General features: G+C 68.3%; 43 protein-coding genes. 20 read left to right on the top strand and 23 right to left on the bottom strand.

What is annotated here, in order from left to right:
- Positions 1-369 precede the first annotated feature (369 nt).
- The 3 genes from ACGFW6_RS37615 to thyX form a co-directional block, all read right to left on the bottom strand.
- Positions 370-2,055, bottom strand: a complete 1,686-nt coding sequence (locus ACGFW6_RS37615; RefSeq protein WP_393520490.1) for a ribonuclease J — start codon at positions 2,053-2,055, stop codon at positions 370-372.
- Between the two features lie 157 nt (positions 2,056-2,212).
- Entirely contained in the window at positions 2,213-3,112 is a 900-nt protein-coding gene (dapA, locus tag ACGFW6_RS37610) for a 4-hydroxy-tetrahydrodipicolinate synthase (protein WP_393520488.1), read from the bottom strand.
- Between the two features lie 197 nt (positions 3,113-3,309).
- Positions 3,310-4,050 (bottom strand): FAD-dependent thymidylate synthase, encoded by a 741-nt coding sequence (gene thyX, locus ACGFW6_RS37605; RefSeq protein ID WP_393520486.1) that lies wholly within the window; start codon positions 4,048-4,050, stop codon positions 3,310-3,312.
- A 210-nt stretch (positions 4,051-4,260) separates the two neighbouring features.
- Between thyX and ACGFW6_RS37600 the strand changes: the two genes are divergently transcribed.
- Positions 4,261-4,497 (top strand): hypothetical protein, encoded by a 237-nt coding sequence (locus ACGFW6_RS37600; RefSeq protein ID WP_393520484.1) that lies wholly within the window; start codon positions 4,261-4,263, stop codon positions 4,495-4,497.
- A 90-nt stretch (positions 4,498-4,587) separates the two neighbouring features.
- Positions 4,588-5,142 (top strand): PH domain-containing protein, encoded by a 555-nt coding sequence (locus tag ACGFW6_RS37595; protein ID WP_393520482.1) that lies wholly within the window; start codon positions 4,588-4,590, stop codon positions 5,140-5,142.
- Positions 5,143-5,228: 86 nt separating this feature from the next.
- On the opposite strand, the gene ACGFW6_RS37590 is transcribed toward ACGFW6_RS37595, so the two are convergent.
- From ACGFW6_RS37590 to eccD, 6 genes are all read right to left on the bottom strand, one after another.
- Positions 5,229-5,681 carry a hypothetical protein gene (locus tag ACGFW6_RS37590; protein WP_393520480.1) on the bottom strand — a complete coding sequence of 151 codons (453 nt, stop codon included), beginning with the start codon at positions 5,679-5,681 and terminating at the stop codon, positions 5,229-5,231.
- Complete coding sequence (gene dapB / locus ACGFW6_RS37585; RefSeq protein WP_393520478.1) at positions 5,681-6,433, bottom strand: 4-hydroxy-tetrahydrodipicolinate reductase; 753 nt, start codon at positions 6,431-6,433, stop codon at positions 5,681-5,683. Before dapB ends, ACGFW6_RS37590 begins: the two co-directional genes overlap by 1 nt.
- Positions 6,434-6,461: 28 nt before the next feature.
- Positions 6,462-7,841: a M16 family metallopeptidase gene (locus tag ACGFW6_RS37580; RefSeq protein WP_393520476.1), complete on the bottom strand. Its 1,380-nt coding sequence runs from the start codon at positions 7,839-7,841 to the stop codon at positions 6,462-6,464.
- Positions 7,838-10,060, bottom strand: coding sequence for a polyribonucleotide nucleotidyltransferase (locus ACGFW6_RS37575; protein ID WP_393520474.1), 2,223 nt, complete (start codon positions 10,058-10,060; stop codon positions 7,838-7,840). Before ACGFW6_RS37575 ends, ACGFW6_RS37580 begins: the two co-directional genes overlap by 4 nt.
- A 332-nt stretch (positions 10,061-10,392) precedes the next feature.
- Positions 10,393-10,680: a 30S ribosomal protein S15 gene (gene rpsO / locus ACGFW6_RS37570; RefSeq protein WP_003993372.1), complete on the bottom strand. Its 288-nt coding sequence runs from the start codon at positions 10,678-10,680 to the stop codon at positions 10,393-10,395.
- 197 nt (positions 10,681-10,877) lie between these two features.
- On the bottom strand, positions 10,878-12,335 hold the full coding sequence (gene eccD, locus ACGFW6_RS37565) for a type VII secretion integral membrane protein EccD (RefSeq protein WP_393520472.1): 1,458 nt from the start codon (positions 12,333-12,335) through the stop codon (positions 10,878-10,880).
- Between the two features lie 273 nt (positions 12,336-12,608).
- On the opposite strand from eccD, the gene eccCa reads away from it, so the two are divergent.
- The 6 genes from eccCa to ACGFW6_RS37535 all read left to right on the top strand — a co-directional run bounded on the left by eccCa (position 12,609) and on the right by ACGFW6_RS37535 (position 21,350).
- Positions 12,609-16,553 carry a type VII secretion protein EccCa gene (gene eccCa, locus ACGFW6_RS37560; protein ID WP_393520469.1) on the top strand — a complete coding sequence of 1,315 codons (3,945 nt, stop codon included), beginning with the start codon at positions 12,609-12,611 and terminating at the stop codon, positions 16,551-16,553.
- A 154-nt stretch (positions 16,554-16,707) separates the two neighbouring features.
- Entirely contained in the window at positions 16,708-17,091 is a 384-nt protein-coding gene (locus ACGFW6_RS37555; protein ID WP_063767554.1) for a hypothetical protein, read from the top strand.
- An 85-nt stretch (positions 17,092-17,176) separates the two neighbouring features.
- Positions 17,177-17,494, top strand: a complete 318-nt coding sequence (locus ACGFW6_RS37550; RefSeq protein ID WP_393520467.1) for a DUF397 domain-containing protein — start codon at positions 17,177-17,179, stop codon at positions 17,492-17,494.
- Positions 17,495-17,605: 111 nt separating this feature from the next.
- Entirely contained in the window at positions 17,606-19,543 is a 1,938-nt protein-coding gene (locus ACGFW6_RS37545) for an ATP-binding protein (RefSeq protein WP_393520465.1), read from the top strand.
- A gap of 105 nt (positions 19,544-19,648) precedes the next feature.
- Positions 19,649-20,971 (top strand): SUKH-4 family immunity protein, encoded by a 1,323-nt coding sequence (locus ACGFW6_RS37540; protein ID WP_393520463.1) that lies wholly within the window; start codon positions 19,649-19,651, stop codon positions 20,969-20,971.
- Positions 20,972-21,041: 70 nt separating this feature from the next.
- Positions 21,042-21,350 carry a hypothetical protein gene (locus tag ACGFW6_RS37535; RefSeq protein ID WP_030949654.1) on the top strand — a complete coding sequence of 103 codons (309 nt, stop codon included), beginning with the start codon at positions 21,042-21,044 and terminating at the stop codon, positions 21,348-21,350.
- Between the two features lie 31 nt (positions 21,351-21,381).
- Here ACGFW6_RS37535 and ACGFW6_RS37530 read toward each other — a convergent pair whose 3' ends face one another.
- Together ACGFW6_RS37530 and ACGFW6_RS37525 are read right to left on the bottom strand one after the other, a co-directional pair.
- The gene (locus ACGFW6_RS37530) at positions 21,382-21,813 is read right to left on the bottom strand and encodes a hypothetical protein (protein ID WP_393520461.1); all 432 of its coding nucleotides are present in this window, start codon (positions 21,811-21,813) and stop codon (positions 21,382-21,384) included.
- A gap of 334 nt (positions 21,814-22,147) precedes the next feature.
- Positions 22,148-22,360, bottom strand: a complete 213-nt coding sequence (locus ACGFW6_RS37525; RefSeq protein ID WP_393520459.1) for a hypothetical protein — start codon at positions 22,358-22,360, stop codon at positions 22,148-22,150.
- Between the two features lie 343 nt (positions 22,361-22,703).
- On the opposite strand from ACGFW6_RS37525, the gene ACGFW6_RS37520 reads away from it, so the two are divergent.
- Entirely contained in the window at positions 22,704-23,288 is a 585-nt protein-coding gene (locus ACGFW6_RS37520; RefSeq protein ID WP_393520458.1) for a hypothetical protein, read from the top strand.
- Between the two features lie 197 nt (positions 23,289-23,485).
- Here the strand turns inward: ACGFW6_RS37520 and ACGFW6_RS37515 are convergent, their stop codons facing one another.
- The 3 genes from ACGFW6_RS37515 to ACGFW6_RS37505 all read right to left on the bottom strand — a co-directional run bounded on the left by ACGFW6_RS37515 (position 23,486) and on the right by ACGFW6_RS37505 (position 24,963).
- Entirely contained in the window at positions 23,486-24,223 is a 738-nt protein-coding gene (locus ACGFW6_RS37515; RefSeq protein WP_393520456.1) for a hypothetical protein, read from the bottom strand.
- A complete protein-coding gene (locus tag ACGFW6_RS37510; RefSeq protein ID WP_393520454.1) occupies positions 24,220-24,441 on the bottom strand; it encodes a hypothetical protein in 222 nt (73 codons plus the stop codon). Before ACGFW6_RS37510 ends, ACGFW6_RS37515 begins: the two co-directional genes overlap by 4 nt.
- A 132-nt stretch (positions 24,442-24,573) precedes the next feature.
- On the bottom strand, positions 24,574-24,963 hold the full coding sequence (locus tag ACGFW6_RS37505; protein WP_393520452.1) for a hypothetical protein: 390 nt from the start codon (positions 24,961-24,963) through the stop codon (positions 24,574-24,576).
- 1,303 nt (positions 24,964-26,266) lie between these two features.
- Between ACGFW6_RS37505 and ACGFW6_RS37500 the strand changes: the two genes are divergently transcribed.
- From ACGFW6_RS37500 to ACGFW6_RS37470, 7 genes are all read left to right on the top strand, one after another.
- Positions 26,267-29,704, top strand: coding sequence for a toxin glutamine deamidase domain-containing protein (locus tag ACGFW6_RS37500; RefSeq protein ID WP_393520450.1), 3,438 nt, complete (start codon positions 26,267-26,269; stop codon positions 29,702-29,704).
- 64 nt (positions 29,705-29,768) lie between these two features.
- Complete coding sequence (locus ACGFW6_RS37495; protein WP_393520448.1) at positions 29,769-31,826, top strand: SUKH-4 family immunity protein; 2,058 nt, start codon at positions 29,769-29,771, stop codon at positions 31,824-31,826.
- The gene (locus ACGFW6_RS37490) at positions 31,827-32,678 is read left to right on the top strand and encodes an SUKH-4 family immunity protein (RefSeq protein ID WP_393520446.1); all 852 of its coding nucleotides are present in this window, start codon (positions 31,827-31,829) and stop codon (positions 32,676-32,678) included.
- A 75-nt stretch (positions 32,679-32,753) separates the two neighbouring features.
- On the top strand, positions 32,754-34,910 hold the full coding sequence (locus ACGFW6_RS37485; protein WP_393520444.1) for an SUKH-4 family immunity protein: 2,157 nt from the start codon (positions 32,754-32,756) through the stop codon (positions 34,908-34,910).
- 673 nt (positions 34,911-35,583) lie between these two features.
- Positions 35,584-35,955: a hypothetical protein gene (locus ACGFW6_RS37480; protein WP_393520442.1), complete on the top strand. Its 372-nt coding sequence runs from the start codon at positions 35,584-35,586 to the stop codon at positions 35,953-35,955.
- Positions 35,952-36,137 carry a hypothetical protein gene (locus ACGFW6_RS37475; RefSeq protein ID WP_393520440.1) on the top strand — a complete coding sequence of 62 codons (186 nt, stop codon included), beginning with the start codon at positions 35,952-35,954 and terminating at the stop codon, positions 36,135-36,137. The genes ACGFW6_RS37480 and ACGFW6_RS37475 overlap by 4 nt, the downstream gene beginning before the upstream one ends.
- A 538-nt stretch (positions 36,138-36,675) precedes the next feature.
- Positions 36,676-37,197 carry a hypothetical protein gene (locus ACGFW6_RS37470; protein ID WP_393520438.1) on the top strand — a complete coding sequence of 174 codons (522 nt, stop codon included), beginning with the start codon at positions 36,676-36,678 and terminating at the stop codon, positions 37,195-37,197.
- 961 nt (positions 37,198-38,158) lie between these two features.
- Here the strand turns inward: ACGFW6_RS37470 and ACGFW6_RS37465 are convergent.
- Genes ACGFW6_RS37465 through ACGFW6_RS37455 form a run of 3 tightly spaced genes read right to left on the bottom strand, consistent with a single transcriptional unit; the run spans position 38,159 to position 40,091 of the window.
- Positions 38,159-38,806: a hypothetical protein gene (locus ACGFW6_RS37465; protein ID WP_393520436.1), complete on the bottom strand. Its 648-nt coding sequence runs from the start codon at positions 38,804-38,806 to the stop codon at positions 38,159-38,161.
- Between the two features lie 5 nt (positions 38,807-38,811).
- Positions 38,812-39,780, bottom strand: coding sequence for a WXG100 family type VII secretion target (locus ACGFW6_RS37460; protein ID WP_393520434.1), 969 nt, complete (start codon positions 39,778-39,780; stop codon positions 38,812-38,814).
- Positions 39,780-40,091, bottom strand: coding sequence for a type VII secretion target (locus ACGFW6_RS37455; RefSeq protein WP_393520432.1), 312 nt, complete (start codon positions 40,089-40,091; stop codon positions 39,780-39,782). Before ACGFW6_RS37455 ends, ACGFW6_RS37460 begins: the two co-directional genes overlap by 1 nt.
- A 589-nt stretch (positions 40,092-40,680) precedes the next feature.
- Here ACGFW6_RS37455 and ACGFW6_RS37450 point away from each other — a divergent pair.
- Genes ACGFW6_RS37450 through ACGFW6_RS37435 form a run of 4 tightly spaced genes read left to right on the top strand, consistent with a single transcriptional unit; the run spans position 40,681 to position 43,506 of the window.
- Positions 40,681-40,908 (top strand): hypothetical protein, encoded by a 228-nt coding sequence (locus ACGFW6_RS37450; protein ID WP_393520430.1) that lies wholly within the window; start codon positions 40,681-40,683, stop codon positions 40,906-40,908.
- Positions 40,905-42,314, top strand: a complete 1,410-nt coding sequence (locus ACGFW6_RS37445) for a putative T7SS-secreted protein (protein ID WP_393520428.1) — start codon at positions 40,905-40,907, stop codon at positions 42,312-42,314. Before ACGFW6_RS37450 ends, ACGFW6_RS37445 begins: the two co-directional genes overlap by 4 nt.
- A 2-nt stretch (positions 42,315-42,316) precedes the next feature.
- On the top strand, positions 42,317-42,832 hold the full coding sequence (locus ACGFW6_RS37440; RefSeq protein ID WP_393520426.1) for a hypothetical protein: 516 nt from the start codon (positions 42,317-42,319) through the stop codon (positions 42,830-42,832).
- A gap of 26 nt (positions 42,833-42,858) precedes the next feature.
- Positions 42,859-43,506 (top strand): hypothetical protein, encoded by a 648-nt coding sequence (locus ACGFW6_RS37435; protein ID WP_393520424.1) that lies wholly within the window; start codon positions 42,859-42,861, stop codon positions 43,504-43,506.
- 30 nt (positions 43,507-43,536) lie between these two features.
- Here ACGFW6_RS37435 and ACGFW6_RS37430 read toward each other — a convergent pair whose 3' ends face one another.
- The 6 genes from ACGFW6_RS37430 to mycP (ACGFW6_RS37405) all read right to left on the bottom strand — a co-directional run bounded on the left by ACGFW6_RS37430 (position 43,537) and on the right by mycP (ACGFW6_RS37405) (position 50,657).
- Positions 43,537-44,952: a hypothetical protein gene (locus ACGFW6_RS37430; protein ID WP_393520422.1), complete on the bottom strand. Its 1,416-nt coding sequence runs from the start codon at positions 44,950-44,952 to the stop codon at positions 43,537-43,539.
- Positions 44,945-45,283 carry a hypothetical protein gene (locus ACGFW6_RS37425; RefSeq protein ID WP_393520420.1) on the bottom strand — a complete coding sequence of 113 codons (339 nt, stop codon included), beginning with the start codon at positions 45,281-45,283 and terminating at the stop codon, positions 44,945-44,947. The genes ACGFW6_RS37430 and ACGFW6_RS37425 overlap by 8 nt, the downstream gene beginning before the upstream one ends.
- A gap of 674 nt (positions 45,284-45,957) precedes the next feature.
- The gene (gene mycP / locus ACGFW6_RS37420; RefSeq protein WP_393520496.1) at positions 45,958-47,247 is read right to left on the bottom strand and encodes a type VII secretion-associated serine protease mycosin; all 1,290 of its coding nucleotides are present in this window, start codon (positions 47,245-47,247) and stop codon (positions 45,958-45,960) included.
- 124 nt (positions 47,248-47,371) lie between these two features.
- Positions 47,372-48,814 (bottom strand): hypothetical protein, encoded by a 1,443-nt coding sequence (locus tag ACGFW6_RS37415; protein WP_393520418.1) that lies wholly within the window; start codon positions 48,812-48,814, stop codon positions 47,372-47,374.
- 39 nt (positions 48,815-48,853) lie between these two features.
- The gene (locus ACGFW6_RS37410) at positions 48,854-49,207 is read right to left on the bottom strand and encodes a hypothetical protein (protein ID WP_393520416.1); all 354 of its coding nucleotides are present in this window, start codon (positions 49,205-49,207) and stop codon (positions 48,854-48,856) included.
- A gap of 82 nt (positions 49,208-49,289) precedes the next feature.
- Positions 49,290-50,657: a type VII secretion-associated serine protease mycosin gene (mycP, locus tag ACGFW6_RS37405; RefSeq protein WP_393520414.1), complete on the bottom strand. Its 1,368-nt coding sequence runs from the start codon at positions 50,655-50,657 to the stop codon at positions 49,290-49,292.
- Between the last annotated feature and the right edge of the window lie 15 nt (positions 50,658-50,672).

Below are 50,672 nucleotides of genomic sequence, written 5' to 3'. Positions count from 1 at the left end.
CATATCTGGCGTTGATTTTTGGCACGCTGTTGAGTTCTCAAGGAACGGACGCTTCCTTTGTACTCACCCTCTCGGGCTTTCCTCCGGGCTTTTCCCTTCGGTCTTGCGTTTCCGACTCTATCAGATCGTTTTCCGATCCGATTTCCTCGGTGCTTTCCAGGTTCCCGCTCTCGCGTTTCCCTTTCCGGCGGTTCCGACTTTATCAGAGACTCTGAGTCGGAATTTCCACCCCCTCCGGGGACTGGTTCCGACGCACGAAGTGGTCGGGTTCCCGGTCAGGCGGAGCCGTAAACGTACTGGAGCGGGGCGCCCCGATGCAAATCGAGGCGCCCCGCTCCTGGTTCAGACAGTCGGATGTCCGACGGGCCGTCAGACCTCCACGACCACAGGCAGGATCATCGGCCTGCGGCGGTACGTGTCGGAGACCCACTTGCCCAGGGTCCGCCGCACCAGTTGTTGCAGCTGGTGCGGTTCGACCACGCCGTCCTGGGCCGACCGCTCCAGTACTTCCGTGATCTTCGGGATGACGTCCCCGAAGGCGGAGTCCTCGATGCCGGAGCCGCGGGCCTGGATGTGCGGGCCGCCCGTGATCTTGCCGGTGGAGGAGTCCACCACCACGAAGACCGAGATGATGCCCTCGTCGCCGAGGATCTTGCGGTCCTTGAGCGCCGGCTCGCCGACGTCGCCGACCGAGAGACCGTCGACGTACACGTATCCGGCCTGGACCTTGCCGGAGATCTTGGCCTTGCCCTCGATGAGGTCGACGACCACGCCGTCCTCGGCGATGACGATGCGGTCGTGCGGGACGCCGGTGAGGGCGCCCAGTTCGGCGTTGGCCCGCAAATGGCGCCATTCGCCGTGCACCGGCATCAGGTTCTTCGGGCGGCAGATGTTGTAGAAGTACAGCAGCTCGCCGGCCGAGGCGTGGCCCGAGACGTGGACCTTGGCGTTGCCCTTGTGGACGACGTTCGCGCCCCAGCGGGTGAGGCCGTTGATGACGCGGTAGACCGCGTTCTCGTTGCCGGGGATGAGGGACGACGCCAGGATCACCGTGTCGCCGTCGACGATGCGGATCTGGTGGTCGCGGTTGGCCATCCTCGACAGGGCCGCCATCGGTTCGCCCTGCGAGCCCGTGCAGACGAGCACGACCTCGCTGTCCGGGAGGTCGTCGAGTGTCTTGACGTCCACCACCAGGCCCGGCGGGACCTTCAGGTAGCCGAGGTCGCGTGCGATGCCCATGTTGCGGACCATCGAGCGGCCGACGAAGGCGACCCGGCGGCCGTATTCGTGGGCCGCGTCCAGGATCTGCTGGATGCGGTGGATGTGGCTGGCGAAGCTGGCCACGATGATCCGCTTGCGGGCGCCCGCGAACACCTGGCGCAGGACGTTGGAGATGTCGCGCTCGGGCGGGACGAATCCCGGGACCTCGGCGTTCGTGGAGTCGGAGAGGAGGAGGTCGATGCCCTCTTCGCTCAGACGTGCGAACGCGTGCAGGTCTGTCAGACGGTTGTCCAGCGGGAGCTGGTCCATCTTGAAGTCGCCCGTGTGCACCACCATGCCGGCCGGGGTGCGGATGGCGACCGCCAGGGCGTCCGGGATGGAGTGGTTGACCGCGACGAACTCGCAGTCGAAGGGACCGATGCGCTCGCGGTTACCCTCCGCCACCTCAAGGGTGTACGGGCGGATGCGGTGCTCCTGGAGCTTGGCCTCGATCAGGGCGAGGGTCAGCTTGGAGCCGATCAGCGGGATGTCCGGCTTCTCGCGCAGCAGGAAGGGCACGCCGCCGATGTGGTCCTCGTGGCCGTGCGTGAGGACGATGCCCTCGATGTCGTCGAGGCGGTCCCGGATGGACGAGAAGTCCGGCAGGATCAGGTCGATTCCGGGCTGCTCCTCCTCGGGGAAGAGCACTCCGCAGTCGACGATCAGCAGACGGCCGCCGTACTCGAAGACCGTCATGTTTCGGCCGATCTCACCGAGGCCGCCGAGTGGGGTGACCCGCAGGCCGCCTTCGGGGAGCGGCGGGGGCGGGGCAAGTTCAGGATGCGGATGACTCAAAAGACTCTCCTCACCACGCACGCCACGTACCGGTGGGGCACGTGGCGCGCGTGACGTTCGTGCAGAAGCAGTTGTCGTTGTGTGTAGTGCGCAGGCACCGGTGGCCCGCTTATTCAGTTGTGGAGTCTGCTGCGCGACAGGCGCGCGAAGTCTGGTGTTAGAGCTGTACCCCGCCGGCGGCAAGATCGATCTTGAGCTGCTCGATCTCCTCGGGCGAGCACTCCGCCATGGGTGCGCGCAGCGGCCCGGCGGGAAGGCCCTGGAGGGCGAGGGCGGCCTTCGTCGTCATGACGCCCTGGGTGCGGAACATCCCGGTGTAGACCGGGAGCAGCTTCTGGTGGATCTCGGTGGCCTTCTGGACGTCGCCGGAGACGTGCGCGTCGACGAGCGCGCGCAGGTCGGGGGTGACGAGGTGGCCGACGACCGAGACGAAGCCGACCGCGCCCACGGAGAGCAGCGGCAGGTTCAGCATGTCGTCGCCGGAGTACCAGGCGAGGCCGGAGCGGGCGATGGCCCAGCTGGCTCGGCCGAGGTCGCCCTTCGCGTCCTTGTTGGCGACGATGCGCGGGTGCTCGGCCAGGCGGACGATGGTCTCGGTGTTGATCGGGACGCCGCTGCGGCCGGGGATGTCGTAGAGCATCACCGGCAGCTCGGTGCTGTCGGCGATGGCCTTGAAGTGCCGGTACAGGCCCTCCTGCGGGGGCTTGTTGTAGTACGGCGTGACGACCAGCAGGCCGTGTGCGCCCACCTGCTGGGCCGTGCGGGCGAGCTCCAGGCTGTGGCGGGTGTCGTTGGTGCCGACTCCGGCCACCACGTGGGCCCGATCGCCGACGGCCTCCACGACCGCCCGTACGAGATCCGCTTTCTCCGCGTTGCTGGTGGTGGGGGACTCGCCGGTGGTGCCGTTGATGATCAGGCCGTCGTTGCCTGCGTCCACCAGGTGCGCGGCGAGCCGCTGTGCGCCGTCGATGTCGAGTGCGCCGTCCGCCGTGAAGGGCGTGATCATGGCGGTGAGGACGCGCCCGAAGGGGGTCTGCGGAGTGGAGGTCGGAGCCATGGGTTACACGCTACTCGTTGCGCACGGCCGGGTCTGCCCTAGGGGGGTGCGGGAAAGTCAGGACAAATATGGAGCCCGGCACTGCCTGCTCGGGGGTTCAAGCAGTGCCGGGTCCGTTTGATCAGGCTAGATGAACTTCTCTAAATGCCGCAATACGGACACTTCATGCGGCTGACGCGCCCCGGTGTCCGGGGGCGTTACGGCGCCACGCGGCCGTTCGCGTTGAAGGCGGCGTACGTGAGCGGCATGAGCTTGGCCCACTCCGCCTCCATCTTCTCGCCGACCATCTCGATCTCCCGCTGCGGGAAGGACGGGACCTTGGCCAGCTCGTGCTGGGTGCGCAGGCCGAGGAAGTGCATCAGCGAGCGGGCGTTGCAGGTGGCGTACATCGAGGAGAACAGGCCGACCGGGAGGACGGCCCGGGCGACCTCGCGGGCCACGCCGGCGGCGAGCATCTCCTGGTAGGCCTCGTACGCCTGCTGGTAGGAGTCCTCCATGGTGCGGCCGACCAGCTCCTGCTGGGCCTGGGTGCCCTCCACGAAGACGTACTTGCCCGGGCGGCCCTCCTGGACCAGCTTGCGGGAGGCGTCGGGGACGTAGAAGACGGGCTGGAGCTCCCTGTACCGGCCGCTCTCCTCGTTGTACGACCAGCCCACGCGGTGCCGCATGAACTCGCGGAAGACGAAGATGGGGGCGCTGATGAAGAAGGTCATCGAGTTGTGCTCGAAGGGGCTGCCGTGCCGGTCCCGCATCAGGTAGTTGATCAGCCCCTTGGAGCGCTCGGGGTCCTTCTGCAGCTCCTCCAGGGACTGCTCGCCGGCGGTGGAGACGCGGGCGGCCCACAGCACGTCGGAGTCGGCCGCGCTGTGCTTGACCAGCTCGACGGAGACGTCACTGCGGAAGCTGGGCTTGAGTTCGTCGGCGGGGGTGTCGGTCACGGCTCGGGGGGTCCTTCCATCACTTCTGCGGGCGGCGCCCACTCTACGGGTCGGCACTGACAACGGGGCGTTCGGTGCCGGGTCGCGACATACGTCGGCGAACATCAGCGAATTTCTGTGAATTCGGTGAAACCGGGCACCTTTTGGGGCGCTCGCTCGTCTGTGTTGGTGACGGTTGCACCTACGATCCCGAGAGGAGAAGACCCACCGATGTTCCGTCGGCGCGAGTCCGTTCCCTTCGCCTTCCTCGCCGAAGCCGACCGATTCCGCAGCAATGTCACTCCCCCGCCCCGAGAGCGGGCGTCCGCCGGTCAGCTGGCCGGGCGCTGGCTGCTGGGACTCACCCTCGTCGCAGGGCTCGTGGGCTCGCTGGTGATCGGGATGCCGGCCCTGTCGACCGACACCGGCTCGCCGGCCCAGCAGTCCCAGGCGTCCCAGGGGCGCTGACCCCTTCGGACCCCCAAGGGTGGTGAGCGCGGACGCGGGTCGATAGCCTCACCGGGCACAGCCCATGCATGGATTGAGTGAGGACCAGCCGTGCCCCTGCCCTTCCTGACGGCCGATCGCGCTTTCGAGGCAGCCGACGACGTCGCGCTGCCCTTCGACGACCACGAGCGCTGGCGGCGGCCCTACCGCCCCGGTCCGTGGCGGGTGGGCGCGGCCGCGCTGTGGCTGCTGCTCGCCTCGTACGTGCTGTTCGCGGCCGTCATCATCGCCCTGACCGGCACGATCACCGAGGCCGGTGTCGTCTTCGCCATCGCGTTGGCCATCATCGCCGGTGCGCTTCGGCTGCTGCGGATGGGTGTGTGGGTGAGCTCGCACGGGCTGCGCCGGGTGCAGTTCCTCATCACGCGGACGGTGCCCTGGGAGCAGGTCGCCGCGGTGCGCACGGTGCAGCAGCCGGTGCGCTGGCTGGGGCTGCCGCGCACGGTGCAGGGGCAGGCGCTGATGCTCGTACGGCACGGTCGCGCGGCCGACGACGTACCGATGCTGATGACCACGCACAACGCCGACTTCCTCGCCCGGGTCGCGGCCTTCGACCGGGCCACCGACGCCATCGAGGCGTGGGCCGCGGAGAACTCGCGCGGCTGACCGCACACGGCACGCGAAAGGGGCCGGTCCGCCACAGCGGACCGGCCCCTTCGGCATACGGCCGAGTCGTGACCGTACCGCGTTGATCAGACCTCGACGGGCCTTCCTTCGTGCAGGGCGATCGCGCGCTGCATCGCCTTGCGGGCACGCGGGGTGTCGCGGGCGTCGTGGTAGGCGACGGCGAGGCGGAACCAGCTGCGCCAGTCCTCGGGGGACGCCTCCGTCTCGGCCTTGCGCCTGGCGAAGACCTCGTCGGCCGAGTCACGGTCGATACGGCCGCTGGGCGTGCGCTTCAGCTCGTCGACGGGCAGACCGCCCTCGGCGTCGAGTGCCGCGGCGAGGGCGTTGGCCTTGCGGACGAACTGGGTGTTCTTCCACAGGAACCACAGGCCGATGACCGGCAGGATCAGCACCGCCACGCCGAAGGTGACCGTGAGGACCGTGCCGGACTGGATGAGCATCACGCCACGGCTGCCGACCAGGACGAAGTAGACGACCAGGACGGCGGCCGTTATGGCGTAGGACAGCTTCGCGCGCATCAGCCCAGGTCCAGGAAGTGTTCCAGGCCGAAGGTCAGGCCGGGAGTGGTCACCACGCGGCGCGCGCCGAGCAGGATGCCCGGCATGAAGCTGCTGTGGTGGAGGGAGTCGTGGCGGATGGTGAGGGTCTCGCCCTCGCCGCCGAGCAGGACCTCCTGGTGGGCGAGCAGGCCGCGCAGCCGGACGGAGTGGACGGGGATGCCGTCGACGTCCGCGCCGCGCGCGCCGTCCAGGGCCGTCTCCGTGGCGTCCGGCGCCGGGGCGGTGCCGGCGGCGCGGCGGGCCTCGGCGATGAGCTGGGCCGTGCGCGTGGCCGTACCGCTCGGGGCGTCGACCTTCTTCGGGTGGTGCAGTTCGACGACCTCGACCGACTCGAAGTAGGGCGCGGCGATCTGCGCGAACTTCATGTTCAGGACGGCCCCGATGGAGAAGTTCGGCGCGATGAGCACGCCCGTCCGCGGGGAGGCGGCCAGCCAGCCGTTCAGCTGCGCGAGGCGCTCGTCGGTCCAGCCCGTGGTGCCGACGACCGCGTGGATGCCGTGGTTCACGCAGTAGTCGAGGTTGGCCATGACCGAGTCGGGCGTGGTCAGTTCGACGGCCACCTGGGCGCCCGTCTCCGCGAGGGTCTCCAGCTTGTCGCCCCGGCCGAGGGCGGCGACCAGCTCCATGTCCTCGGCGGCCTCGACCGCTCGTACCGCCTCGGAGCCGATCCGGCCCTTGGCGCCGAGGACCGCCACGCGCAGCTTGCTCATCTCTTGTGCTTCCTTCAGCAGGGGATTGTCAGGCGACGGCGTCGTTGAGCCGGGACGCCTGCTTGTCCTTCAGCGGGCCGATGACCGACAGCGAGGGCCGCCGGCCCAGGATGTCGCGGGCGACCGAGCGGACGTCGTCCGGGGTCACGGCCGCTATCCGGGTCAGCATGTCGTCGACGGACATCTGCTCGCCCCAGCACAGCTCACTCTTGCCGATGCGGTTCATGAGCGCACCGGTGTCCTCCAGACCGAGGACCGTGGAGCCGCGCAGCTGGCCGATGGCGCGGTCGATCTCGTCGTCGGACAGGCCGTGTTCGGCGACATGGTCGAGCTCGTCGCGGCAGATCTTCAGCACGTCGTGGACCTGCGAGGGCCGGCAGCCGGCGTACACGCCGAACAGGCCGCAGTCGGCGAAGCCGGAGGTGTACGAGTAGACGCTGTAGGCGAGACCGCGCTTCTCGCGGACCTCCTGGAACAGCCGGGAGGACATGCCGCCCCCGAGGGCGGTGTTGAGGACGCCCAGCGCCCACCGGCGCTCATCGGTGCGGGCCAGGCCGGGCATGCCGAGGACGACGTGGGCCTGCTCGGTCTTGCGGCCGAGGAGCTCGACGCGGCCGGCGGTGCGCAGGGCACGGCGGCCGTCGCGCGGGGCGACAGGGGCCGCGTCGCCGTTCTTGAAGGCGCCCGCCTTCTCGAAGGCCGCGCGGACCTGGCGTACGACCTTGTTGTGGTCGATGTTGCCGGCGGCCGCCACGACCAGGTGCGTCGGGTCGTAGTGCTTCTTGTAGAAGCGGCGGATGCGGTCGGCGGTGAGGGCGTTGACCGTGTCGACGGTGCCGAGGACCGGGCGGCCGAGGGGGTTGTCGCCGAACATCGTGTGCGCGAACAGGTCGTGCACGCAGTCGCCCGGGTCGTCCTCGGTCATGGCGATCTCTTCGAGGATCGCGCCGCGTTCGACGTTGACGTCCTCTTCGAGTATCAGCGAGCCCGTCAGCATGTCGCAGACGACGTCGATGGCGAGCGGCAGATCGGTGTCGAGCACACGCGCGTAGTAGCAGGTGTACTCCTTCGCCGTGAACGCGTTCATCTCGCCGCCGACGGCGTCGAGGGCGGAGGAGATGTCCAGGGCGGACCTGCGGGTGGTGCCCTTGAAGAGCAGGTGCTCCAGGTAGTGCGTGGCGCCGTTCAGTGTCGGCGTCTCGTCGCGGGAGCCGACGTGCGCCCAGATGCCGAAGGTCGCCGAGCGGACCGAGGGCAGGGTCTCGGTGACGATGCGCAAGCCGCCCGGGAGGGTGGTCTTGCGGACGGTGCCGATGCCGTTCTCGCCCTTGATCAGGGTTTGGGTACGGGCGACGGCCCGCGCCTCCGAGGAGGTGCGGGCCGTCGCCATGGAGCTACTCGACGTCACTTGTCGGTGTCGTCCTTCTGGTCGTCCTCGGAGCCTTCCTCGCCCTCGATCACGGGGACCAGGGAGAGCTTGCCGCGGGAGTCGATCTCGGCGATCTCGACCTGGACCTTCTGGCCCACGCCGAGGACGTCCTCGACGTTCTCCACGCGCTTGCCGCCGGCCAGCTTGCGGATCTGCGAGATGTGCAGCAGACCGTCCTTGCCGGGGAGCAGCGAGACGAAGGCGCCGAACGTCGTCGTCTTCACGACCGTGCCCAGGTAGCGCTCGCCGACCTCGGGCATCGTCGGGTTGGCGATGCCGTTGATCGTGGTGCGGGCGGCCTCGGCGGCCGGGCCGTCGGCGGCACCGATGTAGATGGTGCCGTCGTCCTCGATCGTGATCTCGGCGCCGGTGTCCTCCTGGATCTGGTTGATCATCTTGCCCTTGGGGCCGATGACCTCGCCGATCTTGTCGACCGGGATCTTCACGGTGATGATCCGCGGCGCGTTCGGGGACATCTCGTCCGGCGTGTCGATCGCTTCCATCATCACGTCGAGGATGTGGAGGCGGGCGTCACGGGCCTGCTTGAGGGCGGCGGCCAGGACGGAGGCCGGGATGCCGTCCAGCTTGGTGTCGAGCTGGAGGGCGGTCACGAACTCCTTGGTGCCGGCGACCTTGAAGTCCATGTCGCCGAAGGCGTCCTCCGCACCGAGGATGTCGGTGAGGGTGACGTAGTGGGTCTCGCCCTCGATGTCCTGGGAGATCAGGCCCATCGCGATACCGGCGACGGGGGCCTTCAGCGGCACACCGGCGTTCAGCAGCGACATGGTGGAGGCGCAGACCGAGCCCATGGACGTCGAGCCGTTGGAGCTCAGCGCCTCGGAGACCTGGCGGATCGCGTAGGGGAACTCCTCGCGCGTCGGCAGGACGGGGACCAGGGCGCGCTCGGCGAGGGCGCCGTGGCCGATCTCGCGGCGCTTCGGGGAGCCGACGCGGCCGGTCTCGCCGGTGGAGTACGGCGGGAAGTTGTAGTTGTGCATGTAGCGCTTGCGCGTCACCGGCGACAGCGTGTCCAGCTGCTGCTCCATGCGGAGCATGTTCAGGGTGGTGACGCCCAGGATCTGGGTCTCGCCACGCTCGAACACGGCGGAGCCGTGCACGCGCGGGATGGCCTCGACCTCGGCGGCGAGCGTACGGATGTCCGTCACGCCACGGCCGTCGATCCGCTTCTTCTCCTTGATCACGCGCTCGCGGACGAGCTGCTTGGTCAGGGAGCGGTACGCGGCGGAGATCTCCTTCTCGCGGCCCTCGAACTCCGGCAGGAGCTTCTCGGCGGCGAGCGCCTTGACGCGGTCCAGCTCGGACTCGCGCTCCTGCTTGCCGGCGATGGTCAGCGCGGAGGCGAGCTCCGGCTTGACGGCGGCGGTCAGGGCCTCGAGGACGTCGTCCTGGTAGTCCAGGAAGATCGGGAACTCGCCGGTCGGCTTGGCGGCCTTCGCGGCGAGGTCGGCCTGGGCCTTGCACAGGACCTTGATGAAGGGCTTCGCGGCGTCCAGACCGGCGGCGACGACTTCCTCGGTCGGGGCCTCGGCGCCACCCTGGACGAGCTTGATGGTGCCCTCGGTGGCCTCGGCCTCGACCATCATGATCGCGACGTCGCCGTCCTCCAGGGTGCGGCCCGCGACGACCATGTCGAAGACGGCGTCCTCGAGCTCGGTGTGCGTCGGGAAGGCCACCCACTGGCCGCGGATCAGCGCGACGCGGACGCCGCCGATCGGGCCGGAGAAGGGCAGGCCGGCCAGCTGCGTGGACGCGGACGCGGCGTTGATCGCCACGACGTCGTACAGGTGGTCGGGGTTGAGCGCCATGATCGTGGCGACGACCTGGATCTCGTTGCGCAGGCCCTTCTTGAAGGACGGGCGCAGCGGGCGGTCGATGAGGCGGCAGGTGAGGATCGCGTCCTCGGAGGGGCGGCCCTCACGGCGGAAGAAGCTGCCGGGGATCTTGCCGGCGGCGTACATCCGCTCCTCGACGTCCACCGTCAGGGGGAAGAAGTCGAGCTGGTCCTTGGGGTTCTTGGAGGCGGTGGTGGCCGACAGCACCATGGTGTCGTCGTCCAGGTACGCCACGGCGGAGCCGGCGGCCTGCTTGGCCAGGCGGCCCGTCTCGAAGCGGATGGTGCGGGTGCCGAAGGAGCCGTTGTCGATGACGGCCTCGGCGTAGTGGGTCTCGTTCTCCACTAGCGTTTTCTCCGTTACTTTGTCGTCTTTTGTCCCGTCGCTGCCCGTGTGGCAGGGGGACGGTGGCGGAGAAGCGCTCCGTGCGGTGCGGGCCGGTCTTCGATCGAAGCACCCGGGGCTCACTCCCCCGGGGGCCACTACCGAGGACCGGCGGCGGCTAGGTGCGCTTCTCCTCGTACTCGTCTTGCTGTGTCATCCGTACTGCGTTGTGCTACCACACTACAAAGCGTGAGTGACACTCCGCATGTTTCCGCACGTACGGCTGACTTTCCGTACGTACGGCAAAGGGAGCGGCTCCCGATCGTTCCGGGAACCGCTCCCCTCGTGGCGTCCTACTTGGCGCCCGCCGCACCGCGGCGGATGCCGAGGCGGTCGACCAGCGCACGGAAGCGCTGGATGTCCTTCTTCGCCAGGTACTGGAGAAGGCGGCGGCGCTGACCGACGAGGATCAGCAGACCACGACGCGAGTGGTGGTCGTGCTTGTGGGTCTTGAGGTGCTCGGTCAGGTCGGAGATCCGACGCGAAAGCATGGCGACCTGGACCTCGGGGGAGCCGGTGTCGCCCTCCTTCTGGCCGAACTCGGTGATGATCTGCTTCTTCGTAGCGGCGTCGAGCGGCACGCGTACTCCTCATGAGTCTTCTGTTGCCACCGAGTGCCCCTGGTCTGCTTCTCAGGGGAGCTTCCATGACTCGGGAGGCGGGGATCCGTAGGGCGCTTCCCCCAGGTGGACCCGGGGGCGCGTACACAAACGGCCGTCACACAGCGTACCAGCACGCGAGCACGCCTCTGACAGGCGGGCCCGCGTGCCGGTGGGGGTCAGACGCCGCCGCGTACCTTGCCGTAGACGTCGAGGACGGCCAGGCAGATCGGGACCAGGGAGAGCAGGACCAGCGAGTCGGCGAGGTCGAGCATGCGGCCCCAGAAGGGGGACAGGCCCTTCTGCGGGACGATCAGCGCGATCGCGATCAGCAGCAGCACACCGGCACCGACGGAGGCGCCGAGCCACAGGGTACGTACGTCGACCGGGCCAGAGTCGCCCCGGAGCAGATCGATGACGATGTCGGCGGGCGGCGAGATCGCGAGGCCGAGGACCAGCAGGGCGAGCGTGACGACACCGGCCACGAACAGGCACGTGACCTGCGCGGTGTAGCGGAACAGACGGGCCCGCAGCATCGCGGCGAGGCCGGCGCACAGGGCAAGCAGCTGGGCCCAGCCGTTGTCGCTGAAGCCGAGCACCGCGCCGCCGGCGCCGATGATCACTGCGGCGCAGCCGCCGACGAGGCCGAGCAGCAGTTCGTGGCCGCGGCTGGTCTGGGCGACGATGCGCTGGACGTCGACGGCCTCGAGGTCGCCCTCGCGGCCCTCGCGGCGGGCGCGGGCCAGGTCCTCGGGGTTGCGGAAGCCGATCGGGAGCTTGGCGAAGCGGGCCGACCAGCCGGGCAGGAAGCCGACCACCGCCAGCGCGACGACCGAGGTGCCGGCGGCGATCTCCCGGGGCTCGGCCTCGGTGAGCACACCGCAGAACACGGCGAGGGTGCCGATGGCGGAGGCCAGCGCGGCGGCCACGAACGGGGCGTCGCCCTGCGGCAGCAGCATGATCAGTACGACGGAGCAGAGCAGGACGGCGACGCAGCCGACGAGGAACTGGATCCGGCCCGGGCCCTCGCCCGCGTCCTGCGGAATCGCGCCGGAGCCGGCGATGAGCGCGTGGGGCAGCGCGGAGATGCCGAGCGCGACGGCGGAGCCGCGGTCCTCGTACACCCGGGCCCGCACGCCGGCGAGCGACATCAGGGCCACCGCGGTGACGCCGGCCAGGATGCCCTGGAGGCCGTGCATGTCGTGGCGCAGCGGATCCGCGAACCAGAAGACGAAGCCGAGCATGACCAGCAGCAGCGACCCCGCGACCAGGCCGGCGACCCGCATCAGGTTGTCGTTCCAGCTGCGGACGTCCTGCTTGACCGCGGCGGCGATGGCGTCGACCACGTCGTCGTGCACGGCCGGCGGCAGCGAGTCGGCGAACGTGCGCAGCAGCAGCACCTCGCCGTCCCTGACCCGGTGCTCCAGCAACGAGCGGCTCGCGTCGAGTACTTGGCCCTCGCGGGTCACGAGGTGGTAACCGGCGGGACTGGTGTCCGACTGGACCAGGCCCGAGAGTCTGACGATCTCGGGAAAGAGGTCCTGGACCGGCAGGTCCTCCGGCAGCGCCACATCGACGCGACTGTCCGGCGCTGCGATGGTGATTCGGCAGAAACCTGTCGAAGTCCCCGTGCTCACCTGGTGTTCCCCCTGCTAGACAAGGCTCTTCGCACCGCTCCTACGGCGCGGGTCGCCACCCTATCCGCTGCCACCCCCGCCCCAGGACCTACCTCCCGCATTCCTCCCAGGACCTGCGCCGCATCTCCATCCGCCTGCCTCCCTCGGGCACCCGGCGCATCAGTAGGATCGTCGTCCACGCGAACGACGCCTACGCGAACGAAGAACACGTCGCGGTACACGGGGGCGTCGGTGCCAGGACGTACGTATCAATCGCGAAGGATGAGTGCATCGGTGAGCGTCGTCATCATCAAACGGCCACCGCGGATAGTGCCACCGGCCGTCCCGGACGGCGAGGTCAAACTGGAGACGCCCCCCGAGATCCCTCGCGAGGGCGACGAGAGCATGCTCATGAACCTGCTGCCCATGATGGGCATGCTGGGTTCGGTCGGCTTCTTCTTCATGCCCAACCTGCCCTCTTACATGAGGGTGGTCGGCGGGCTGATGCTGGCGTCGACACTGGCCATGGCCATCGCCCAGTTCGCCAAGTCCCGGCAGGGCGGCGGCGCGGGCATGGCCCAGGACCGGCGTGACTACTTCCGCTACCTGGAGCAGGTCCGCAAGGACGTGCACAAGACCGCGGAACTGCAGCGGCAGAGCCAGCTCTTCCAGCACCCCGACCCGGAGCAGCTCTGGGCGGTGGCCGCCGACGGCAAGCGGCTGTGGGAGCGGCGTCCGACGGACGCGGACTTCGCCTCGGTGCGGATCGGGCGCGGTGTGCAGCAGCTCAACACCCCGCTCGTGGCGCCGGAGACGGCCCCGAAGGAGGAGCTGGAGCCGCTGACCGCCGCGGCCATGAAGGCGTTCCTCGACGCGCACGGCAGCCTGTCCGACCTTCCGGTTGCCGTCTCGCTGCGCGCCTTCTACCACGTCACGATCTGCGGCGAGTCGGACACGGTCTACGGCAACGCCCGCGCGAGCCTGTCCCAGCTGGCGACGCTGCACTCGCCCGAGGACCTGATGATCGCCGTGGTGGCGCATCCCTCCGCGGCGGCGGACTGGGACTGGATCAAGTGGCTGCCGCACAGCCAGCACCCGAAGGCCAAGGACGGGGCGGGCTCGTCCCGGCTCCTCTTCGACGACCTCGGGGAGCTGGAGGAGGCGCTGGCGGACCAGCTGGGCGACCGGCCCCGCTGGAACCGTGAGGCCAACCCGGTCTACGACCAGCCGCACCTGATCGTGGTGCTCGACGGCGGCACCGTGCCGCCGGACTCCGAACTCGCCAGCAGCGAGGGCCTCCAGGGCGTGACGTTCCTGGAGATCTCCCCCGGCCCGCTGGAGGAGGAGCTGCGCGCCGGACTGACGGTGTACGTGAAGCCGGAGCGGATGCGGCTGTTCGTCGGCCACGAGTCGGCGTACACGGGCCGGCCCGATGTGCTCAACCCGGCGCAGGCCGAGTCCCTGGCGCGGCAGCTGGCACCCTTCCGGGTCGGTTCGGCGGAAGAGGGCGAACCGCTGCTGTCCAACCTGGACTTCACGGACCTCATGGGCATCGGCGACGCGGGCACGGTCGACGTCTCCCGCACCTGGCGTCCGCGCACCCTGCACGAACGGCTGCGGGTGCCGATCGGTGTCGGCGAGAACGGCGAGCCGGTCATGCTGGACCTCAAGGAGGCCTCGCAGGAGGGCATGGGCCCGCACGGCCTGTGCGTCGGCGCCACCGGTTCCGGCAAGTCCGAGGTGCTGCGCACCCTAGTGCTCGGTCTCGCGGTGACGCACTCATCGGAGACGCTGAACTTCATCCTCGCGGACTTCAAGGGTGGCGCGACCTTCGCGGGCATGGCGGACATGCCGCACACCGCGGCCGTGATCACCAACCTCGCGGACGACCTCACCCTCGTCGACCGCATGCGTGACTCGATCATGGGTGAGACGCAGCGCCGGCAGGAACTGCTGCGCTCGGCCGGCAACTACGCCAATCTGCACGACTACGAGAAGGCGCGGGCGGCGGGTGCCGCGCTGGAGCCGATGGCCTCGCTGGTGATCGTGCTCGACGAGTTCTCCGAACTCCTCACGGCCAAGCCGGACTTCATCGACATGTTCATCCAGATCGGCCGTATCGGCCGGTCGCTGGGCATCCACCTGCTGCTGGCCTCGCAGCGCCTGGAGGAAGGCAAGCTGCGCGGCCTCGACACCTACCTGTCGTACCGGATCGGTCTGCGCACCTTCTCCGCGGCCGAGTCCCGTACCGCGATCGGTGTCCCGGACGCCTACCACCTGCCGTCGATCCCGGGTTCCGGCTATCTGCGCTACGACACCGACACCATGGTCCGCTTCAAGGCGGCGTACGTGTCGGGGCCGTACCACGGTGAGGGCCCGTCGCGCGTGCACCGGTCGACGCAGCTGCGTCCGGCGCTGTTCTCGGCGGAGCACGTGGCGCTGCCGCCGCAGCCGGTGGTCGAGGAGCCGGAGCCCGACAACCGGGTGGACGACGCGCTCGCCGACACCGTCCTGGACGTCCTCGTCAGCCGGATGATCAACCAGGGTCCGCCCGCCCACCAGGTGTGGCTGCCGCCGCTGGAGGAGGCGCCGTCGCTGGAGCAGCTGCTCCCGCAGCTCGCCGTCACCCCGGAGCGCGGCCTGACCGCGCCCGACTACACGGCGCTCGGCCGGCTCAACGTGCCGGTCGGTCTGGTGGACAAGCCGTTCGAGCAGCGGCGTGACGTGCTGTACCGGGACTTCGCGGGCGGTGCGGGCCACGGTCTGTTCGTCGGTGGTCCGCAGTCCGGCAAGTCGACGCTGCTGCGTACGCTCATCTCGTCGTTCGCGCTCACCCACACGCCGTCCGAAGTGCAGTTCTACTGCCTGGACTTCGGCGGTGGCTCGCTGATCTCGATGGAGGAGCTGGCGCACGTCGGCGGCGTCGCGAACCGTCTGGACGCCGAGAAGGTGCGCCGTACCGTCAGCGAGGTCGAGGGGATCCTCAACGCGCGCGAGGAGTACTTCCGCGAGCACAACGTCGACTCGGTCACGACCTACCGCCAGCGGCGGGCCGCGGGTCAGCTGCCGGACCAGGTCTGGGGCGATGTCTTCCTCGTCATCGACGGCTGGGCCACCTTCAAGACCGACTACGAGATGCTGGAAGCGACCGTCACCGAGATCGCGACCCGCGGTCTCGGCTTCGGTGTGCACGTGATCCTGACGGCGAGCCGCTACACCGAGGTGCGGCCGGCGCTCAAGGACATGCTCCAGAACCGCATCGAGCTCCGGCTCGGCGACCCGACGGAGTCGGAGATCGACCGCAAGGTCGCGCAGAACGTCCCCGCGACCGTGCCGGGCCGTGGTCTGACGCCGGACAAGCTGCACTTCATGACGGCGCTGCCGCGTGTCGACGGCTCGTCGGGGACGGAGGACCTGTCCGAGGCGACGTCGATCCTCATCGGCGGGATCAACGAGAACTGGCAGGGCAGCCACGCTCCCGCCGTACGGCTGCTGCCCACCATGCTGCAGGTGGACCGCCTGCCCAAGGGCTTCGAGCACCCGGAGCGCGGTGTCGCCGTCGGTATCGACGAGTCGTCGCTGTCGCCGGTCTTCGTCGACTTCGAGACCGACCCGCTCTTCATCGTGTTCGGTGAGAGCGAGTCCGGTAAGTCGGCGATCCTGCGGCTGCTGGTCAAGCAGATCACCGAGCGCTACACGCCGGACCAGGCGAAGATCGTCATGGGCGACTACCGGCGTGCCCACCTGGAGGGCGTGCCCGACTCGCACCTGTCGCGGTACTGCGCCTCGGCGCCGGCCCTGACGGAGACGCTGGAGGGCCTGGCCGGCTCGATGCACCGCCGGATGCCCGGCCCGGACGTCACGCCCGAGCAGCTGCGCAACCGCAGCTGGTACAGCAGCCCGGACGCGTTCGTCATCGTCGACGACTACGACCTGGTGGCGACCGGCGTGAACCCGCTGGCCCCGCTCCTGGAGTACCTGCCGTTCGCCCGCGACATCGGTCTGCGCGTCATCATCGCCCGTGCCTCGGGCGGTGCGAGCCGCTCGCTGTACGAGCCGGTGATGCAGCGCATGCGGGAGCTCGGCGCGCAGGGCGTGGTGCTCTCCGGCGACCGGTCGGAGGGCCAACTGCTCGGCAACATCACCGCCACGCAACTGCCGCCCGGCCGTGGGTACTTCCACACGCGCCGGCGTGGTGGGCAGCTGATCCAGACGGGGTGGCTGCCGAACCGGTTCTGAGGGACGGTCGGTAGATCCGGAGGGGCGGTACCCGCGCGGGGTGCCGCCCCTCTCCCGTTGCCGGTGGGGGCTGGGGCTCGCGCGGGCAGCCCGGTTAAGGTGGCCGTGCGACAGAAATGACGAGCCACGGGGGGCAGTTGTGCCGTCGGACTACATGGATTCCGATCCCGAGGTCCTCAAGACCGAGGGCTTCCACATGTTCAACGTCGGCCTGGACTTCGGCAAGGCCGTGACAGCCCTGCAGACCGGGCTGACCGCGCTGGAGAAGGGCGACACCCCACCGTGGGGCGACGACGACATCGGCGAGAAGTTCGGCGTCGTCTACGAGGGTCTGCGCGACGGCATGTACGAGTCGATGGCCAGCCTCGCGGAACGTCTCGCCGGGATGGGCGTCGCCTTCACCAAGATGGGCGTGGCCCACGAGCTGAACGAGGCCGAGCAGGACGCCATCTGGAAGGAGACGACGGCCCAGTACGACGGTCAGGTCAAGGTTCCGACCGGGGTCGCGCACGCCAGGTTGCGGCCGCACGACCTCTGATCCGCGACGGGCACGTGCGGGGCGACCGACCTCAGTAGGGTGAGACCCGTACGTCGTTCGCACGTCAGGGAAGAGGCCCAGCGGCATGACCGAGGCAAGCAACAACGAGGTCGGGACTCAGGCCGAGGACATCAAGGCGCGCAAGGAGCGGGAGCGCGACGAGCTGTACGCCCTCGACATCTCCGGAGTCGAGTGGGTCTGCGCGCCCGGCACCGAGGAGCACGAGGAGCGCGTCGAGATCGCGTACCTGCCCGAGGGCGCTGTGGCCATGCGGTCCTCCCTCGATCCCGACACGGTTCTGCGGTACACCGAGGCGGAGTGGCGGGCGTTCGTGCTCGGGGCGCGGGACGGGGAGTTCGACCTGGAGGCGTCGCCTCGGGGTGGTGGGGTAGCGGCCGAGTAGACGGCCGCCGTCCGGCATCGGGCAGGGTCTTCCACCTGCCCGGCAGCCCTGCTCGACGCCTAAGATCGGGGTCGTATCGAACGCGTCCGCGACGGCGGAGGACGGGGACCCATGACCGGCTCGACCGAGGACTACGCACCACACCCCCACATAGGCGGCCGCAACGCCGCGCTGCGCGCGTTGAGCGCATGGCGTGGATCCGCGCCCGGCGCCCCGCGCGTGGTGGTGCTCACCGGCGGTTCGGGCAGCGGGCGTTCGAGGCTGCTCACCGGGTTCCTGATGCTGTGCGATCCGGAGTACCGCAAGCGGCTGCCGCTGGACGAGATGGATCCGTCGACGGTGCCGCCGCACCTGCCCGCACCGGCTGTACCGGCCGCCGAAGGACTCACCGCCGCCCAGTTGCTGTGGCTGCTCGCCGACCACTACGAGCTCGATGCCCGCAGCACCGGGGGCGTGTTCGCCGAACTGGCGGCGCTCGCCGAGCCGGTGACGGTCGTCGTCCCGGATGTCGACCGTGCCGGCCCGGTGCGGGCCATCGGTGAGCCGGCCCGGATCGTCAGGGAGGTCCTGGCTCCGCTGGCCGCCACCGGGACCGTCCGGCTCCTGGCCGAGGTGCCGCGTCCGCTGGTCGGCGAGCTGACCTCGGGGCTGCCGTCCGGCGCGGTGCAGGTCATCGACCTCGACGAGCCGGAGTGGGCCGACCCCGAGGGGCTGGTGCTGCACGCGCAGGCCGCGCTGAACCCGGAGTTCGGCGCACCGGAGCTGCCGTTCACCGTGGACCCCGCCGTACGTCTCGCGCTGGGCGCGGCGATCGGACGCAGGGCCGGGAGCCCGCTCGTCGTCCAGCTCGCCGTCAACGGCATCCTGATGGCTCCGGAAGGCTTCGACCCGGCCGACGAGAGGCATCTGCCGACCTCCGTCGGTGAGGCGCTGGACCTGCACGCCGGGCGGCTCGGCGCCGACCCGCAGCAGCTGAGGCTCCTGCTGGCGCCGCTCGCCCTGGCCGAGTCCGACCGCATGCCGGTCGGCCTGTGGGCGAGGCTGGTCAGTGCGGTCGCCGGGCGGGACATGAGCCAGGCCCTCGCGGACGGGATGCTCCTCGCCGGGCCCTTCGTGCAGCCGAGGGAAGAGGAGGCGGCGGACACGGAGGACGGCCCGCGTATGTCGCTGGGGCTGCTGCACCCGGCCGTCGGGGACGAGATCCGCGCCGGGCTGCCCAGCGTCCGAGCCGCTCAGACGCAGGTCGCGATGGCGCTGCTGGAGGCCGTGCCCGAGCAGGACTGGAGCAAAGCCGACCCGTACGTCCGCGACCACATCGCCGGCCACACCCTGGAAGCCGGCCTGCTCCCCCAACTCCTCACCGACCCCGGCCTGTTCGTGCACGCCGACCCGGTGCCGCTGCGCGCCGCCGTCGAGGCGGTGCCGGCGGCGGAGCTGGGCGCTCCGGCCCGTACGTATCTGCGTACGGCGCCTGTGCTGACCCGCACCCAGCCACCCCCGCTGCTGCGCGCCGCGCTGCTGGAGACGGCGTTCGTCGAGGACGGCCTGCCCGAGTACGCCGAAGCGATCCACCAGCGGCTCGGCCTCGAACTGCCCTGGCGGACGCTGTGGAGTCTGCCCGTGCCCGGCATCAGCGCCGTGACGGTCGGCAGCCTGCCCCACCCCGACGGTGCGGCGACTCCGGTGGCCGTACTGGTGGTCCCGGCGGGCACGCCCGGGGCGCGGCCGGTCGGTGGGCCCGGGGAGGAATCCCGTGCCGCGGTGCTCGTCCATGGGCTCGTACGACCCGGTGACCTCGGTGACGTCGACCCGGCGCTGGTCGTCCGCCCCTCCGAGGAGCAGCGTGCCGCCGCCCCGCTGGGGCTGAGCCGGGGCGCCGACTACCTGCGTGTCTGGGCCAGGGCTGACCAGGAGGTCGTGGCCGCGCTCATCTCCGACACGCCCTTCACCGCCGCCGACCTCTCCCCCGACGGGATCCTGCTCCTCGCGACCGAGCGCGGCGCGAAGGCCCTCCGCATCCGCGCGGCGGACTCGGGGATAGCCTCGTAAGCGCTACGACGGCCGGACGGACATCGTGCCGCAGGCGCCCCACCTGAGCCGCATCACCCACATGCCTCGCACCACCAGCGACCGACCCCTCCGAAGGAGCCTCCCGTGACCAGCCAGGAGCAGGCGCTCGCCATCGCCGACCGTTGGCTCAACCCGGAAGGCTCGGCGCAGCCGCACCGCGCGGTCCGGATGCAGGAATTCGACCTGGGCTGGGTCGTATGGGCCGCACCTGCGGAGCCCGAGCGCGACCCGGAGACCGGGGAGCGGCGGCCACCGGCCGAGATCGGCAACGCCTGCGGTGTCGTGGACCGCCGTACCGGCGAGCTGACGGTCTGGCCTTCGGTGCCGGTCGACGAGGTCGTCCAGATGTACCTGCGGAAGCACGGCGACTCGGGGCAGGGCCCGTACGGAGATACCCGGCCGGTCACCGGGCCCGGCAACACCGCCGTCTTCACGTACATCGACCCGGCGAACGGTGAGGAGACCACCCTCTTCCGCAACTCCGGCCCCGGCCTCGCCCCTTCCGAGTACCAGGCGTGGGCCGACCTGCGACGGATGAACGTTCCCGTCGAAAGTGTCACCGCCATCCACACGGACCTGCGTCCCAGCCTCCTCCCCGGCGGCTACACGGCCGAACTCCTCAACACCTTCCCCAACGCGCGGCTGTCCTGCTCGCAGAGCTACGGCGCCCGCCCCGAGGTACGCGCCGAGGGCATCGAGGCGCTGGTCGAGCAGGTCGAGACGATGCACCGGATCGCGGGTCAGCAGCCGCCGCCCCGCCCGCGCCGTGTACCGGTGCCCGCGCAGGTGACGCCCGCGGAGCCGATGGACGACGAGGCCCTCGGCCGGCGTCTGGTCGAGGTCTTCGGCGAGGACGGCGTACGTCGCTACGAAGCCGAGGCCGTCGCGGGCGGCGCGCTGCCGGAGAGCACCGCCTCCACGCTCGCCGAGGCCGGTATCCCCGCCGACCTCCCGCTCTTCTTCACCGCCGACCGGACCGACGCGCCGCCTGCCGGTGGCCTGTTCACCGATGTCGCCACGAATCTGCGGGAGCGGCGCAGCCCGGCCGGTGAGGAGAAGATCGCCGTCCTGGCCCACCTGGCCAGGATCGGGTTCGACGGCGTGGCGGTCATCGCGGTGCAGTGCCGGCCGGGCGCGGGGCAGCCTGACGGGCTCGGGGCGCTGTGGGCGGTGGACCCCGTGACGGCCACCTCTCGCTACGTCAACGTCTCGGTCGTCACTTTCGCCCGCTCCCTGGCGCTGCTCGCGGACGCACGGCAGCGGATGCGCGGCCTCGACCCGGTCGCGGCGGGCGGTGAAATGGCCGCGCTGCAGGAGCAGTTGGCGGCGGTCGACGCGTCCGCGCTCGCGAACGCGGAGACCTGGTGGTCGCTGATCGTCGAGCAGATGTGGCACGGGCTGTTCTGACCCGCCCCGGGCTCAGCACCGCGAAGATCCCGCCGAGAGATCCAGACCCAGCCGACTAGGAGCGCAGCACGTGACTTCGGACAACCCGGCCCCGCCGACCACCGCCGAGCAGGCCCTCGCCATCGTGCGCGGCCGGTACGCGCAGCCCAAGCTGCCGGACGGCACTCCGGCCGAGCTGCGCGTCGAGGAGTTCGACATCGGGTACCTGGTGTACGCGGTGTTCCCGCCGGTCACGGACGCGGCCGGCCGGCCGCAGCCCGCTCCGCCCGGCGGGAGCAAGATCGTGGTCGCCAAGGACACCGGCGAGACCGTCACCGTCCCCAACTACCCGACCCAGACGGCGATCGCGCTGTACCGCAAGCAGCGTCAGGCTCAGTGAGCCGTACGCGGATCGGCAGCGGGTACGGGGATCAGTACAGGGAGAAACCACCGCTGTGCCGGCCGCCCTGGCCCTTCTTCCCGTCCTGGGGAGGCTGACCCTGCGGGCCCTTCGGCTCCGCGGCCCCTGAGGACGGGCCACCGCTCCCCGGTGTCTCCCCGTGCCTGACCTGGTCGCGCTCCTCCTCCGAGAGCGACTCCCACTGGCCGCGCAGGGACGCCATGCCACCGCCGAGGGCGCGTGCCACCGCGGGGTCGTCCAGGGCGTCGCGCAGGGCGAGGCGGCCGGAGAGCATCCTCTTGGCGGCCTCCTGCATGTCCTTGCTGACGCCGTCGGTCTCGGTCAGCTTGCGCAGAGCGGAGTTCAGCGAACGGATCTGTGCCGGTTCGAGGGCCTCGTCCAGCACACCGCGCTCCTGCGAAGAGCCGTGCGGGTCCGGTGAGTTATCGGGTTGCCTGGCCATGTCGCTTCTCCTCGCTGCTCCTGCCCGAACTCGACACCCGCAGTATCTCCCGTCACGCGCGGGTGACGCGCCCCGCCCACCTTCGGACGTGAACCGCTCCCGCCGACCCCCATGCAGCCGTACGGATATCCGCAGCCCCCGCAGCAGCCGCGCGGTCCTCGGCGTCCGCCGGGAGCCGCGCCTCGGATGGTGAAGGCGGCCGTCGTCGTCATAGCGATCGTCGGTGGCCTGGGCTGCTACGTCTGGCACTACAACGCTTCGACCACTCCTTGTGCTTCACCAAGGTGTGAGCATCGCGTTCATCGCGTCGGTGGGGGACGGCTGACCGGGCCCGTCAGGGCAACGCGTTCCCCAGCGTCGCGCCCACCGCTCCGACGATGATCGCCATCAGGGCCCAGCGGGTGCGCCCGCGGCGGGCCCACTCCACGGCGGGACCGGCGCAGGCGAGGCCCATGGCGTATGCAGCGATCCACGCACCCGCGCCGCCGTCGAGGCGTCCCGCGATTCCGACGAGGCTGTACAGCGCCACCAGGGCCCCGGCGCCCATGAGGGCGGTCCGGGCGCTCCGCGCCTGCTGGGACCGTGCCCGCGCGACGCCCGGATCCGGCAGCTGCTAGAAACGCACGCGGAGTTCATCCGCTTCTTGCCGGACCGGCTCGCGCTCGTCGCGTCCCGCCAGCGTCTGTTCCCCATCGTGCGTAGTCATGACGAGGGAGCGTAATGCCAGTGGCGGGAGATCGAAGCATCGGGCAAGTGCGCTGCGACGGCTGCTCGTCCACAGGGCGCCGAGCGTCCCCCCGGATTCGATAGGCTCACCCACCATGTTGCCGCCGCACACCCCCACTCCCTCTCCGAACGCCGTCGTCATACGTACCGGCCGCCGGGGCGCCATGACCGGTCTCCCTTGCTCCGCCGTCCTCATCGTGATCGGCGCGGTGGGTGTGTTCGGCGCCGCCTTGGTTGCTACCGGGAACCAGAAGGGCGAGTCGAGCATCGCCGGCTACGCGGGCATGGTGTTCATGCTGGCGCTCGGCGCTCTCGGCGTGTTCCTCTTCATGGGCCACTGGGCGAACCGCCACAACAGGATCCTCGTCGACCACACGGGCCTGTGGGTCGCCGGCAAGCAGGTCCAGAACGTCATCCCTTGGCAGAGCCTCGCCGGCGTCGGCCTGTTCTGGAGCAAGCTCGGACAGGGCAGCAAGGCCTACTCGCTGGAGCTGTTCCCCGTCGGCCCGATCGACCGCGACGATCCGGCCCTGTGGACGCTGGTCCGCGACGAGGAGCCTCTGCACCCCGACATGCCCGGCCTGCGCTACCGGCTGCCCTTCCCCGCCGCCCAACAGCAGCAGGTGGTCTCGGCGGTCAGGCAGCATGTCCCGCACATCTGGCTCGGCGAGTCCGAGCGCGCGCAGGGTCACATCGGCCGGCCCGACGTGAAGGGTCACCGGGAGCGCACCCGGGGCCGTACGCACTGAGCCGTGTGGTCGCGGTCGTCCGGCCGACGTGATGGACCACTTCTCCGGACAACCGCGGCATCCTGCAACGGATTTGTGACAGCAACCCCCTGAACCAGCCTGCTGGTGAGTCCGTAAACTTTGCGGGCGGCTGTACTCCTGTGTGATTTCCCTTGACGGGTGAGGGAGTTGTACGGCCGTTCTGGCTTACGGGGGTGCTAGCTGCTGTGTCGATGATGCTGCCGGACGAGCTCGAGTGGGTTCTCGAGATGCTGGGCTACAGATGGCCCACGGCCGACGAGGACAAGCTCAGAGACTCGGCCGCGCTGTGGCGGGAGTTCGGCGAGAAGGTCAACGGCCTGCACACCACGGCGAACACCAGCGCCCGGCAGGTCCTGGCGCACAACGCCGGGGAGTCGATCGACAAGTTCACCAAGACGTACGAGAAGTTCGACGGCGGCGGAGGCGACGGCTACCTCCAGAACGCGGCACAAGCCGCCTTCATCATCGCGAACGTGATGGAGGCCTGCGCCTACCTGGTGGAATTCGCCAAGTGGGCGGTGATCGCGCAGCTGATCGCCCTGGCCATCGAGATCGTGGCCGCACATGCCGCCGCGCCCTTCACCTTCGGTCTGTCCGAGGTCGCCGGTCTCGGCGCCACCCAGGTCACTCGGCTGATCGTGCGCCGCCTCCTCGACGAGCTGAAAAAGGCGTTGATGGAGGCGATCGTCGAGGCGATGAAGGAGCCGGCGATCTCCGCGATCGAGGCGATCATCACCGACCTCATCCGGCAGACCGTGAACGTCGGCTTCGGCGCCCAGGAGGGCTACGACGTCAGCGCCACCATCAAGGCCGGTGGCCAGGCGGGTCTGGACGCGCTGAAGCAGACCCCGCAGACCCTCGCCGAGGGTGTCCGCGACAGCCTGGGGCAGAAGGCGGGCAGCCGGGCCCGTCACGCGGTCGACAGCCGGATCGACGGGTACGACGGGCCGTCGGGGCTGTCGGGGGGTGACATCGGGAGCGATTCCGGGCCGGGGACCTCGGACTCCTCATCGTCCTCCGGATCATCGTCGTCCTCCGACTCGTCTTCGTCGTCCAACTCCTCCTCCAACTCGTCGTCCTCCGACTCGAGTTCGTCGGGATCGGACTCCTCCACGTCCTCGCGTTCGAGCAACGGCGGCATTCCCGGCACGAACATCGGCAACGGCATATCCGCCGACACCGGCGGCAACGACATCGGCGCACCCGATATCGGTGCGGGCCCGGACTCCGGATCCGGTTCCGGGCCGGGATCCGATTCCGGGAATCAGTCGGCCTCGGACTCCCCGTACGCGCGGCCGACACAGTCGCCGTCGGGGTCGTCCCTGTCGGACTTCGACGACCCCTCGCCCGCCGGTCCCTCGTCCAACGGCCCCGACTCCAACGGTTCGTCCAGCACACCGAGCACGTCCGGCCCTTCGCACTCCGGCGGCGGCTCCCCCGTGTCCGGCCTGTCCTCCCCCAGCCCGCAGTCCACGCCTTCTGCGGCGTCCACGTCGTCCGGCGGTACGTCGTCCTCGCCAGGGGGCGGCTCGATCGGTACGCAGATCGACGGCCTGGCCGCGAGCACGCCGACGCAGTCCAATGCGGCACCGACGCCGACGGCCGACCACTCCCCGAGTGGGACAGGTGGCCGTACGGACGGGGGCTCGGCCATGCCGACCTCACCTACGGCGCCGTCCACCGGAGGCGCGGCAACTCCGGGTGGGCACCAAGGCCAGGCTGCCTCCGGCGGCAGCCCCTCCGCTACGAGCCCGAATCCCAACTCCGGCCCGGCGAGGAACCCTTCCGCCGGCACGCCGAGCTCACCTTCCGCCACGGGGACCGGCCCCGCGTCCACACCGAGCCCCACGTCGCCGTCGACGCCGCGTACGCCGACGGGGACGCCGGACGGCCGAACACCCGGTGCGGCGGACGGGCGTGCACCGGGTACCACGGACGGACGTGCGCCGGGTACGCCAGGGGGCCGCCCAGTGGGCACGCCGGACGGTCGAATACCGACGCAGCGCACCCCTGGAAGCACGACGCCGGGCGACGGGACCGCGCCCCGCACCCCCGCCGGGAACACAACCCCGGGCGACCGTTCCGCGCCGGGAACGAACACGCCTGGCACGACGCCGGGCGACCGGACGACGCCGCGCACCAACACGCCTGGCACGACGCCGGGCGACCGGACGACGCCAGGGGACCGCACCCCGCCCCGCAACACCACCCCTCCCACGACGCCGGGCGACCGGACGGCACCGCAGAGCACCCCGGGTACGACGCCCGGCGACCGGACGGCACCGCAGAGCACCCCGGGCGAGCGAACCGCGCCCCGAAACGCACCCGGTACGACGCCGACGACGCCGGGTGATGGCAGGACTCCGCGCAACACCCCCGGGAACACGACCCCGGGTGACCGGACCACGCCGCACAACACACCTGGCAACACGACCCCGGGCGATCGGACCTCGCCTCGCAACACCCCGGACTCGTCGGGCAACACCCGTACGCACTCTCCAGGGCAGGACCCCAGGACGACGACCCCGAACCAGACGCCGTCCCATTCGAACCCATCGCAGTCGAACCCGTCCCGGTCGAACCCGGCGCAGTCGACGCCGTCCACTTCAACGGGTACAGGGCCGGACCGCGGCTCGACTCCGAACAGTGGGACGCCGAGCAACTCCACCCCCTCGACGCCGAGTAGCCGCACACCCAACGCGTCGAACCCATCGACCCCGTCGAACCAGCCCGGCCCGGCGACGAACCACCCCACTCAGGGCGCGCCGAGCACACCGGGCACGCCGAGCACACCGAACCAGCCGAGCGCGGGCCCGACGCCCAACAAGCCGACGCATCAGCCCACGGGCAACACACCGAACACCCCGCAGCAACCGGCTGCGCACCCCGACAAGCCGGAGAACTCGCAGCAGAACCCGGATCAGCAGCAGGTGACCCCGGTCCCGATCCACACGGTCGTGACCACCCCGCCGCCCTCGCACGCGGACCCGACCACGCCCCAGAACCCGGGCTCACCCCAGGCCACCCCCAACGACTCGGGCAACCAACACCACCCCAACCAGGACAGCCTGGACGACATCCGTGCCGACCTGGACCACTACCCGGGCGGCCTGACCGAGCCAGACCCTGCGGACCAGCAGGCTCTGGCGGACGCCGTACCACGCAACGACGACGGCACGCCGGAACGCTTCCCGGACCCGCACGGCCCCTGGTCCCAGCTGCAGAACGACGGCGGCAACACGGTCCCGGGCCGCAGCAACAACTGCGCCGACTGCTCCCGCTCCTTCCTGGAGACCTGGTACGGCAACCCGCAGGTCTCGGCGCCGCGCACCGTCGACACCGACGCGAACGGCAACCCCGACTACTGGTCGCCCGAGGACAACGCCAACGACAACCAGATCCGTTGGACGGGCGCGTCCCACACGTACGCCGGCCCGGGCGGCGACCCCGACACTGCCAACAACATCGCGTCGGTCCTGCAGCAGTCCGGCCCCGGCTCGGCGGCCATCGTCCAGGTCGACTGGCCCGGCGGGGGCGGCCACGCCTTCAACGTCGTCAACCACGACGGCAACATCGTCTGGATCGACACCCAGAGCGGCGACGTCAGCGACCAGCCCCTCCACCTGGACCAGGCGGAACACGTCTGGCACATCCCCCTGGACGCCAACCGCAACCCGATCGACCTGAGCCAGCCGGATGCAACGGACTCCAACCAGGGGGCGGACACCACTCAGAAGGGAACGGACACCGCTCAGGACGGGACCGACGCCAATCAGGACGGGACCGACACCTCCCAGGAAGGGACCGACGCCTCCCAGGACGGGGCGGACGCCTCCCAGCAGGAACCGGACGACAACTCGAGCCAGAGTTCCGACGACTCGAAGCCGGACCCCGAGACCGCACAGCAGGACCCGCAGACCTCCGAGCACGGGCCCGACACCACACAGCAAGAAACCCCCGACTCCCCCGACACGAGCCAGCACCAGAACGAGAACCAGCAGGCCAACGAGTCGGACCCGTCAACCGAAGCAACGGACGACAACCCTTCCGACCACTCGGACGCCACTAAGTCCGAGAGCCCGGACACCGCCCAGTCTGAAAGCCCGGACTCCACCAAGCCCGCGGACCCGGAGCCCTCCCAGACCTCCCAGACCTCCCAGACCAAGGACTCGGACCCCGCCGAGCCCGAGAACGCGGAAACGGCTCAGCCCAAGGCTCCCGACCCCACCCAGTCCCAGAACCCGGACACCACGCACCCTCAGAGCCCGGACACCACGCAGCCTCAGAGCCCGGACACCACGCAGACCGGTGACCCGGACTCCAATCCGCCCACCGACCCGGATTCCGGTCCGCCGTCCACCGACCCGGACGCATCCGAGGCCAAGGATCCCGACGCCGCCGATTCCAACGACCCGGACCGCACGACCCACGAAGAATCCGCCGACGGATCCCCGCAGGACCCTTCGCACCCTGACCCGCTCCCGGCCACCGCCACCCGCGACACCACCCCTCCCGGCGGCGTCACCCACCCCACCCCCGCCGAGCAGCAGTCGCTGGAGAACTCGGTCCCCCGGGACGAGAACGGCGACCCCACCCGGCCGCCGGACCCGACGGACGGCCCCTGGGTCCGGAACATCAACGGCGACGGTGCCGACAGCCCCGGCCGCAACAACAACTGCGCCGACGTGGCCCTGTCCACCGTCGACACGTACGCCGGCAATCCCACGGCAGCCGGCGCCCGCACCCCCGACCCCAACCCGGACGGGACGCCGTCGGACCGCGGCGAGAAGGCCGGCCGCGACCGCATCGAGAACACGCTCGGCGCCCGCTTCAGCGACATGGGCAACGGTCGCGGCGCCTTCAACCGCCTGGAGAACACCCTCCGCAACAGCGGCCACGGCTCCCAGGCCGTCATCATCACCCAGGACGCCAACGGCCGCGCCCACGCCTGGAACGCCGTCAACCACAACGGCAAGATCACCTACATCGACGCCCAGACGGGGCAGCAGAGCTCAAAGCCGCTGCACAGCGGGAACAACGGGGTCTTCGCGATTCCCCTGGACTCGAACCGGCAGCCGGTGTCGCCGGACAAGCCTGCGGCAGAGGGATCACGTGACGGTGAGCGGCAGGCTCCGGCAACTCCGGGCAGCGCACCCGAGGAATCCGCAGGCGAGTCGCTGCCGAAGTTCGACCCGGAAGAAGTCCGCGGGTCTGCCGATTTCGGGGAACGGCAGAAACAGGACCACACTCACGAGAATATGCCTCTCGAGGAATCGCAGGCGACTCTTCGTAAAACCCATGATGTGTCGCAGGTGGACCTGGAGCCGGTCCTGCAGAACGCGCACCGCTGGGCAGCAGACGGGTCGCTGGCCCGTGTTGTCGACGAGGTGCGCGAGAACAAGACGATCAGCCAGGATCGCCTCAATGAAATCCTTGGCAACGATTTCAGGACGATGAACAACGATCAGAAGATGGCCGTCATAGCTGGAATCGCACGCATCAGCAACACATTCCATGAGAGTCAGGCCGCAGGAAACAGTCCGATCAATCTCGACCCGGAACGCCGGCGCCCCAAGGGCGAAGATGATGGAATCAACCCCCTTCCGGGTGTTTCCATGCACGACAATACCTCCATACCGCGAATGAAGCCGGACGACAACAACCCCAGCCCTGCATCACGAGCTCGCGAATACGCGGTGAGCCAGGAGGCCGCCGACAACAGCAAGGAAGCCAGGGACGCGAAGCACGACGAATTCGATAAGCTCTGGAAGAACAACAAGGACAACGGCATGCGACCAGACATGTCTGGCAAGAACTATGCCGTGCTGGAGGTACACGAAAAGGTCGGCGACAAGGTGCAGGTTCACTACGTCATCGACACCTCCATTCCGGGAAGCGATCGATATCACCATGACCACTCGGAACCTCACCTGGGCGAATGGATGAGGAAGGTCGAAGAAAAAGAACCAGGCCGCTTCAAAGCCGTGTCATTGTTCACTGAATTCGAGCCCTGCGGCAATAGAACAGGAACCGGCGGGGCGAACTGCTCCGACTATCTCAGTCACGACATGGAACGGGATTCCGACGACTCTCGAGCCCGTACCAAGAAGGCTCGGGAGAATCGCCCCGAAGAGCAGCAGGAGAATCCCAGAAAGAGCGATCTTCGCATCTCGTACGGGATCGGCTATCGCAAGGGCGACATGGGGAATGAGGCTGCGGCCAGGGAAGCCGAGTACGACACTCCAGCGGACCGGAGGGAAGCTATCAAGGAAGCCAGGGCCGAGGACATCGCCATGCGCCAGCAGGTGAAGGCGATGACCGACGAGCAGATGGTGCGCTATCGCGGCGAGTGGTTGCGGGCCTGGATGACGGCAGCAGGATCGGGAGCCGAGTGAACGGCTGAACTCATCCGATACCTTGGAGACTTGGCAGAACGCGAACGCTGAAGCGAGGAATCGAGTGGAACTGACACCGGAGGGGGCACTCGAACATGCCGAAGCCTGGCTGGCGGAACCGCATCGCCTGTACCGAACCCTCGCCGTCCGGGGTGTAGCGGGTTCCGGCAAGACGGCGTTGCTCGGTGAACTGGCGGCCAGAGTGCCGGGAGCCGTCCACGTCGACTGCCGTGGCAAGACCGCGGATGATGTCGCCCATCACCTCCTCCGCGCCTGGGGCGTCACCGATTCTCCACCCTCACTCGTTGCGGGCGCCCAGCGTATTCGGAGTGGCGGCGTCGCGCTGCTCAGCAATGTTCAATGGGCCGGCGAATTCGTGACCTCGAGTGACGCAGGCCTGATCAGCCAGAGCATGATCCGTACACTGAAGCAATTCTCGCGGCCAACCCTCCAGTTCGTGGTCGAGCGTCCCGCCGACAAACCGTGGGTGCCTGCACCCGCACGAAATGACATCGTCCTGACCTCGCCGGGCACCGAAGAGATCCGGTCCGGGGAATGGCTGGACATCCTTTCCCGGCACCCTGCTGTCCTGGCGCTGGCGGCAGCAGAGGGCCGCACGGTCTCCCTCCCTGTCTGGGCGGAACTCTGCCGATGCCTGGGCATTCAGATCTCGTCCGGCGAACTAGCCGAGCTGACGGAGTCCCTCTCGGATCGCCTGCTCATCGCTGAAGTCCCCGGTTCGGGCAGGGAGTTCGGATTTCAGGCCGAATCGGATCGGCAGCGGATCAGACTGCTCCGCCCCGTCGACCACGGCATGCTGCTCTCCGCACTGCTTGAGCCGTTGAAGGGACGCGGGGCGACGGCCTGGGAGAGCGACGGCCCCACCGGTGCCTATGCGGCGCGAGCAGCCGCGCTCCACGCCGCCCGAGCGGGCCTCCTCGAGACCCTCCTGGCCGACGGTCAGGTCCTTGCGAATCTCGAGGCGACGGGGCTTTTGCAGGGCATGGCCATGACCTGGCCCCGCGGGATTCCCCAGGGCGGCCTTGCCATTGATGCCCACTATCTCGAGCAACTGGGACTCGCGGCCGCACCGCACCCGGAGTGGGTGGCGTGGCTGCATCATTCGGCACTCAACCGGGGAGACGAGTCGCTGGCCCGGTCGATCGTCGCCGAATCCGGGGTCGAACTCCCGTGGAAAACGGTCTGGACAAGGTGCCGCCCGTTCGGCACTTTCGGACGGTCGGAAGAGCCCGAGGACGCACCTGCGGACGAGCCGTCGGACGCCGTCCTTGGGACTCGGGACTTTCCGGAGCTCGCGGAGAGCCATTCCTGGCGCCTCCACGCGGTCGGACCACCGGTGCGCCACATCTTCGACGGGCGACCAGACGCGTCTCGCCCCTTCAGGTCCAAGGCCGTGTCGGATTCGGAATGGCTGATCTCAGGCCCCACCGGCCCATTTGTCGTCGACGTGAGGCCCCCCTCAAGGGAACAACCTCACCTGGAGGCACTGCCCGAACCCTTCGTCGGCCCCATCACCAAGGCCGCCCTTTGGCGCTGTCCTGCCCGAGCCGTGACACAGGACGCTCCCACCCGGTCCTGGCTGGAGGGCTCCTTCGGGCAAGGCACCTGCCGAGTGCTGTCAGACGGCGAACTGCCGGCAGGTGTGCGGGATTCGGATAGTCGACAGTTCCTGACCAGCGTCGGTTTGCCCTACTTGAACCACCAACTGCCCTTCGTTCACACCGTCGACCTGGCCAAGACGGGGCTGGTGGAAGTCCCCTGGCCCGATGATGCGGATCCTCCGGAGAGCGAAGGACCTTTCTACTCCCTGGCCGAGTGGACCGGCGGAAGCGTGCTGCTCGATGGCGGTACTGGTGCAGTCGTCCAGGATTACAGCACGGGATACAGCTCTTTCACCCTCTCCACGAGCCTTCGACAGTTCTGCACCCTTCTCTGCCTCTACCACGAATTTCTTACCGGCCCTTTCCTTACGCCCGCCGAGCGCGGTGATGCCCGCCGCAGCCTGTGGCAGTGGGCGGAAGACATCGACTCGGCGACCGAGGACGCAGACCACTGGGAGCACGTCTTCGACGGGGATCTGGATTCCTGGGGCACCGACTAGGTGCGTGACCGTGGAAGGGAAAGTAGTCACCACAGTGCTCAGCTCGGCACGCAGGAGGTCGTCGACCAGATCCTCGCACAGCTGGGGCGCACCGGACTCGACGGCATTTTCGCGGTCGAGCTCCACGACCACGCCGTAAGTCCGCACATCAGCAAGGTGCATGGGGAGCCTCTCTTCGACGACTCCGGTTTCCTCCCCGCACTGCACCACGGGACAGCACGGAGCCGAGACGCGGACGACCCCGACCTCTTCGAACCGGGCGTCGTACGGCGCCTGCCCACAAGCCTGCTGCCCGAGGGCGTGACGGACGCCGAGGCACGTCGCCTGCTCACGGACGTCGGGCTGCCCGCCTTCGAAGGCGCCGCAGTCCGGCTCGAGGCTCTTGACGAAGTGGGTCTGCCTCGGCTCGCCCCTGACGACCAGTCGGGAGACGCCGCCCCAGGCGCGTACTACAAGATCGGTATGTGGGCTGCCGGCGACCTGGTCCTGCACGGCGGGACGGGGCAGGTCGTCCTCTTCGGTGCGGACGACTGGAGCAGCACGGAAGACGACTTCGATGCCTACTTCAACGACGAACTCGACGAACTCGATGAACTCGGCGAACTCGGCGAACTCGGCGAACTCGGCGACGACGGAGAGCAGCACACCAGCGCCGTGCCCGTCGCCGGCAGCCTGGACGCGTTCATCGACCGGCTCCAGCACTACCTGGTGGCCCGATGCATGCTGGCCGCGGCGGGGAGCCGTACCGAGCGCGTCGCGATCAGAGACCACCTCAAGGACACGCTGCCCGACCTCGACGACACGGACGCGGACGCCGCTTTCTGGACCGCCGCACTGCGAATCACCGACTGACCAGTCCCAGCCTTACGCGTTGCCCGCGCCAAAGCCGCGCGTGAAGAAGACCTGACGGTAGGAACGACCTGACGCATGAGTACGACCCTGAGCTCGGACGCAGTCACGGCGGAACTCGCGCTGAACCGTGCGCTGCGGTGGATCGACCGGCCTCGCGACACCAGCGCCTGGCTGTGGATCGGCGGGCGCTCGGGCAGCGGCAGGACGGCGCTGCTGCGCGAAGTCGTTGGCCGTCATCCGGCCGCGGCTTACGTCGACTGCGCCGGCAGGTCCGCGGAGGAGGTGGCCCGGGATGTGGCGACTGCCCTTGGCATCCCCGCCACGGACGCGTTCAAGGGCAACTTCGCCACCGTCGCCGGCCAGATCAGCGACGACCCCGTGGTCGTACTCGCGAACACGCAATGGGCCGGCCGCTTGCGTACCTCGCGCGAACCGGAGCGCGTGCTCGGCCAAGTGGCGCGGACACTGATCGAGCAGCATCGGCGCGGGCTGCGGATGCGCCTGCTGGTCGAAGTCGACGAGGCTCCCGGCAGGGCCGCCGAGTGGGGCGGACGGCATCTGACGCTGCAGGGCGGCTTCGAGGGCACTCCCGCCTTGGCGGAGCCGGGCGACGATGCGGCTTTGCCGTCCGCCCTTCGTGCGCTGGCGTTGGCCGAGCACCGTTTCGTTCCCCTGTCCGTGTGGCCCCTGCTCTGTTCGGCTCTCGGCCGGGACATCCCGGAGTCCCGGCTCGACTCCCTGCTCGCCGGTCCGGCGGCCGGGGACTGGGTCCACCGGGCGGACGACGGGACCGGCACTCCGCTGGTCTCCTTCTCGCAGGTGGCATCGGCCCGGCAGTTGCGTGCGCAGCTGCCGGTCGAGGAGGCCAGGTCGTGGCACGCACGCATCGTCACCGCGCTGTCGGCCGCGGACGCCTCGGAGGCGACGCGCTGGTACGCCGCGCGCGCCCTGGCCGGGCACGCTGCGGCAGCCGATCAGTTCGAGGCATTCCTCAATGACAGCGAGGCAGTCGCCAGGGTCGGCCACGAGTCGCTCTTCGAGGCGTTCGAGGCCGCGTTCCATGGACGGCCCATCCCGCAGGGAAGCGCCGGGGCCCGCGTCCACTACCTGGCGCGCCGTGGCGTTCGGCCTTCGTCCCAGGGCGAGTGGCTGGCGCTGTTGCACCTGACCCTGACGCAGGCCGGCCCGACGGAGAAGGCAGCCGCCGATCGGCTCCTGTCGGCGGTCGGGCCCGGGGCCCTGCCCTGGCGGACGCTCTGGGCCGAAGGCGTCGGCGCCGGCACGTTCAGCGCAGACGCACTCGTCAAGCGCCCGATTGTCCGGACCCTCCGGATCGTCCGCACCCCAACCGGCGACCTGGTCACAGCCCGCACCCGCCGCGACCACATCGGCACCTGGGACCTGGCCACGGGCGCGCCCCGACCCGAGCCCGGCGAGGCCACCGACGCGTCCGGCACTACGCAGGCGGATCAAGGGCCTCAGGGATGGCGCCCTGCCGGAGCCGCAGACGGCGAAGTGGATCTGCCCCGCATGCCCGAGTACATCCGTCGAGGCGTGCGCTCGGGCCGTTTCATGGCTCTGGCCTCGACCGAGGGGGTGTGCGTGGTCGAGAGCAACCAGAGCGCCGGACAGGAGGCCCCATCAGGCCTCCTCAAGCGTCTGGTGGGCACCGGCACGAGGCTCGCTCCGGCGGAATTGCCGGCCGCGGCCCTGGCTCCCACGACCGATTGGCTGACGGAGGTCTGGGGAACTGCGACGGTCAACCGTTTCCCGCAGGAGACCCTGCCGTCCGCCCTCTCCGACATCGACGCGCGCGAGTTCCTCTCCACAGTTGGCTTCCCCTGTGTCACCGGCTTCCTCGAACTCGACACCACCGGTCTCGCGGACACGGGCCTGTGCCCGGTTGCCGAGCCCGCCGGCATGCTGGCCGAACCGGAATCCACGTACTTCTCCCTCGGCAACTGGCAAGGCGCGCGCCTCCTCCTCGACGGTCGCGACGGGAGAGTGCTGCAGGACGGTTCGTCAGGTATCGACGACGCGCCGGCCGGAAGCAGCCTCGCCCAGTTCGTCGCCATGGTCCGGCTCTACTACTGGTGGCACTCCTCCGACTGGTCGATCGAGGACACGGAGTCGGACGTACGTCACTGGCTGCACCTCATCGACCCCCATGCCTTCCAAACACAGGGCTGGCAGAGGGTCTTCGAGGACTACAACTTCGAAGACCGAATCTGACGGACCGCCGATCCGGTAAGTCGTGGAGCAGCGCGGACGTCACACCGTACGAGGTGGAGTCCGGGCGACTCAGACGGGAGCGAGGCGGACAGTACGCGGCGAAGGTGTTCCGCACGCCCTGTCGGCAGCCGACCTCCTCCCGTCGACCCCAGCCGCATGCCCGCGTCCGGTGCACACGAGCACGGCTGGCTCGCCATGGCCCACCCCGACGTGGTGACCAGCCCCCGCCTCTAGGGCGCTCACCCATCTGACCCTGACATGTGTCAGGACCGCCCACACCGCTCCTTTCTCTAGGGTTCGACTCGTCCCCAGGCCCCGCGCGCGCCATGCGCGTCACGGGGCGCCCTCCACTGCCAGAAGGACGGCAATCATGCGCCTGTTCCGTTCCACGAACGCCACGTCTGGCTGGTCTGGCGTGCGGACGGCAGGGCTGACAGCCACGTCGCCGCGCCCTGGCTCCAGTGCGTCCCCTTCACCCTCCGACCCGCCTTGCAGAGCCTGACCACGCCGACCGGCGCTCCAGCATCGATCCGCAGTGCCAGTTCCGGGGTTGCGGCTCGCTGTTCTCGGAGGGCCGGGTGACTTGCTCCGCCTAGTGGTGGACCGACCCGGCAGACCCCGGATCCGCGTCGCGTTCCCCGGCTCCCTCTCATCCCTCGTGAAAGGCACGATCATGCGCAGACTTCTCCGCGGCGCCGCCGCATTCGCCCTCGCCACCGCCGCCGTCCTGACCGGCACCAGCCAGGCCCAGGCCGACGGCGGCACATGGGACGGTTGCCCGTACGGCGCCGTCTGCATCTACCCGCAGAACACCGTGCCGGTGGACAACCCGCACCCGAGCCACATCTTCTACTCGTACGGCTTCCACCCGATCTACAACCAGTACGGCAACCACTGGGTGTTCAACAACCAGTACGACGGAGCCCTCGTGGAGCTGTGCAAGTCCATCAACACGGACTGCCACGAGTCCATCCCCCCGCAGGAGGGCTGGTACGTCGACCTCACGCCGATCAACTCGCTCCACCTCAGGGAGCACTACCAGTGACGCGTCGGCTTCTCACAACCACCGCCACGCCGCTGCCCGTCGGCGGCGTGGCGGGGTCCGCCTCCGCCGACACCCGGGCCGCGCAGCCCGCACACGTGGCCGCTGCGTCCGTCCAGGTGGCCGACGGCGGCACCGCCGGAGCCGCCGTCGTCGACCGGCAGACCGGCACCTTCACGGAGTAGCTCAACCCGACATGTGAACGTACGTCCGGACCCGTCAACATCTACGTCAGCCGGCCGGACAACAAGCTCGCGGTCGTCAAGGAGTGCTAAACCACTGAGGCAGCGGTGCAGGGGACCGCTGCCTCACCGCGCGTATGCGCCGAGGTGCCTACGCGCCTCCACTCCACGCGGCCGCGCGCGTTCGAGTACCCCGCGCCCCTCAAACGGGTTCAGCTCCTCCGAGCCCTTCACACCCCCCACTCCTCCCACAACGGCCCTCTCCGGATCTCACTGATAACTTACTGTTCTTATTTGTTCACTCCGTGGGGATCCGATGAGCCAGCCGCCGTTCCAGCCGCCACCGCAGCCTCCCCAGCCCCCGCAGGCCCCGAACAACCCGTACATGCAACCGACTTCGCCCCATCAGGCACCGGGGTTCGGCCCGCCACCGGTTCCCGGGCAGGCTCCGATGCATGCAGGGCCGCCACCGGTCCCCGGCCAGCCTCCGATGCATGCCGGAATGCCCCCTGCCCCAGGACAGCCACAGCCGGGGCAACCGATGTACCCGATGCAGCCCGCCCCGCCGTTCCAGGCGCCCTACGGGCAGCGGCCGAACGCAAGCGGTCATCCCGTAGGGGCGGTCTTCCTCGGATTCTTCGCTTCGGTCGTCGTCTCGCTGCTCTACAGCGGTCTCATCCTGGCCACGTACGAGGATCTGACGGTCACCCAGGCCAACACCATGTACCTGGTCCACGCGCTGATCAACGGCGGGGTCGTCGGCTGCCTGATCGGCCTGGTGGGCCACCGCAACACGGGCGCCCACGTCAGTGGCGCCGTGATCGCCGCCGCCGGCGCCTTCTTCGGCTTCACCAACGCCGTCCCGCTGATCATCGCCGACGGCCAGTCGCCCGCCGCCATCGGGGACATGATGCAGGCCGACCCGTTCATCCCGGCCAAGGCCTGGTGGAACAACGAGATGGAGGGCGGGGTCGACTGGTTCTCACCGCTCGGCCTGCTGCTCGCCGCGGCGGCTGCCTGGGGTCTCGCGTACCTCATCGGCAGCAGGCGCCGTCAGATGTGATCGCCCTTGGGTTGTCACCCCCCGGGCGGACGACGGCACCCAACCCGGCACGGTGGCACGGTGCCCCCCAGCGAAGCCAGTTCGAACATCACGGCAGCATGGTGAGGGCGAGCCCCACGATGGCGGCCAGCCCCGCGCGGACCTCGCTCTCGCACTCCAACCCTCAGGTACGCGGCGATCACCGCCGAGGCATCGCACAGCAGCACGCTCGCTCCCTTCCAGTCAGACATGGTTGCTGCGGGCTCTGCGGCGGCCAAGGCGCTGGTGCGAAGGGCGGAACGGCTGTGCCAGGCGGTGGTACGGCCGGCATCGGCGGCTGTTGAGCATACGGATTCGCGCTGCCCGGGTTGCCAGGCGGCGGGTACGACATGTGTTCCCACTCCCCCAAGAGGACCAGTTTGAAATGCGAGCGGCGTCGCCTTAGCTGAAGCAACGCTCAGCTCTCGGCTCGCCGCGTCGTGCCCGGCGAGGATACGGCACACGGCGACCGCACAAGTGCAGCCATCTGGCCACAGCGCCGAGGAGCGAGCGTGAGACAGAACTGCGAGTCTCTGCGGTCCACATCGACCTCGGCACGGCCCCGTTGGGCCTCACGGCCCCGGACCGCTGCTTCTCCACAATGCGAGCACCAGGACCTGATAGCGGAAGATCAGCGGAGGTTTCGTGAACAATCGGGTCCCAACGCGGGCCACTCATCTGCTGGATAGCTTGTGCGAAGCAGGAGGGCTCGCCCTGCTACGCAACAGGGGACGCTGGCTGCAGCCGCTCGACAACGCCTGCGACGGGTTTCACAACGCTACGGGGGAATTGGTCATGGGCTCTGAAGACCCATGGTTCGCGCGCCCTGCCGGAGACGGCCCGTCGCGCGGCAGCCGCACACAGCTACCGGCGACAGGCGCCTCCTCATGCGCATTTGGGATACGCGTCGACAGGCCGAGGCCGCCGACAGGCGACAGGTTTGTCAGGCCGGGTGCGGAACCGGGTCGAGGTGGCTCAGCCGCACCGGAAACACGTCCGACACCCCGCTCCAGCCCTTGCCCGAGAAGTGGACCGAGCACCACGAGCCATCGACGAACCCGATCTCGTGGTCACCGCCCACCACGTCTCTCCGATCGCGGATCCAGGCCACATTTCGAATATCCGTGGCCCACCCCGCTTCAACCGGACCTGGCTGGCCTGTGAAGGTGCGCACGCGGGACACGTACACGATCTGCAGGCGACGGTCGGTCACCTGCATGACGACGAGTGCAGGGTTTGCCAGGTTCTTCGTCCGAGGCACCAGCCCGCGCGCCAGATGGCCGGCCATGCTGTTCCAGCCGCCGCGAAACGGCTTGCCCTGCTTCTTCTCACGCTCCGTAAACGCTTCGACCAGCCGTTCGATCGGATTCAGGGTGGCCGTGAGAAGTCTCAAGAGCCAGGCGAACGGCATCAGCAACCAGCCACCGAGCGCACGACGCTCGGACAGCAGAACACGCGGGCGACGAAAATAGCCGGGCGAAGGAGCACGCACGGCCAAACCGAGCCCGTGATCGGCACGCAGCACCTCACCCGCCGGCACCGCTGCCCTCGCGCGCTCAACCGTGTCACGAACGAAGTCCGCCTGATCCATTCTGCTCACCCGAAATCGTCCCTCACTGTCCTTGCCGCACTCGAAGGAGTCACGTCCGTACGCTCGTCGAGACTCCGTGACTCGGGACGCTGATGGTATTCGTAACGCTCCTCCGCCACCCCCGGCCCGTCCTCGAGCAGACTCCCCTGAACCGCCCCGGCCGGGTCCGCGCCGATGACATCCTTGACCACCCCCTTCACGCCCTTCTTCACGACCCTGTAGCCCGCGTACATGGCCAGGTCGTTGATATTGCGCTCAGGTATGGGATTGCCGCGCTCATCGACCTTCTTGATGTAGCGCTTCAGGCCACCGCTGAAGTGCTTGGGTCCCTTACGCAGCAGAGTCCGAGCCTTCGCCATCTTGCGCAGCAACTGCATGCGCTTGGCGATGTCCGCCAGGGCGTCCGCCAACTTCGCGGTGATCCTCACAGCCTTCGCAGCCCTGTGGGCGACCCCTGCCGCCGCGATGAGCGGACCGATGGCCGCCGCGGCGCCTGCCGTCAGAAGCGAAAGAATCGCAGTGGTCGCGGCAGCCGCGATCACCGTCTCCACGATCTCGACGATCAGGTCAAGCATCAGCTGTTCGGCGGCTGCGCATTCCTGGGCCGCCATCTCGAGCAGCTCGGCCGTGGTGTCCATGTCCGCGGCTTCGCCCATAAGGGCTTCCTCGAACTCGGTCATCATGGTGTCGAACTTGGTGAACGCCTCGCCCTGCCAGCGAACGGCGAGCGTGCGGCGATCGACTACCAGGTCCTCCACCACACCACGTAGGTCGTTGGCGGCCTTGCGGTATTTGATCGCGGTCTCGGCGAGGAGTTCGTTGTCCCCGCTGACCTGCTCCAGGAGTTCGTCCAGGTTGAACTGCTTGATGATGCCGCGGACGATCTCATCGAGAACGCCGGCGAGCGGGTTGCTCCAGTCCAGGGTGAAGTTGATTCGACTCAGGGCATCGCCCGCCGTCTGTCCCGCGCCCATCAGTTGCCGCCGCCCATCATGCCGCTGTTGTCCATCTCCGTGCCGTCGTAGGCGGCCGCAGAATCCTTGAGCGCGTCGGCTATGGCGTACAGCGTGTCAACGGCGGAGGCGAGGTCCTCGCCGGACTCCTTGCGCTGAGTGTCGTAGTCAGCCTTCAGGTTGTCCGATTCGGGCAGCTTTCCGAAGGTGTCCTGTGTGAGCTCCAATTGTTGTGTACGTGTCCGGATACCGTCGATCCGGCCGGCTGCGGCTTCCACCGCCTTCGCGTACTTACGCAAGGCGTCGCCCTCGACATCGAATCCCCCGCTCATAAGTCCCCTCATCGGTCCGGTACTTGTGGGTCGACCGAGTGCCGACCACCGTGACCCATTTCATCACGGCATCACGGAGTGACCGCCGGGCGTCAGACGGGGCATGCGTCGCCGTGCAGTAGACCTACCTCCTAGGACGCCGCTCCGACGGGCCACCCACTGGAGTTCGTACGGCCGAGAGGCAGGTCACTCCGGTACCTCAGGTGCTGTTTCGCACTCGCCTACGGCGAGGAGCCGCACTCCGAACCCGAGGCGCCGGCTGGATCTGATGAGAGAGATCCACACGGCACACATCTACCGCCACGCCTGCCGCCCTGCTCACGGTGCGGCCGGGATGGCATCGAGGGGGGGCTCTCCGGGCGGCTTGAGCGGGATGCTGCTGGTGAGCGCGGATGGGGACAGTGAAGGTTCCGCGAACAGGGAGCCCCCTGTTCCCGGGGCTCCGATCGCCGCTGGATATCTTGTTGCACCAGGCAAATGCCCACGTGAGCGGGAGACAGGGGGATGCGGCGCCATGGGAGCGGGCTTCAAGGTAGACATATCCGAGCTGGACACGTTGGTCCGGGAACTTCACCGGAGCCAGGACGAGATGCGTGCGGCGCTGAACGCACTCCGTGACACCGGCCCGAAGACCACGGGCAGCAAGGAACTCGACAACGCCTGTGACGAGTTCCACGACAGCTGGGACGACGCGATCACGAAGATCGCCGAGGGTACTCAGGCCATCGAGGATGGTCTGAAGCAGACCCGCGACACCTACCGGGAAGTCGAGGCGGCCCTGCGTGACGGCTTCGCCGGGAAGGGCGGCGCTCAGTGAGCAGCGAGTCCTACCCCGCGCTCGGCTTCGACCCTGCGCCGGGTAATCCCGGCAACGTGGACTCCCTCGCCGCGCGCACCAGGAAAGCGGCCGGAGCGCTCGACAACGCACAGAACAGCATCAAGCGGCTCACCGGAAACGTCACTTGGGCAGGTGACGCCGCCTCCGCGTTTTCCAAGAAGGTCGGGGAACTGCCCCGCTACCTTAAGGACAGCCACGAGGCGATGAGTACGGCGTCGTCGGAGCTGACGAAATGGCGCGTGGCTTTGGCCGACTACCAGAGCACGGCCCGTACGTACGAGGCTCAGGCCAAAACGGCCAAGGGCCAAGTCGCCTCCGCGGAGAAGACCAAGGACGCCTCGACGAGCCGTTACAACCAGGCGGCCTCCGATCCTGCGTTCCGCCTGAGCGGCCAGTTCTTCACCGGACCCGCTCTGCAGGACGCCCAGGCGAAGATCGACGCGGCGAACGCTCGGCTGCAGCACGCCGACGGCGAACTGTCGGCGGCCTCAGCACGACTCGACCAAGCCGAGCGTGAGCTCGAGGACATCATCAAGCAGGCCGAGCGGCTGCTGGAGGAGCACCAGGCCGAAGCCCGTGGGGTCGCGAGTCTCCTGCGCAAGGCGACCGAGAAGGCGCCCGACCCGGGGCTCTGGGATCGTCTGACCGACGGGCTCAAGAAGTTGGGGCACAGCATCCAGGAGTGGTGTGCCCGGCACAAGGACCTGTTGAAGACGATCGGCGACTGGCTGAGCAATATCTCGGCCGTCCTCGGCGTCCTGGCACTGCTGACTCTCTGGTGTCCCCCGCTGTCCGGGGCGCTAGCGCTGGCGAGTGCGGGCTTTTCGGCAGGGGCGCTCCTGAGCCACGGTGCGGCCAAGATCGGTGGAGCCGACATCGGGCTCATGGACCTGGCGGGCGACGCCCTCGGCACCGTTCCTGGCTTCGGTTTCGCCAAGACGGCCATCACCGGCACAGCAAAGGTCGTGGTACGCGCGGAGAAGGCGGGAGAGCTGGTGACCTCGGTCGACGGCGCGGCAAGGGCCGCTCGGCTGGGCAAGCTCGTGGACGACGGAGTCGCAACGGCGGAGGACTTCGGCCGAGCGGGCAACCGAATCCTCAGCGAGGCTGAGGGCCAGGTCTTCAAGGCTGAAGGTGCCGCGAACAAGGTGAAGCTCGCTTGGGAGAATTCGGTGGCCAAGAACTTGGGAGCCTCGATCGGTGAGTCCAACCTGAACACCATCGTCGCCAACACTCCAGGGCTCAGGAACCTTGATTCCCTGCAAGCAGCGATACGAGCCGATGGAACCCTGGACCCGACGTCCTGGTGGTCGAAGGGCCCTCAGCTCGCGATGCAGGTGCCGGGCACTGTCAGCGGCATTTACGACAGCGTCACGGGAGGATAGGCATGGCAGTCACGCCGCCCTCCGACCCGGTTCTTCCGTTCCCTTCAAGGCTGGGACTTCTGCTGTGGTTCGTGCTGCAGTGGATCCTTATTCCAGTGGAATTCCTTGCCAAACTCGTCTTGCTGCTGATGGTCGTCTTCGGAGACGGCCACGAGGATGATCTGATGCGGGTCCTCAACGCCCCCGCCCGGTTCCTCTCACCTGGCAAGTTGATACTCCGTCTCTCACACAACGCGACCAAGCACGAGGCTTCCTTGGAGAAGGAGTTCGCCCGGCTCAGCAGTGAGATCGAGCAACAGCAGTTCGGTTGGCGTACAACGATCTATCACTTCGTCACTCTGGAGCGCACGCCTGACGGCCGTCGCCTGAAGGGTGTCTTGCTGCATCCTCGTGAGTTCCGAGGGACTCCGGTCAGTGTGTTGACCCGCTTGGCGCGTCAACACCACCTCGCTCTGAACGCACCAACGGACCTGCGTCGTGGTGTCAGTCTGCTGCCAAGCCACAGGAAGACTCTTTGATGTCCAGTTCTGGTACCGAGTTGCACTTGGATATACCCGGCGGGTTTCACTCACTGGGACTCGACTTGGACGATGAGGAGCGACACCGGCAGCTCTGGTCCATCGCCGAGGAGGTCTGGCCGCACGGCACGGACTTTCAGCAAGAAGTCACCTTTCACGCATACCGCGAAATGGCCGAACTTGCCCTCGCTGAGCAGTCCTTCTACGCGGGCTTCTGCCTTGCTGAGACGACCGACGCCCGCATGACCACAGCATCTCTGCTGGCCCGGCTCGACCCTCTGGACGAGCCTGATGCGGAACTCTCGGCGCGTGGCCTCTTTGAGAATCTGTCCGCGAACCCGAACAACACGGTCGAACAGGTCCGCGCGCCGACCGGACCCGGTGTCCTTGTACTCTGCGGGTTGCAATGGCAGTCGGACCCAGAAGACGATACCGCGCCATCTCTTCCCCTGGCCCGGGCCGACGTCTACCTGCCCCTGCCTCGGATGGGTCGGCTGCTGGTACTGAGCCTCACCACTCCTTCCCTTCCCGACCTCCCCTTCTACGTCTCCCTTTTGTCGAAGACCGTCCACGACTTGACAGTCTCCAGTGGAACCGACGCCGACGGAAGGCCTGGCGGCGGAGACAAGGGATCGAACGCTGTGGCCGATCACGTCAGAGCTGACTTCGGATAGAGATCCCTGAGCGGGCAAGGCAACAGAAGGCTACGCTGCAGGAGGCTTCGTAGAAGCGTCCTCGCCCAGATATGCTCCGGCCGCCGCGAACACCCCAAGAATGCCGACGAGTCCAGCCGTCCATCGCCAAGCATTCGGCACGTCGAACGTGAGCAGCGCAGTACAGGCAAGGACCACCACGCAGGCCTGAAAGAGCAGCGACTCGACGTACAGTGCCCAATGGGCGCGAGTGTCGAACAGCATCAAAGGCGCACCCATTTCCGGAGCGGGACCCCGCTCCTCCACCGGAGCAGCGCGCTCGCTCAGTGCCTTCGCCTGGTCAACCGTCATCATCCCGTGCACGACCAGCCCGGTGTCGAAGACCAACACCGCCGGCGTCCGGCTCGGCGAGAACCGGGACGTCCGTGTTCCTCGGCGCGTGTCCCAGCACAGCCAGAGTTCCTGGCCTTCCATCACCGAAGGCAAACCGTGCTTGCCGATACTTGGACGGAAGTGTGCGTACCCGGTGTCCGTCTGGATCTCGAGGAAGGTCTCCTTCCCCGAGGAGTCCTGTCCAGCCATGGAACCCGGACCACCAACTCGCGTATAACGGCCGCGAATGGCCTTGTCATGCCTGCCAAGGCGGGAGAACGAGCGAAAACCGTGCCGCGTCGACACATGGCCGACAGCCGCAACGCAGCTGAGAACCCATGCGGCGATGACCAGCCAACGCATGTACGCGGGCATGGTTTCTCCCCGCAGTTCTGAGCCGAGGCTGAACTCGTTGCCAGCCACCGCCCCCAGGCGCGGCTGGGCAGGCGCATAGAGCACCTCTACGGCGTCACCAGGACTCAAGGGCTGATTGGTCGTCGTCCTGACCGTCGCGGAGACCGGCTCATCACCAGCTCTGACCGGCAACTGAACGATGACTGTCGCGGTGTATGGATCCTTGCCCCTGGAGGACTTTCGCCGCACATCGCTGACCTTCTCGGCCCGGGCCGTGCCGAACTCGGCTCCGGCTGCGTAGAGGCGCTCCACCGCCCCGGACCTCTGGGGAGTGCCCGCCGCCATGACAAAGACTCCGATAAGCGCGGTGCCGATACCGAACACCCAGGCAAGGCCGCGAAGTTGCTGCCCACGCCTGGACGGGAGCGTCTGCGGCGGAGCGGCAGCCAGCGGGACCGGGGAATAGCCCCCCTCAGCGGCATTGGGACAAGCGGACGCAGCGATCTCCCCCGCGGAGCGCCTTCCCCCGGACCACCGCTGATGGAGCGCGACCACCACGACACAAACGAACGCACACCCCAGGCACCCCAGAATCAGCAGCCGGCGCAGGGCGGGTGCGGTGCTGAACAACCACAACCCGAGGACAGCCGTCACTGCCAACAGACCCAGCCCCGCGCACCACACCCCGACCTTGGTCGACTCCGTTGCGGGTACGCGAGTCACTTCCACGTTGTTACTCATCAGCCGAAATCCTCGCGAATTCGCTCTGTTGCCAACCTTGGGTTATCACGCTTTGCCCGGCAGGCTTTTTATCCCTGTCAGCGAAACCGTCGAGATCAGCCTTCGCAGCGTTCACCGACTCGGCTCGGGAAGTGGGCGTAGTCCGGTTGGCATTTGCCGTGGCAGCAGCAAGGTGCGCCCCCACGATTCCCCTGACATCCTTGTCCATAGCCTTGCCCATGCGCTCGACATCACACTTCAACGGGCGCCGCTCCTTGGCCACCACTTCCAGCTCTTCCGGGCATACACGGCCCTTGATGACCGAGGCGTCGCCGATGCCCTTCGGTGGCATTTTTCACCCCAGTAGGGCATCGGCGACTCAGGCCAAGTGCTCGTGGTTACTGATTGCTGTCCACGTCGGCCAGCGGAGCGGGAGCGGCGCTGCTCACTGCCCTGGGTGCGGAGGATGCTGCGGATAGGGATGGGGATGGGGATGCTGGACCTGTTGTCCGGGAGGCGCGGGATACCCGTCCTGGGGAGTTGCGGGGTAGGGCGGCTGGGCCGGCGGGTAAGTCGGCTGCTGAGACGGGTAACCCGCATGAGGGGGGTAGGCACCCACTCCAAGGTTGACCGGGCCCGCTCCGTTACGACGGCTACGAGTCACGGAGAAGACAATCAACGCGGCGATCAGCGCTCCGACTCCGATGATGCCGACGACGAGGATGATGGCGCCCATGGAAGAAGGTCCCTTCTCGTTTCTCGGGCTGATTCGCTGCCGGTTGGCAGAACCAAATCGAGGGTGCGGTCAGGTCGATCGGCAAACGCATGGCGGGAGTACGTGCCGCTTCGTCACCCCCCGTGGCGGTCGCCGGAGTGACCAGCCGGCGCCGACAACCTCGATCCCGAGGGGAGGGCGCCAGAGCAGTCGCCTATGCGGCGCGCTGACTCCTCTTCCGCAAAAGCTCGGGACTGAGGTCCGTTCCGCAGCTTGAGGCTCCGCAGGCCTCCCTCGCAGATCGACCGTGCCTACTGGCCCTGGTGCGGAGGCTGCTGGGAGTAGGGGTTGGGGTGTTGGGGGGCCTGACCAGGAGCACCGGGATAGCCCTGGCTCGGAGCGGAGTTGGGGTACGGCTGCTGAGCCGACGGGTATCCACCGGCGGCAGCACCGCCCCCGGAACCCGGGCCGCCGTTGCCGCCATTTCGACGACTGCGGATCACTACGAAGGCGATCGCGCCGATGATCACGACGGCTGCAATGCCACCGACGAGAAGGAGGCTACTTGAGGAGGACTTCTTCTTCTTGGCCGCGGTCGAAGAGTCTGTTCCCTTGGAGGACTGGCCGGAGACGGAGGAGGTGAGCTGGCCCAGGGGGTTCGTCTTGGGGCCGGCGGGGATGTCCATGGTCAGAGCCGAGTAGGGCCGGACGATGCCGTAACCGTATTCCTCGTCGGGCGCCTTGAGGCCCTTGTGATGCGCGAAGGTGGCCGACTTGATCAGACGGTTAATTACCTGGCCGGCAGAGAGATCGGGGTACTTGGAGCGGACCAGGGCGGCGGCGGCGGATACGTACGCTGTGGCATCTGAGGTCCCGTCAGAGAGACTGTATCCCTGCGAAGACTCGGGGTCTGCGGAGAGAACTTGGACACCGGGCGCCATGAGCGTGAGCTCCTTGCCGCTATTGGAGCCAACCCATCGGTTTGCCTTTTCGTCAATTGCGCCAACCGAAATGACGCCTGGAAGTGCTGCTGGCTCCTCCACAGCAACACCTCCGGTGTTTCCAGCAGCAGCAACAACCACTACATCGTGGGCTTGCGCATAAGCGATCGCCTCGCGACCTTCACTTGAAGTCTTGCTTCCATCAGCGCCAAAAGATAGATTGATGACCTGCACGCCCTGGTCAACTGCATATCGAACAGCAGCACTCCACAGGTCATCCGAGTTCTTATCGTTTTTCTTTTGAAGCGTGCGAAGCGGCAAGATCTTCGCCTTTGGCGCAAGCCCAATCATGCCGGAGTCGTTTCCCGCTCCATGGCCGTGCGCAGCGATAATGCTTGCCATAGCAGTCCCATGCCCGAAGGTGTCTTCTTGGGCACCTCCACCGCCAGTAAAGTCCTTCCCTTCAAGGACCTGGCCACTGAGGTCAGGGTGACTGTCGTCGACTCCAGAGTCGACGACAGCAACCGTAACGCCCTGCCCTTGAGACTCAGCCCAAACGTCTTGTACTGCGAAGGCGTTCAGGGCCCATTGCTGATCTCTGACGTAGTCCGCCGATGCGGTTGGGGCTGCAGTGAGGAGCAAAGCTCCTGTCAGTGTCACGACTCCCGCCGTGGACCAGACTCGCTTGAAACCCACTTCTCTGCTCCTCGCTCAACACCGACTGCTTCCGCCGGTTTTCATGCAAGCGAGCCACACGGTTTCTCCGTGCGGCTCGCTCACGCCTCTACTCGATGGTTCGGGGAACGTTCCGGTTGCGATCCTCTTCCGAAATCCAGGTCTCCTCGTCCTCGACAAGGTAGTCGGGACGGTCTCCCCTGCTGTTTTCGTCTTCAGACCGGCGACCGTTACGCCCACCCATGCCGCCGGCTCCACCTGCCATGGCTCCACGCTGCGTGCCACCGCGGCTGCCGTGCAAGCCTGCACCGCCACCGGCTCCCTTGCCGGTGATCCCCTTGGCAGCGCCGACTACACCGCCACGGGCCTTCGCGAGGGCTCCGCGCCCAGAGGCGCCAGCACCGCCTCGGCCAGCCGCACCGGCTCCCGCGCCACCCATACCGCCCATACCGGCTCGACCTCCGGCGCCACGACCAGCACCGGCACCAGATCCAGAGACGCCGCGACCGCCTGCAACACCGATGCCGCCACGTCCAGCTGTACCACGACCGACGCCAGCACCTCCGCCAGCAGGCATAAGGCCTGGACCTTGAGCCCCGCCAGTCCCGCCGCCACCGCCACTGATGTTGGGGCCGCCAGTACCCGCGCTGGGCCCAGTCCCTGTCAGCCCCGGGGTGATGCTGTCGATCTTCGTCTTGGCGGTCGGAAGCTGTGATCCTCCCGTGATCCCTGGATTACGAGGCACCACAGGCGCCGGCTTGACGCTCGTAGTTGGACCTGCGCTCCACGGCTTGCTACCGGATCCCGAAACGCCCGGTCGGGACGCACCGGCACCGCTAGGTGTGACAGGCGGTGGGTACTCCACATTACCGTTGGGCTCATTAATATGGCCCTTGTCATCCTGGTGCACAGGATTTTGCTTCAAGTTCCGTGTGACGCGCATGTACTGAGCGGCCAGGTTCTCCATGACAGCAACGCCATTGAGTTGAGCCTCTCGGCTCGCCCCGATCTTGCCCTCGTTGATCTGAGCGACTTCCGCAGCGGTCAGCTTGCGGTCCTTGAGATCATTGGCTACCGCTTCGCCGTTGTCCCACTGCCAGTCACTAAGGGCGTCACCAACCTTGGCCCAGCCGCTGGGCTCCTTGATGTCGTCCAGTTGCGCTTTGAATCTGCGCAGCTGCGAGCCGGCGTCGGCCATCTGAGAGCTGTTGAGATCCGCATGCCAAGCCGCGTTTCGGATGCTCTGTGCGATCTTGCGCGCCTCCTTCTCGAAGGCGCGGGCAGCATCCCCTTCCCAATGCTCCAAGACGTTGTCGACCGACTTATCGAGCAGACTGGCGATACCTCCGTCTGCGCCACCAGCAAGGATCTCATTGACCTTTGACCAGTGGCGACCCGTCTCCTCGATCACGCCTGGATTTGTACCCTCAAGCATCTGCTTGAGTTCTTTCAGCGAGTACTCGATGAACTGAGTCTTAGTCTGAGGACGCCCCGGGTCCGCCACGCAGACGTCATTCTCAACCACGGGCTTGGGCAGATCCTTCTCACCCATTTTTGAACTCCTCCCTAGAACAGGTGATTCTCGATCGGACTACCTTGCAAACGAGCCGCCGTTCGAGCCCCCCGTGTCACCGCCCATTTGGTTCTTGTTCGCGTACTCCTGCTCGGTGTACTTGTCCTTGACCTTGGAAGTGCTCTTGCCGAACTTGTCGATCAGGCCGTGCAGTCCCTTGATCGCACCCTCAAGGTCACTCTTCGCAGTCTTGTGAGCAGATTGGAGATCACCCGCCTCCCGGAACATGCACGTGTTCCCGAAGGCGTCCATCGAGATCTCCGTGTTGTACCGAGACGTCTGCCCGGCCTTATCCATGTCGTCCAGCAACGTCCAGAGCTTCCGGATGACCTCATCCAGCGCGCTGAGGTCAACCCTCATCCCGTTACTCATACCCCGTTGTCCTCTCCCCTGTTTCTCAAGTTGTCAGCACCCACTCGGTGCCCGCGCCATGCCGTCGTCCCCGTCGTCGCCCTCATCGCCCGGACCCCGAACCAGCCCGTCCGAAACGACCGGACTGACCGGACGTCGTGACCCGGCGACTACGCCAGTCCCGCACAGCAACCCCGCTCCCCGCAACCACAAGGGCGAGCGCAAGTCCCGTGCCCAGGACGTAGATTGCGACCCGGCGCTCTCGTTCTGCCTCGCTCTCACCCATGGTGACAGCCATGGGTACGACTCCGCCCGAACCGGCCGTGACCGGCGGGTCCGGCTTCGGGGACTCGGCCGGGGTGGAGCCGTCCGACAGGGCCGCGACCGGGTCGACGACACCCCAGCCGATGTAGCGGTTCGGGCCGCGGCCCGGCCGCTGGGCCGTTTCCTGGATGCGCGTGGCGATCTGGGCCGCGGACCAGTCCTTGTGCTTCTCCTGCAGGAGGGCAGCGACCCCCGCGACGTACGGCGCCGCGAAGCTCGTGCCGTCGGCGGTGCACTGGCCGTCCGTGGGGACCGTCGAGACCATGCCCACGCCCGGTGCCGCGACGTCGACGAAGTCGCCCGACTGTGAGAAGAAGGCGCGTTCGTCGTTGCGGTCGGAGGCGGCCACGGCCAGGACGCCCGGGTACGAGGCCGGGTACGTGTCCGCGGACTTGCCGTCGGCCCCGTCGTTGCCGGCGGCCGCGATGATGAGCGCGCCCGAGTCCACGGCGGCTGCGACGGCGTCCCGCAGGGGACCGTTGTCCTTGCGGTTCGCGGTGTCCGAGGAGATGTTGATGATCTTCGCACCCGCGGCCACCGCGGCCTTGATCGCGGCGGTCATCGTCCCCGAGTTGCCCTGCTTCTCCTGGCCGCCCGTGTAGCGGTAGGACAGGATCGTGGCCTCCGGCGCGATCCCCACGAAGCCCGTGCCCTTCAGCGGGCGTGCGGCGATGATGCCCGCGACCCGGGTGCCGTGGCCCTCGAGGTCCTTGTTGGCCGCGCCGTCGACGAAGGTCTTGCCACCCGCCACCGCGCTGCGCAGCTGCTGGTTGGAGGCGTCGACCCCGGTGTCGATCACGGCGACCTTGACGCCCTTGCCCGTCGCCTGTGCCCACAGCTGGTCCAGAAGGATCCGCTGCAGCGACCAGGGCGTGGACTTGATGACGTCGCCGCCGAACACGCACTCCGTGCTGTCCGCCAGGCCGAAGTCCGGGTTGCCGCCCGAGCCGGGTGCGCCTGTTTCAGTCAGGTGGGAGGGTGCCGGTGTCGCGGACACGGGCGGTGCCGACGCGAGGCAGACCCCGGTCACCGCGAGCACGCCGAGAACCCGCTGGAGTGCGCGGGTTCCACTGTTGCGGCCGGTGCGGCTACGCGAACGGGCTGTTCGGTCCTTCACGTTCAGGCCCTTCACGTCCAGGCCCCTCATGCTCAGGCCCCCAGG

This window comes from Streptomyces sp. Y7 (assembly GCF_043195415.1).
In the GTDB taxonomy this organism is placed as follows: domain Bacteria; phylum Actinomycetota; class Actinomycetes; order Streptomycetales; family Streptomycetaceae; genus Streptomyces.
The sequence above is the reverse complement of the archived record's forward strand: the minus strand, read 5'-3'. Positions and strand labels throughout refer to the sequence as shown.

What these genes read in the sequence shown, in the direction of transcription:
- dapA (WP_393520488.1), bottom strand. Translation starts at nt 3,112, where the DNA reads ATGGCTCCGACCTCCACTCCGCAGACCCCCTTCGGGCGCGTCCTCACC.
- ACGFW6_RS37600 (WP_393520484.1), top strand. Translation starts at nt 4,261, where the DNA reads ATGTTCCGTCGGCGCGAGTCCGTTCCCTTCGCCTTCCTCGCCGAAGCC.
- ACGFW6_RS37590 (WP_393520480.1), bottom strand. Translation starts at nt 5,681, where the DNA reads ATGCGCGCGAAGCTGTCCTACGCCATAACGGCCGCCGTCCTGGTCGTC.
- dapB (WP_393520478.1), bottom strand. Translation starts at nt 6,433, where the DNA reads ATGAGCAAGCTGCGCGTGGCGGTCCTCGGCGCCAAGGGCCGGATCGGC.
- ACGFW6_RS37555 (WP_063767554.1), top strand. Translation starts at nt 16,708, where the DNA reads ATGGATTCCGATCCCGAGGTCCTCAAGACCGAGGGCTTCCACATGTTC.
- ACGFW6_RS37550 (WP_393520467.1), top strand. Translation starts at nt 17,177, where the DNA reads ATGACCGAGGCAAGCAACAACGAGGTCGGGACTCAGGCCGAGGACATC.
- ACGFW6_RS37545 (WP_393520465.1), top strand. Translation starts at nt 17,606, where the DNA reads ATGACCGGCTCGACCGAGGACTACGCACCACACCCCCACATAGGCGGC.
- ACGFW6_RS37530 (WP_393520461.1), bottom strand. Translation starts at nt 21,813, where the DNA reads ATGGCCAGGCAACCCGATAACTCACCGGACCCGCACGGCTCTTCGCAG.
- ACGFW6_RS37525 (WP_393520459.1), bottom strand. Translation starts at nt 22,360, where the DNA reads ATGGGCGCCGGGGCCCTGGTGGCGCTGTACAGCCTCGTCGGAATCGCG.
- ACGFW6_RS37520 (WP_393520458.1), top strand. Translation starts at nt 22,704, where the DNA reads ATGACCGGTCTCCCTTGCTCCGCCGTCCTCATCGTGATCGGCGCGGTG.
- ACGFW6_RS37505 (WP_393520452.1), bottom strand. Translation starts at nt 24,963, where the DNA reads ATGGCCGAGCCCCCGTCCGTACGGCCACCTGTCCCACTCGGGGAGTGG.
- ACGFW6_RS37485 (WP_393520444.1), top strand. Translation starts at nt 32,754, where the DNA reads ATGAGTACGACCCTGAGCTCGGACGCAGTCACGGCGGAACTCGCGCTG.
- ACGFW6_RS37480 (WP_393520442.1), top strand. Translation starts at nt 35,584, where the DNA reads ATGCGCAGACTTCTCCGCGGCGCCGCCGCATTCGCCCTCGCCACCGCC.
- ACGFW6_RS37470 (WP_393520438.1), top strand. Translation starts at nt 36,676, where the DNA reads ATGTACCCGATGCAGCCCGCCCCGCCGTTCCAGGCGCCCTACGGGCAG.
- ACGFW6_RS37465 (WP_393520436.1), bottom strand. Translation starts at nt 38,806, where the DNA reads ATGGATCAGGCGGACTTCGTTCGTGACACGGTTGAGCGCGCGAGGGCA.
- ACGFW6_RS37460 (WP_393520434.1), bottom strand. Translation starts at nt 39,780, where the DNA reads ATGGGCGCGGGACAGACGGCGGGCGATGCCCTGAGTCGAATCAACTTC.
- ACGFW6_RS37455 (WP_393520432.1), bottom strand. Translation starts at nt 40,091, where the DNA reads ATGAGCGGGGGATTCGATGTCGAGGGCGACGCCTTGCGTAAGTACGCG.
- ACGFW6_RS37450 (WP_393520430.1), top strand. Translation starts at nt 40,681, where the DNA reads ATGCGTGCGGCGCTGAACGCACTCCGTGACACCGGCCCGAAGACCACG.
- ACGFW6_RS37440 (WP_393520426.1), top strand. Translation starts at nt 42,317, where the DNA reads ATGGCAGTCACGCCGCCCTCCGACCCGGTTCTTCCGTTCCCTTCAAGG.
- ACGFW6_RS37430 (WP_393520422.1), bottom strand. Translation starts at nt 44,952, where the DNA reads ATGAGTAACAACGTGGAAGTGACTCGCGTACCCGCAACGGAGTCGACC.
- ACGFW6_RS37425 (WP_393520420.1), bottom strand. Translation starts at nt 45,283, where the DNA reads ATGCCACCGAAGGGCATCGGCGACGCCTCGGTCATCAAGGGCCGTGTA.
- ACGFW6_RS37415 (WP_393520418.1), bottom strand. Translation starts at nt 48,814, where the DNA reads ATGGGTGAGAAGGATCTGCCCAAGCCCGTGGTTGAGAATGACGTCTGC.
- ACGFW6_RS37410 (WP_393520416.1), bottom strand. Translation starts at nt 49,207, where the DNA reads ATGAGTAACGGGATGAGGGTTGACCTCAGCGCGCTGGATGAGGTCATC.
- mycP (WP_393520414.1), bottom strand. Translation starts at nt 50,657, where the DNA reads ATGAGGGGCCTGGACGTGAAGGGCCTGAACGTGAAGGACCGAACAGCC.